The sequence below is a fragment of the Chitinophaga varians genome, assembly GCF_014529945.1.
GTDB lineage: Bacteria > Bacteroidota > Bacteroidia > Chitinophagales > Chitinophagaceae > Chitinophaga > Chitinophaga varians.
The window spans coordinates 1384118-1441788 of record NZ_JACVFB010000002.1; the positions used below are offsets into that span (position 1 = coordinate 1384118).

47 protein-coding genes (2 of these 47 running past the window's edge) are annotated in these 57671 nt (G+C 48.9%); 22 read left to right on the top strand and 25 right to left on the bottom strand.

Features of this window, described 5'->3' with window-relative positions; genetic code table 11:
* Positions 1 to 391 carry the beginning of a peptide MFS transporter gene (locus ICL55_RS13555; RefSeq protein WP_223151423.1) on the bottom strand. Its footprint begins 1322 nt before the window's first position, so 391 of the gene's 1713 nt are visible here — the first part of the coding sequence; its start codon is at positions 389 to 391; its stop codon lies off the left edge, out of view.
* 171 nt (positions 392 to 562) lie between these two features.
* Between ICL55_RS13555 and purD the strand changes: the two genes are divergently transcribed.
* The 9 genes from purD (at position 563) to ICL55_RS13600 (ending at position 10034) form a co-directional block, all read left to right on the top strand.
* Entirely contained in the window at positions 563 to 1840 is a 1278-nt protein-coding gene (purD, locus tag ICL55_RS13560) for a phosphoribosylamine--glycine ligase (RefSeq protein ID WP_188097912.1), read from the top strand.
* A gap of 227 nt (positions 1841 to 2067) precedes the next feature.
* Positions 2068 to 3090, top strand: a complete 1023-nt coding sequence (locus tag ICL55_RS13565; RefSeq protein WP_078669179.1) for a rod shape-determining protein — start codon at positions 2068 to 2070, stop codon at positions 3088 to 3090.
* 109 nt (positions 3091 to 3199) lie between these two features.
* Entirely contained in the window at positions 3200 to 4087 is an 888-nt protein-coding gene (gene mreC, locus ICL55_RS13570; RefSeq protein ID WP_188097914.1) for a rod shape-determining protein MreC, read from the top strand.
* Positions 4084 to 4593, top strand: a complete 510-nt coding sequence (gene mreD / locus ICL55_RS13575) for a rod shape-determining protein MreD (RefSeq protein ID WP_188097916.1) — start codon at positions 4084 to 4086, stop codon at positions 4591 to 4593. Before mreC ends, mreD begins: the two co-directional genes overlap by 4 nt.
* Positions 4594 to 4709: 116 nt before the next feature.
* Positions 4710 to 6647: a penicillin-binding protein 2 gene (mrdA, locus tag ICL55_RS13580; RefSeq protein WP_188097918.1), complete on the top strand. Its 1938-nt coding sequence runs from the start codon at positions 4710 to 4712 to the stop codon at positions 6645 to 6647.
* A gap of 29 nt (positions 6648 to 6676) precedes the next feature.
* Positions 6677 to 7963: a rod shape-determining protein RodA gene (gene rodA / locus ICL55_RS13585; RefSeq protein WP_188097920.1), complete on the top strand. Its 1287-nt coding sequence runs from the start codon at positions 6677 to 6679 to the stop codon at positions 7961 to 7963.
* A 41-nt stretch (positions 7964 to 8004) separates the two neighbouring features.
* On the top strand, positions 8005 to 8751 hold the full coding sequence (locus ICL55_RS13590) for an MBL fold metallo-hydrolase (RefSeq protein WP_188097922.1): 747 nt from the start codon (positions 8005 to 8007) through the stop codon (positions 8749 to 8751).
* Between the two features lie 24 nt (positions 8752 to 8775).
* Positions 8776 to 9633, top strand: coding sequence for a helix-turn-helix transcriptional regulator (locus ICL55_RS13595; protein WP_188097925.1), 858 nt, complete (start codon positions 8776 to 8778; stop codon positions 9631 to 9633).
* Positions 9634 to 9683: 50 nt separating this feature from the next.
* A complete protein-coding gene (locus ICL55_RS13600) occupies positions 9684 to 10034 on the top strand; it encodes a nuclear transport factor 2 family protein (RefSeq protein ID WP_240975099.1) in 351 nt (116 codons plus the stop codon).
* A gap of 61 nt (positions 10035 to 10095) precedes the next feature.
* On the opposite strand, the gene ICL55_RS13605 is transcribed toward ICL55_RS13600, so the two are convergent.
* From ICL55_RS13605 to ICL55_RS13640, 8 genes are all read right to left on the bottom strand, one after another.
* Positions 10096 to 10470, bottom strand: a complete 375-nt coding sequence (locus tag ICL55_RS13605) for a hypothetical protein (protein ID WP_188097927.1) — start codon at positions 10468 to 10470, stop codon at positions 10096 to 10098.
* 123 nt (positions 10471 to 10593) lie between these two features.
* On the bottom strand, positions 10594 to 11316 hold the full coding sequence (locus ICL55_RS13610; RefSeq protein WP_188097930.1) for a hypothetical protein: 723 nt from the start codon (positions 11314 to 11316) through the stop codon (positions 10594 to 10596).
* 110 nt (positions 11317 to 11426) lie between these two features.
* Positions 11427 to 11984, bottom strand: a complete 558-nt coding sequence (locus ICL55_RS13615) for an RNA polymerase sigma factor (protein WP_188097932.1) — start codon at positions 11982 to 11984, stop codon at positions 11427 to 11429.
* Between the two features lie 237 nt (positions 11985 to 12221).
* Complete coding sequence (locus tag ICL55_RS13620; RefSeq protein ID WP_169223808.1) at positions 12222 to 13184, bottom strand: transketolase family protein; 963 nt, start codon at positions 13182 to 13184, stop codon at positions 12222 to 12224.
* Positions 13185 to 13235: 51 nt separating this feature from the next.
* Positions 13236 to 14264 (bottom strand): UDP-glucose 4-epimerase GalE, encoded by a 1029-nt coding sequence (galE, locus tag ICL55_RS13625; RefSeq protein ID WP_188097934.1) that lies wholly within the window; start codon positions 14262 to 14264, stop codon positions 13236 to 13238.
* A gap of 31 nt (positions 14265 to 14295) precedes the next feature.
* The gene (gene rfbA / locus ICL55_RS13630; protein WP_188097937.1) at positions 14296 to 15168 is read right to left on the bottom strand and encodes a glucose-1-phosphate thymidylyltransferase RfbA; all 873 of its coding nucleotides are present in this window, start codon (positions 15166 to 15168) and stop codon (positions 14296 to 14298) included.
* A 148-nt stretch (positions 15169 to 15316) separates the two neighbouring features.
* Positions 15317 to 16318, bottom strand: coding sequence for an inorganic phosphate transporter (locus ICL55_RS13635; protein WP_188097939.1), 1002 nt, complete (start codon positions 16316 to 16318; stop codon positions 15317 to 15319).
* 41 nt (positions 16319 to 16359) lie between these two features.
* Positions 16360 to 17010, bottom strand: coding sequence for a DUF47 domain-containing protein (locus ICL55_RS13640; RefSeq protein WP_188097942.1), 651 nt, complete (start codon positions 17008 to 17010; stop codon positions 16360 to 16362).
* Positions 17011 to 17190: 180 nt separating this feature from the next.
* On the opposite strand from ICL55_RS13640, the gene ICL55_RS13645 reads away from it, so the two are divergent.
* The 3 genes from ICL55_RS13645 to ICL55_RS13655 all read left to right on the top strand — a co-directional run bounded on the left by ICL55_RS13645 (position 17191) and on the right by ICL55_RS13655 (position 19292).
* Entirely contained in the window at positions 17191 to 18018 is an 828-nt protein-coding gene (locus tag ICL55_RS13645) for a UDP-2,3-diacylglucosamine diphosphatase (protein WP_188097945.1), read from the top strand.
* Positions 18019 to 18228: 210 nt separating this feature from the next.
* Positions 18229 to 18603, top strand: coding sequence for a hypothetical protein (locus tag ICL55_RS13650; RefSeq protein ID WP_188097948.1), 375 nt, complete (start codon positions 18229 to 18231; stop codon positions 18601 to 18603).
* Positions 18604 to 18863: 260 nt separating this feature from the next.
* Positions 18864 to 19292, top strand: a complete 429-nt coding sequence (locus ICL55_RS13655) for a hypothetical protein (protein WP_188097950.1) — start codon at positions 18864 to 18866, stop codon at positions 19290 to 19292.
* A gap of 120 nt (positions 19293 to 19412) precedes the next feature.
* Here ICL55_RS13655 and ICL55_RS13660 read toward each other — a convergent pair whose 3' ends face one another.
* The 6 genes from ICL55_RS13660 to ICL55_RS13685 all read right to left on the bottom strand — a co-directional run bounded on the left by ICL55_RS13660 (position 19413) and on the right by ICL55_RS13685 (position 25359).
* Positions 19413 to 20483, bottom strand: a complete 1071-nt coding sequence (locus tag ICL55_RS13660; RefSeq protein ID WP_246496272.1) for a cytochrome-c peroxidase — start codon at positions 20481 to 20483, stop codon at positions 19413 to 19415.
* Between the two features lie 24 nt (positions 20484 to 20507).
* Positions 20508 to 20789 (bottom strand): YHS domain-containing protein, encoded by a 282-nt coding sequence (locus ICL55_RS13665; protein WP_188097952.1) that lies wholly within the window; start codon positions 20787 to 20789, stop codon positions 20508 to 20510.
* Between the two features lie 17 nt (positions 20790 to 20806).
* Positions 20807 to 21616, bottom strand: coding sequence for an MbnP family protein (locus ICL55_RS13670; protein WP_188097955.1), 810 nt, complete (start codon positions 21614 to 21616; stop codon positions 20807 to 20809).
* Positions 21617 to 21626: 10 nt separating this feature from the next.
* Positions 21627 to 22535, bottom strand: coding sequence for a transporter family protein (locus ICL55_RS13675; protein ID WP_188097957.1), 909 nt, complete (start codon positions 22533 to 22535; stop codon positions 21627 to 21629).
* Between the two features lie 166 nt (positions 22536 to 22701).
* Positions 22702 to 23073 carry a hypothetical protein gene (locus ICL55_RS13680; RefSeq protein ID WP_188097959.1) on the bottom strand — a complete coding sequence of 124 codons (372 nt, stop codon included), beginning with the start codon at positions 23071 to 23073 and terminating at the stop codon, positions 22702 to 22704.
* Positions 23074 to 23292: 219 nt separating this feature from the next.
* Complete coding sequence (locus ICL55_RS13685) at positions 23293 to 25359, bottom strand: M13 family metallopeptidase (RefSeq protein WP_188097961.1); 2067 nt, start codon at positions 25357 to 25359, stop codon at positions 23293 to 23295.
* Positions 25360 to 25733: 374 nt separating this feature from the next.
* Between ICL55_RS13685 and ICL55_RS13690 the strand changes: the two genes are divergently transcribed.
* From ICL55_RS13690 to ICL55_RS13700, 3 genes are read left to right on the top strand one after another with little or no spacing between them, the layout of a single operon-like run.
* Complete coding sequence (locus ICL55_RS13690; RefSeq protein WP_188097963.1) at positions 25734 to 26009, top strand: hypothetical protein; 276 nt, start codon at positions 25734 to 25736, stop codon at positions 26007 to 26009.
* Positions 26010 to 26020: 11 nt separating this feature from the next.
* Positions 26021 to 26410 carry a group III truncated hemoglobin gene (locus ICL55_RS13695; protein ID WP_188097965.1) on the top strand — a complete coding sequence of 130 codons (390 nt, stop codon included), beginning with the start codon at positions 26021 to 26023 and terminating at the stop codon, positions 26408 to 26410.
* Between the two features lie 22 nt (positions 26411 to 26432).
* Entirely contained in the window at positions 26433 to 27689 is a 1257-nt protein-coding gene (locus ICL55_RS13700) for a replication-associated recombination protein A (RefSeq protein ID WP_188097967.1), read from the top strand.
* Positions 27690 to 27788: 99 nt separating this feature from the next.
* Here the strand turns inward: ICL55_RS13700 and pbpC are convergent, their stop codons facing one another.
* Positions 27789 to 30185 carry a penicillin-binding protein 1C gene (pbpC, locus tag ICL55_RS13705; RefSeq protein WP_188097970.1) on the bottom strand — a complete coding sequence of 799 codons (2397 nt, stop codon included), beginning with the start codon at positions 30183 to 30185 and terminating at the stop codon, positions 27789 to 27791.
* 166 nt (positions 30186 to 30351) lie between these two features.
* Between pbpC and ICL55_RS13710 the strand changes: the two genes are divergently transcribed.
* Complete coding sequence (locus ICL55_RS13710) at positions 30352 to 31401, top strand: PDDEXK nuclease domain-containing protein (protein ID WP_188097973.1); 1050 nt, start codon at positions 30352 to 30354, stop codon at positions 31399 to 31401.
* 61 nt (positions 31402 to 31462) lie between these two features.
* On the opposite strand, the gene ICL55_RS13715 is transcribed toward ICL55_RS13710, so the two are convergent.
* The 3 genes from ICL55_RS13715 to ICL55_RS13725 all read right to left on the bottom strand — a co-directional run bounded on the left by ICL55_RS13715 (position 31463) and on the right by ICL55_RS13725 (position 37410).
* The gene (locus tag ICL55_RS13715; protein ID WP_188097975.1) at positions 31463 to 32962 is read right to left on the bottom strand and encodes a RagB/SusD family nutrient uptake outer membrane protein; all 1500 of its coding nucleotides are present in this window, start codon (positions 32960 to 32962) and stop codon (positions 31463 to 31465) included.
* Between the two features lie 30 nt (positions 32963 to 32992).
* Complete coding sequence (locus ICL55_RS13720; protein WP_188097977.1) at positions 32993 to 35920, bottom strand: SusC/RagA family TonB-linked outer membrane protein; 2928 nt, start codon at positions 35918 to 35920, stop codon at positions 32993 to 32995.
* A 602-nt stretch (positions 35921 to 36522) separates the two neighbouring features.
* Positions 36523 to 37410: a LysR family transcriptional regulator gene (locus ICL55_RS13725; RefSeq protein WP_188097979.1), complete on the bottom strand. Its 888-nt coding sequence runs from the start codon at positions 37408 to 37410 to the stop codon at positions 36523 to 36525.
* Between the two features lie 90 nt (positions 37411 to 37500).
* Here ICL55_RS13725 and ICL55_RS13730 point away from each other — a divergent pair, with 90 nt between their 5' ends.
* Both ICL55_RS13730 and ICL55_RS13735 read left to right on the top strand, forming a co-directional pair.
* Positions 37501 to 38436, top strand: coding sequence for an alpha/beta hydrolase (locus tag ICL55_RS13730; RefSeq protein ID WP_188097981.1), 936 nt, complete (start codon positions 37501 to 37503; stop codon positions 38434 to 38436).
* A gap of 12 nt (positions 38437 to 38448) precedes the next feature.
* Entirely contained in the window at positions 38449 to 39582 is a 1134-nt protein-coding gene (locus tag ICL55_RS13735) for an MFS transporter (RefSeq protein ID WP_188097983.1), read from the top strand.
* 192 nt (positions 39583 to 39774) lie between these two features.
* On the opposite strand, the gene ICL55_RS13740 is transcribed toward ICL55_RS13735, so the two are convergent.
* Both ICL55_RS13740 and ICL55_RS13745 read right to left on the bottom strand, forming a co-directional pair.
* Entirely contained in the window at positions 39775 to 45381 is a 5607-nt protein-coding gene (locus ICL55_RS13740) for an alpha-2-macroglobulin family protein (RefSeq protein ID WP_188097985.1), read from the bottom strand.
* A 212-nt stretch (positions 45382 to 45593) separates the two neighbouring features.
* Positions 45594 to 47084 (bottom strand): ATP-binding cassette domain-containing protein, encoded by a 1491-nt coding sequence (locus ICL55_RS13745; RefSeq protein WP_188097987.1) that lies wholly within the window; start codon positions 47082 to 47084, stop codon positions 45594 to 45596.
* 94 nt (positions 47085 to 47178) lie between these two features.
* On the opposite strand from ICL55_RS13745, the gene ICL55_RS13750 reads away from it, so the two are divergent.
* Positions 47179 to 47622, top strand: coding sequence for a GNAT family N-acetyltransferase (locus tag ICL55_RS13750; RefSeq protein ID WP_223151424.1), 444 nt, complete (start codon positions 47179 to 47181; stop codon positions 47620 to 47622).
* Positions 47623 to 47712: 90 nt separating this feature from the next.
* Here the strand turns inward: ICL55_RS13750 and ICL55_RS13755 are convergent, their stop codons facing one another.
* The 4 genes from ICL55_RS13755 to fabF form a co-directional block, all read right to left on the bottom strand.
* Positions 47713 to 48522 carry a DUF6048 family protein gene (locus tag ICL55_RS13755; protein WP_188097991.1) on the bottom strand — a complete coding sequence of 270 codons (810 nt, stop codon included), beginning with the start codon at positions 48520 to 48522 and terminating at the stop codon, positions 47713 to 47715.
* Positions 48485 to 48997 carry a DUF6452 family protein gene (locus ICL55_RS13760; protein ID WP_188097994.1) on the bottom strand — a complete coding sequence of 171 codons (513 nt, stop codon included), beginning with the start codon at positions 48995 to 48997 and terminating at the stop codon, positions 48485 to 48487. The genes ICL55_RS13755 and ICL55_RS13760 overlap by 38 nt, the downstream gene beginning before the upstream one ends.
* Before the next feature lie 25 nt (positions 48998 to 49022).
* Positions 49023 to 51902 carry an excinuclease ABC subunit UvrA gene (gene uvrA, locus ICL55_RS13765; protein WP_188097995.1) on the bottom strand — a complete coding sequence of 960 codons (2880 nt, stop codon included), beginning with the start codon at positions 51900 to 51902 and terminating at the stop codon, positions 49023 to 49025.
* 136 nt (positions 51903 to 52038) lie between these two features.
* Complete coding sequence (gene fabF / locus ICL55_RS13770) at positions 52039 to 53301, bottom strand: beta-ketoacyl-ACP synthase II (RefSeq protein WP_188097998.1); 1263 nt, start codon at positions 53299 to 53301, stop codon at positions 52039 to 52041.
* A 361-nt stretch (positions 53302 to 53662) separates the two neighbouring features.
* Between fabF and ICL55_RS13775 the strand changes: the two genes are divergently transcribed.
* From ICL55_RS13775 to ICL55_RS13785, 3 genes are all read left to right on the top strand, one after another.
* Positions 53663 to 54223, top strand: a complete 561-nt coding sequence (locus tag ICL55_RS13775) for an RNA polymerase sigma factor (protein WP_188098000.1) — start codon at positions 53663 to 53665, stop codon at positions 54221 to 54223.
* 64 nt (positions 54224 to 54287) lie between these two features.
* The gene (locus tag ICL55_RS13780; protein WP_188098002.1) at positions 54288 to 55421 is read left to right on the top strand and encodes a FecR family protein; all 1134 of its coding nucleotides are present in this window, start codon (positions 54288 to 54290) and stop codon (positions 55419 to 55421) included.
* A 202-nt stretch (positions 55422 to 55623) separates the two neighbouring features.
* Positions 55624 to 57671 carry the 5' portion of a TonB-dependent receptor gene (locus tag ICL55_RS13785; RefSeq protein ID WP_188098004.1) on the top strand. Its footprint extends 1540 nt past the window's final position, so only the first 2048 of its 3588 coding nucleotides appear in the window; its start codon is at positions 55624 to 55626; its stop codon lies off the right edge, out of view.

The following is a 57671-nucleotide window of genomic DNA, read 5'->3' on the forward strand; positions in this document are numbered from 1 at the left end:
TGATGATGATGAAGAGTGCCAACCATACGATCAACTTGGCTGTATCCACGCTGCCGGAGTAGAGAGAGGCGCTGAGTACCATCAGCAGCTGCCCGATACCCATAATAAAACCACCTAACAGGATACAGTTCCGGTTGCCGAGGTAGCGGTCGGAGATATATCCGCCCAGCATGGGGGTGAGATAACTTAAGCCGAGGAAGCCGCCATAGACGTAGGAAGAGTCAGCTTCAGAGAATGCCAGTGCATTTACCAGGAAGAGGGTCAGCAATGCCCTCATGCCATAAAAATTAAATCGTTCCCACATTTCCGTGGTAAATAAGACACCAAGGCCTTTAGGATGACTCTTTGACGAGGCATCAGCAGGCGTCTGTGCAACAGCTGTTTGCATCATAAATGGTTAGTTTTAGCAATAGTTGTTTTAAGGTTCTGTAAAATCTCTAAATGCGGCAATTTAAAGTAAAATAGGATATCTCGTAAAAAAATGGTGGAAATGGGCCGTTTTTGTGCTTTTTTCATCTTTCTTTGCATTTTCTTTCGCACCTGCATTTATTAGGCAATTCATATGAACATTTTATTACTAGGTAGTGGTGGCCGGGAACACGCCCTGGCCCGGAAAATGTCCCAAAGTCCACAGTGTGGCCAGTTATTTATCGCGCCAGGCAATGCCGGCACATCGCAATGTGGAACGAACGTCGATATGGGCGTGAGTGAATTTGAGAAGATCCGGGCTTTTTGTCTGGAGAACGCCATCGACCTGGTAGTGCCGGGATCAGAAGAGGCCCTGGTAAATGGTATCTATGATTTCTTTGCCCAGGATGCTGCCTTGCAGCATATCCCGGTGATGGGTCCTTCAAAAGAGGGCGCCCGTCTGGAAGGCAGCAAGGCTTTCGCCAAGCTGTTCATGGAGCGGCACCAGATCCCTACTGCTGCCTACCGGGAGTTTAATGCAGGTAATTTCGAAGAAGGGGTAGCCTATCTTCAGCAGCATTCCTTACCAATTGTGTTGAAAGCCGACGGGCTGGCTGCCGGTAAAGGGGTGGTGATCACCAGCTCTCATGAAGAGGCGGTGACTGAGTTTGAGCAGATGATCCGTGCCGCCAAATTTGGCGATGCCAGCAAAACCGTGGTGATAGAGCAGTTCCTGACCGGTATTGAGTTGTCGGTGTTTGTGCTGACGGATGGCCATTCTTATAAAATACTGCCGGAAGCGAAGGATTACAAACGGATCAGTGAAGGCGACAAAGGCTTGAACACGGGGGGTATGGGAGCGGTATCTCCGGTGCCTTTTGCCGATGCTGCTTTCATGAAAAAGGTAGAAGATAAAATAATCCGCCCTACAGTAGCGGGCTTGTCAAAAGAAGCGATAAAATATAACGGATTCATCTTTTTTGGCTTGATTAATGTGGAAGGTGAGCCTTTTGTGATTGAGTACAACTGTCGCATGGGCGACCCGGAAACGGAAGTCGTAATGCCCCGTTTACAAAACGATTTACTGGACCTGTTTACCACGGTATCGAACGGTACGCTGGCAGAACAAACCATTTATGCAGATCCGCGTGCAGCCGCCACCGTCATGCTGGTGTCTAAGGGCTATCCGGAAGCATACGAGAAAAACAAAGAGATCAACGGTATACCGGCGCCTACCCAGGACCAGGTAGTATTTCATGCCGGGACCAAACAGTCGGGAGCGCAAGTCGTGAGCAATGGCGGCCGTGTATTGGCCATCACATCGCTGGCAGCCAGTCTGCCACTGGCATTGGCCCATTCCGTGCAAACCGCAGAACAAATTTCGTTTGAAGGCAAAACGTATCGTCGGGATATAGGGTACGAATTCATTTAGGCATTTGGTTATTTTTTTATTTAGGGGTTTTCTCAGTGGAAACATGCTTTCCAAATGATCAAATAACTAAATATTAAAATGGTAAAATAATCGTGTCGGGTTGCCGTTTAAACAACAAATAACTTTTTTTAATATTTAGCCGTATTATTGCAAGAATATCCACTTTTTGCATCGTATATTCGTTAGAATTATTCATTTTTGCATTCTAATTTTTGACCGTATCAACAATGGGATTTTTTAATTTTTTAACGCAGGAAATCGCGATTGATCTGGGTACAGCGAACACGCTGATAATACATAATGACCAAGTGGTTGTGGACGAGCCTTCCATTGTAGCGATAGAACGGGCTAGCGGTAAAATTGTGGCCGTAGGAAAGAAGGCCATGATGATGCACGAAAAAACACACGAATATCTTCGAACGATACGTCCCCTGAAGGATGGTGTGATCGCGGACTTTAATGCCGCTGAGGGTATGCTCAGGGAACTGATAAAAATGGTTTATCCTAAAAAGCCGTTGTTTGCTCCCAGCTGGCGTATGGTGATCTGTATTCCTTCCAGCATTACGGAAGTGGAGAAGAGAGCGGTACGTGACTCTGCCGAGCAGGCAGGTGCCAAGGAAGTGTACCTGTTGCACGAACCAATGGCTGCTGCCCTGGGTATCGGTATCGATGTGGAAGAGCCGGTAGGTAACATGATCATCGATATCGGAGGTGGTACCACCGGTATTTCTGTGATCGCCCTGGCTGGTATCGTGTGCGACCAGAGTATCCGTATCGCGGGTGACGAGTTCACCGCTGATATCATGGAAGCGCTGCGCCGCTATCATAGCCTGTTGATCGGTGAAAGAACAGCAGAACAGATCAAGATCCATATCGGATCTGCCCTGAAAGAACTGGACAACCCACCAGATGATATCCCGGTTAACGGTCGTGACCTGGTGACTGGTATCCCTAAACAGATCATGGTATCTTACCAGGAGATTGCCGAGGCACTGGACAAATCTATCTTTAAAATCGAAGAAGCCATCCTGAAAGCGCTGGAAACAACGCCTCCGGAGCTGGCATCAGATATTTACCGCAGGGGCTTGTACCTGACCGGCGGCGGTGCGCTGCTGCGTGGCCTGGACAAACGCCTTGCCCAGAAAATCAAACTGCCGGTTCATGTAGCAGACGATCCGCTGCGTGCCGTAGTAAGAGGTACCGGCATCGCGTTGAAACATGTGGGTAAGTATCCGTTCCTGATGCAATAAACCTATTTAGATATTTAGATATTTGGTTATTTACAGGGTTCCTTTTCTGAAAGAAATCCTTTAAATAACCAAATGTCCAAATGATCAAATCTCTAAATGACTCGCGCTTGTGCGGAATTTAATCATTTTCTTTAGGCGATATTTCAACTTCTTCTTATTTCTGCTGCTGGAAGTGATTTGTATTGTGTTGGTATTCCAGAACAATAACCTCCAGCGATCTGCCTACCTTAACTCCGCCAATGATATTAGTGGGAAGCTGTACGACAAATACAACAACGTACAATACTACTTTCACCTGAAAGCTACCAACGACAGCCTGGTAGCGGAAAATACCCGCCTGCATAATGCCGTTCGCACCAGCTTTGATTCTGTGGTGACAGGCACCGGCCTCAAAATAGATACGATCCGCCAATACAGCGACGATACCCTTCACCGGGTGATCGGTACCCAGATCCGCCGCTATAAATACTTTGAGGCTAAGGTGATCAATAACTCCGTTAACAAGCCCATCAACTATCTGACGATCCACCGCGGCAGCCTGCAGGGTATCCGTCCCAATATGGGCGTTATCAGCAGCAGCGGCGTGGTGGGCGTGGTAAGAAGCGTAAGCGATAACTATGCAGTAGTGCTTTCCATGCTCTCCAAATCCAACTCCGTGTCTATCAGCGCCCGACTGGCGCAAGGCAAGGAAATGGGGTCTGTACACTGGGACGGCGACAACGCCACCTTTGCCCAGCTAAAGGACATTCCAAAGAGCGCTAAAGTACATAAAGGGGATACCGTGGTGACCAGCGGCTTTTCTGCCCTGTTTCCCGAAAATATTCCCATTGGCTACGTAGACACGGTGATGATGTCGGATAAAGCCGGCACGTCTTTTAACATCCGCCTGCGGCTGGCCACGAATTTCTATAACGTACAATATGTGTATGTGATAGAAAATCTGCTGAAAGATGAACAACAACGACTAGAAGACTCAACTTACAAGTTGATTAAATGAGTATACTGTTAAGAAATATTATCCGGTTTGCATTCCTGTTGCTGATACAGGTGTTTGTGCTCAACAAGATACTGATCCACCAGCTGGTGAGCCCTTATCTGTACATGCTCTTCATCCTGGCGCTGCCTTTTAACCTGCCGCGCCCGGTGGTGATGTTGCTGGGGTTCCTGATGGGTATCTCCCTCGATATGTTTTCCAACACTATGGGGATACATGCGGCTGCCTGCGTATTCATCGCTTACCTGCGACCGTTTATTATCAATGTCCTGTCGCCCCAGGGTGGCTTTGAAACAACCCAGAAAACGCCGTCCATGACCAGTATGGGGGTGTCGCAGTTTCTGATCTATGCAGCGGTGCTGGTATTTCTGCATCATGTGGTCTTTTTTACCCTGGAAGTTTTCGGCTTCGGCAACCCATTGTACCTGATGCTGAAAATCCTCCTTTCTACTGCTGCCAGCCTTATTCTGATCGTGTTGTACGAATTGTTATTTTTCACAAAGAAATAGCAGTCTGCCATAAGCGTTTGCCAAATATTACTATTAAATTTATACATCGGAAAAAGGAAGTTGTCAGCAGTTAATGCCAACAACAAGCATTTTAAAATTTATCCGTCCTCAATAGCATGTCAGTTTTTAATCAGCCCAGAAAAAGAGTTATACAGGCGATTATACTTGGGATGGTGGTGCTGATCATTACCAGGTTGTTTTTCCTGCAGATCGTGGAGAAGAAGTACGCGAAGCTGGCGGATGCCAACGCCGTACTCAGAAAGGTGGTGTATCCCAGCCGTGGTATCATCTACGACCGGAAAAACAAAGCTATTCTCAGTAACGACGTGCTTTATGACCTGGTGGTAACACCGGCCAGCGCCAAGAACATTGATACAGCCTACCTCTGTAAAATATTAAACATCGATAAGGAAGAATTCCGGAAACGTATTATCAATGCGATCGTTAGAAACGGCCGCGTGAGACAATCCGTTTTTGCGGCTTTGCTGCCGGCTGAAGTATTCGGCCAGCTGCAGGAAAGCATGTACCTCTTCCAGCCGGGATTTGAACTGGTACCCCGTCAGATACGCTCCTATCCTTATGCGGCAGCGGCCAATATCCTGGGGTATATCGGGGAGATCTCACCGGAGCGTCTCAAAGACACCGCTTATTCTTCCTACAACTCCGGCGACTACCTCGGTCTGGCTGGCCTTGAAAGGACCTATGAATCGGTGCTCATGGGCACGCGCGGTATCCAGTACCTCGTGAAAGATAACCTGAACAGGCCGCAGGGCGCTTACGAAAACGGCGAATTCGACAGCGCCGCTATCGCCGGTAAAAACCTGCGCCTGTCGCTCGATATTGAACTGCAGCAGTTCGGGGAAAAACTCATGAAGGGTAAAATGGGCAGTATCGTGGCCATCGATCCGCAAACAGGCGGCATTCTGGCGATGGTCAGCGCGCCTACCTTCGACCCTAACCTGCTCACCGGTTCCTACCGCAGTACTAACTCGGTGCTGCTGAACCGTGATACTACCAAACCGACCTTCAACCGCGCCATTCAGGCTACTTATCCGCCAGGATCTACCTTCAAGCCCATGATTGCGCTGGTAGGACTGGATGAAGGCGTGATCACGCCCAGCTTTGGTTATCCATGCGGGGGCGCCTATTACGGTTGCAGCAGGCCTATTAAGTGCGAGCACCATGATGCCGGTCACGCTGCCAACCTGCGTTTAGCGCTCTCCCATTCCTGCAACTCCTACTTTTCGCATGTATACCGCCTGAGCGTGGACGCTGCTAAATTTGGCGGCATCCGTGCGGGAGGGCTCCAGAAATGGTCCGACTATATGAACAGCTTCGGCTTCGGTCACCGTATCGGTGTGGACGTGCCCAGTGAGGCCCGTGGTATCGTGCCTACGCCGGCATTCTATGATAAGATGTATAGAGGCAGCTGGAACTCCTGTACTTCCGTGTTCCTCGGTATCGGTCAGGGTGAGCTGACGCTCACACCGCTACAGATGGCCAACGCCATGTGTATTGTGGCCAACCGCGGCGCCTACTACATCCCGCACTTTGTACAAAGTATTGATAACGACGATACCCATCTACTCGACAAATACAAGGAAAAACACGTGGTGGCGCATATCTCTGATACCGCCTACAGCGCGGTAATCCATGGTATGACAGACGTGGTGGAAAGCGGTACCGGCCGCGTGGCCCAGATCGAAGGGATTACCATCGGCGGTAAAACCGGTACAGCGGAAAACTATGGTATTGTTGACGGTAAACGTACCAAACTGAAAAACCACGCCGCCTTTGTGGCGTTTGCACCAGCTGAAAATGCCCGTATAGCCGTTGCCGTTATCGTGGAGAACTCCGGTTTCGGCGCCCGCTACGCGGCACCTATCGCCAGTCTCATGATGGAGAAATACCTGAAGGACTCTATCTCTACCAAAAGACAGGCGCTGATGAAAACCGTGATGGAAACAGTGACACTGGACCCGGCCATGGTGGCTAAATCTAAACTGGACTCGCTGAACAATAGCGCCATTATCAAGAAAAACGGAACTAAATAACTCAAACGAAATAAACAGAGAAACCGCTCATGAACCGCTCGCAAGCCAAACTGACACAAGGGATTGACTGGCCAATCGTAGGCCTGTACCTGGCGCTGGTGATCATCGGCATCATGTCCATCTTTGCTGCGGAATACCGGGGCGATGATAACGTCTGGCAGAATATTATCCACCTGAATAAAAACTATTCGCGCCAGATGATGTGGTTTGGCGTGTCTCTGGTATTGGCGGCGATTATCTGGCTCACGGACAGTAAGTTCTTCACGGCCACTTCCAACCTGTTATACGCCGGTGGCTTGTTATTGCTGCTATTGGTGTTGGGCATTGGTAAAGATGTAAAAGGATCACACTCCTGGCTGGTGATTGGTGGTTTTCAGTTTCAACCGGCAGAGTTAACGAAACTCTGTACCAACCTGGCTTTGGCCAAATACCTATCATCGCAGGAAACAGACTTTACGAAGTTACGGTCGCGGCTGATCGCCGCTGCCATTGCGTTGATTCCTGCTGCCATTATCATTTTGCAGGACGAAACCGGGCTGGCGCTGGTATACTTCTCCTTTTTCCTCGTTATGTTCCGTGAAGGGTTACCAGGTATCCTGCTGGTGATCGCCTTTTCCGGTATCGTACTGGTATTGTCGGCCCTGCTGGTAGACAAATACGTGCTGTTTACCATCTTCTCTGTGATTACCGCGTTGGTCATCTATTTCATGCGACGGGAAATCAAACGGAAGCGGTCGCGCCTGCTGGTGATCATCGGTGTATATGCCTTCTGCTCTATATTCGTCATGTTTGTTGTGCCTTTCGCTTTCACCAAAGTGTTGAAAGACTATCAGGTGCGTCGTATCGAAGTAATGCTGGGCAAGGAAAACGATCCCAAGGCGACTTATAATACCCGGCAGAGTATGATCGCCATCGGCTCCGGTGGTTTCTGGGGCAAGGGGTACCTGAAAGGCACCCAGACCCGCTTTGACTTTGTGCCGGAGCAGAGTACGGATTTTATCTTTTGTACTGTTGGGGAAGACTTCGGCTTCTTAGGTAGTGTGATCTTCCTTGGACTATATGTAGCGCTGCTTTTCCGGATCATCTTTGTGGCGGAGCGACAGCGATCGACCTATTCGCGCGTGTATGCCTATGGGGTGGCCAGTATTGTCTTCTTCCACCTTGCTATTAATATATCGATGACCATTGGTCTGGCGCCGGTGATTGGTATCCCGTTGCCGCTGGTGAGCTATGGCGGGTCCTCGCTGATGACCTTTACCATGCTGATATTTATTATGCTGCGGCTGGATGCCGACCGGCAGATGGTGTTGCGGTAACCAGGGCTGCAACCTAATGGTGAATGGGCTATCTTTGCATCATGGCACGAATTATTCCATTATCAGAAGGTTCATTTACGGTAGATGCTACCAAACGGTTTTCTCCTTTCAGACTGGGCACAGATAATCTGCAGGACCGTCCGCACGGCTCCCTGTTGGTAGAGATACAGCCTTTTCTTGTGATCACTGACCGTGACTATATATTATTTGATGCCGGGCTTGGTTTCCGTAACGAAGACGGCGTATTGCAGATTCATCAGCACCTGATAGACCATGGTATCAACCCTATGGAAATCACCAAGGTGCTAATGAGCCACCTGCATAAGGACCATTCCGGTGGCGTATCTGCCGCTGATCCTATCACGGGCGAGCGCACCCTCACCTTTCCCAACGCTACTTATTATGTAAATAATGAAGAGATGCTGTATGCCATGGAGCATGCCGGCAAATCGTATCTGGCAGAAGACATCATATTGCTGCAGCAACGCGACAATGTGGTGTTTACCACCGGCAACGGCACTATCGACGGTTATATACATTATGAACTGACAGGTGGTCACTGTCCTTATCACCAGGTATTTCTGGTAGATGACGGAGAAGACAAGGTCTTTTTCGGCGGTGATGTGGCGCCACAGATTTCGCAGATGAAAAGCCGTTTTGTAGCCAAATATGATTACGATGGCAAACGCAGTATGGAGCTGCGTCAGGAGTTTATGGAGCGTGGTAAGCAGGAAGGCTGGACTTTCCTCTTCTATCATGATACCAAAGAGCCATTTGCCAAATTCTGATAACAGGAACAGGAGCAGACACCTATGTACACCTTGTATGATCGCTTCGCATTAAGAGGGCAACACCATATCAGGACATGGGAGCAGCAGGGCCAAAGCTGGGCTGCTTACAGCAATTACCGGCAGCCGGCCGCTCATGGACTGTACATACCACAGCCGGTGCTCAACCTGGTGGTACGGGGTGAAAAGAGAATATACGACGGCTTGCAGGTGCACTGCCTGCGGGCCGGCGATGTGTTTCTGATACCATCCGGCAGTGTTATCTGCTCAGAGATATTACGGCCATCGGCAGACTATGCCAGCATCAATTTTTTCCTGCCGGCAGATTTGCTGGCCACGCATTACGCCGCCGCCGGTACCGGCAAACATGCGGCCGGGTCTACCCTCACACTTTCCCCTTCTGCTCAATGGCAGCAGCTCACGCAGGTATTGTTGCGGGATTTCCGGGAAGACGGGGCCATGCCCGCCTACGAGAACATGATGGACCGCGTATTGCAATTATTGCAGCGGGAAACCATCATGGTAAAGCAGGCGCTCGCCGGAAGGCCGTCTGTCCCGATGCAGCAGATGATGGCCAGACTACATAAGGGAATTCACGAAGTACGGTTACTGGAAGATATCGCGGTGATGGGAAATATGAGCCTGGCCACGCTGAAACGGCGCTTCCGTGAAACGTACCAATGTAGTCCGATGCAATGGATATGGGCCAAGCGGCTACAGATGTCGGCGCTGTTGTTACGCACCACCGAACAACCTATCCCGGAGATCGCCTATAGCACCGGCTTTGAAGACCTCTCCCATTTTTACCGGCAATTCCGCAGATGTTTTGGTGTGACGCCCGTGCAATGGCGTCGCGGAGAAATTGAGCTTTTCAGCCAATAACGCCGGTAACAAAACCCCTACCTTGTTGATTCAAAAAAAGTGATCATAAAATGGAAAACATGACCTCCTTTGGGAATGCCTGGGTGGCAGCCTGGAACAGCCATAACCTTGACGAAGTGATGTCGCACTATTCACCGGACATTACCTTTTACTCTCCTTTTATTCAGAAAATCAACAATGATCCGGAAGGCTGTATCCGTGGCATTGATAACCTGCGTGCTTATTTCAGCAGGGCGCTGACGGCTTATCCGGACCTGCATTTCGAGTTATATCATATACTGGAAGGCGTAAACTCCGTGGTGCTGTATTACAAGAGCGTCAACAATTTACTGAGTACAGAGATGATGGTATTGAAAGATGGGAAGGTGGTGGAGGTCAGAGCGCATTATAAAGCACAGTAAAATCGATATGGGGTAAGTATAAAAAAAGGGAGATCATTGATCTCCCTTTTTTGTTATCGTTTTATGGTCTTCTTCTGAAATTCCCGCCCTGATTGATTCTGTTAAGGCGTTGATTATTCAGGTGATTGAGCATAATGGTCCGGAATTCGCGTTCGCTTTTAAAAACTGCGCCGGCTTTGCGGGCAGGCAGTACGCGTTGGAATTCGTTGGTATATCTTGATCTGATATCGTACATTCTTTTTTCGTAGCCGAGGTCATTGTCCATATTTCTCCTGGCGATATCATCGGCGTCGCCGGGCAGCGTTCTGTCCTGTTGCCTTTTGTTATGGCGTTCGGCGATGAGTGTTTCCACTTCTTTCGTATAGTTTTTATATACCGGCCAGAACTTCTCTGCCTCATCGGCGGAGAGGTTTAATTTCTGGGAGAGGTACTGCATCTGAAGATTTTTGATTTTTTCAGCTGCTTCATCAGACGTGGGTTTTTGTGCCTGGGTTATGGCACTCGTCAACATAAGCAGGACAATCCCTATTATTTTAAAATTAAAGCGTTTCATGCATCACTACTGGTTAGGTAACACCTCTTTGGAAAACGATGACTGTTGCAGGTATTGTTCAATGGCAGCGGGCGGAATCCCATCATTCAGTTGTTGTTGTAAGGCTTCCGGAGCTGACACGTCGGCAAAGCCGGCGAAGATAGCATCGTTGTCAAAAGCGTCAGTATGGTTTTGGAGATAGTATTCAATATCCTGGTTGTCGATCCTTTCCAGTTGTTTTTCCACATTAAAGCTGCCATCCCGTTGCAGGAAAAGCAGGGCTGTGGTGCCGGCGAAAGTGATTAAACAGGCGGCAACGGCGTATTTCAGCCACTTTCTGACAGGATTCCGGTGTGCTACGCGCATGGGCGGCGTTACAGATTCCGGCGGAAGTGCAGTCAGAGAGCCGAAATATCCGGTGGGTACGGTAAAGGGGACCGGTTTGGGTATGGCCGCCAGCAGAGGGGATAATGCCTCCAGTTCGGCTATGACCGGGTTTTCCTCAGCAGCATGTATCCGTTGGAGGATGGCTTGTGGGAGCTCCTCAAAATATCCGGTGGGTACTGTAAAAGGAATATCGGGTGTAAGTACGCCCGTGTGGTTGGGTTGCAGTAGATGAACCTGTTGCAGCACTGCATCCGGTAACCGGTCGAAATAACCAGCCGGCACCGTAAAAGGTGCGTCAGCAGGCCAGTTGGCATCCGGCGCCAGTTGTTTTAATTCATTGCTGATATGTTCGTGCTTGTTCATATACAATTTTTAGACAGGTCACCGCTTCAATAGTTTAATGAGATTTTAATCTTTTGCCAAAAAACTTTAAAGACAGCTTAAAATCGGGGTGTGTGGGTTATGACGGGTCATTATATATCCGTTCCTCTGATAAAATCCTCGATTTTTTTGACTGCATGGTGGTACGATGCTTTCAGGGCACCTTCTGACGTGTCCAATACCCTGCTCATTTCTTCGTAGGGCATTTCGTCGTAATATCTTAAGTTGAATACAATTCTCTGCTTTTCAGGTAGTTGTAATATAGCTTGTTGTAGTTTCCATTCCAGTTTATTGGCATCAAACTGGGCGTCTGCCTTTAGTTTGTTGCTTAGTCCGTCTTCCACGTCAGAGAGGGAGACCGCAAATTTTCGTTTTTGTTGTTCCAGGAAGGTCAGGCATTCATTGGTCGCTATTTTATACAGCCATGTAAACAACTGTGCATCTTCCCGGAAGTTTTCCAGGTTTTTCCACACTTTTATGAAAACGTTCTGTAGCACATCATTGGCGTCGTCATGAGAAATGACCAGCCGCCTGATATGCCAGTAAAGCCTTTCCTGGTACTTGCGGATGATCAGGGTAAAGCCCTGTTCACGGGTTTCGGGCATCCGGTATAGTGCCAGTAATGTTTTATCGTCCTGTGTAACGGCCATAGGTTAAATGGTTCTTGGACAGGTTTTATTTTCCTGAATATAAAGAAAAATCTTGCTGTCAGGTACTTTAATGATGGTATAAAGTATTGTTTCTTCTATGATATGTAGAAAATGCAAAAGTTTAACGGGGTAGTAAGGTATTTGTTGGGATTATCATAGCGGGGGCTTCAGCCCGGGATGTAATAAAAAAGCCCATGAACGTTGGTCCATGGGCTGTAATAAATTTATTCGTGTGCATTATTGTTTCTTTCTCTGCATGGCTTTTTCAGCCGCTGCCACGATATGGTCTGCATCGAGGCCATATTTTTTCAGCAGTTCCACGGGTTTGCCGCTTTCGCCGAAAGTATCGTTGGTACCAACGTATTCGATGGGCACGGGGATGTGGCGGGCAGCTACCTGAGCGATGCTGTCGCCGAGGCCGCCGAGTACGTTATGTTCTTCCGCTGTCACCGCGCAGCGTGTTTTGCTGAGGGATTTGATCACGGCTTCTTCGTCCAGCGGTTTGATGGTGTGGATATTGATGATTTCCACGCTGTAGCCTTTTTCTTCCAGTATTTTACCGGCTTCAACAGCGATCCATACGAGGTGGCCGCAGGCGAAGAGGGTTACATCGGTACCTTCATGAAGGATTTGTGCTTTACCGATCTGGAAGTCCTGATTTTCCGCGGTGAAGTTAGGCCATTTAGGACGGCCGAAGCGGAGGTATACCGGGCCTTCGTGTTCAGCGATGGCGATGGTAGCGGCTTTGGTCTGATTGAAATCGCAGGGTACGATCACTGTCATACCGGGCAGCATTTTCATCATGCCGATATCTTCGAGTATCTGGTGGGTAGCGCCGTCTTCACCGAGGGTGAGGCCTGCGTGGGAGGCGCATATTTTCACATTTTTATTGGAATAGGCCACAGACTGGCGGATCTGGTCATATACCCTGCCGGTAGAGAAGTTGGCGAAAGTGGTGGTATATGGTATTTTGCCACCGATGGTCATACCGGCGGCGATGCCGATCATATTTGCTTCGGCGATGCCTACCTGTACAAAGCGGTCGGGGAATTCTTTCACAAAAGCGTTCAGCTTCATAGAGCCGAGCAGGTCGGCGGTCAGTGCTACTACATTTGGGTTTTTGCGGCCCACTTCGAGTATGCCCTCACCGAATCCGGCGCGGGTTTCTTTTTCGTTCAGCGGTTGAATATCTTTTACCATTGCGGTCTTTTTAAAATTGAGGCGTAAATGTAAACATTTAATGTCAGGAAGTTAGTTGCTCAGCACTTTATTGCGGAGGCTTACTTCCCACTGCCATGCTGTGCGCATACAGTCTTCGATACCGATTTCCGGTGTCCAGCCGAGTTTTTCTTTGGCGCGGTTGTTATTGGCGTAGATTTCAATTACGTCGCCCGGGCGGCGTGGGCCGGTGGTGTAGTTGAGTTTTACGCCGGATATTTTTTCAAAAGCTTTAATGGCTTCCAGTACGGTTACGCCGTTACCGGTGCCGAGGTTAAAGATTTCGCAGTTAGAGGCATTTTTACGATCAATCAGATACTGCATGGCTCTGGTATGCGCGTTGGCGATGTCAGTTACGTGGATATAGTCACGTACGCAGGAGCCGTCGCGGGTATCGTAGTCGGTACCGTATACGACCATTTTCGGGATTTTGCCGATAGCGGTCTGTGTGATCACAGGTACCAGGTTGTCTGGTTTGCCGAGGGGCAATTCACCGATGAGACCGGAGGGGTGTGCGCCAACCGGATTGAAGTAGCGCAGCAGGATAGACTGTGTATCGTTTACCCGGCTGTAATCTTCGATGATCTGTTCACCCATTTGTTTGGTGCGTGCATAGGGAGATTGCGCTTCGCCCAGTGGTGTTTCTTCTACTACCGGCAGTGCGTTGGTATTACCATATACAGAGCAGGAAGAGGAAAACACGAAATTGGGGATATTAAATTCCTTGATGCATTTCAGCACATTGATGAGAGAGGTGAGGTTGTTATGAAAGTACAACAGCGGATCTGCTACAGACTCAGGGACAGTTTTGAGGGCTGCAAAATGGATTACGCCCACGATGTCCCTGTTTTCATGGAATACAGCATGGGTGTCTTCCAGGTTACAGAGGTCCACTTTGTAATTACGTACTTTTTTGCCGGTAATTTTTTCCACGCCATCCAACAACTGTGTGGTACTTCTGACGTTGCTGTCAACAGAAACCACGTCGAAGCCATGATTGATTAAATCTACTATAGTATGGGAGCCAATATAGCCGCAACCACCCGTAACAAGAACCTTCATGATAATTTCAGATTTACGTTTTAATGAGATGTCAGATCATTTTTTGTTCCAGTACTCTTTCGAGGTACTGGCCATAGCCGCTTTTCAGCAATGGTTTGGCCAATTCCATCAGTTGACCGGCAGAGATAAAGCCTTTACGGTAGGCTATTTCTTCGATACAGGCGATTTTGATGCCTTGTCTTTGTTCGATGACCTGTACAAACTGGGAGGCTTGCATCAGGGAGTCGAAGGTGCCGGTGTCCAGCCAGGCTGTTCCGCGGGGTAAGATAGAAACTTTTAACTTGCCGCGCTTCAAATATTCTTTATTCACATCTGTGATTTCATATTCGCCGCGTGGGCTGGGTTGCAGGTTTTTGGCTATTTCCACTACGTCATTGTCGTAGAAATAGAGGCCGGGGACGGCGAAGTTGGATTTAGGTGTGGCAGGCTTTTCTTCGATAGACAGGACACGCATGTCATCGGAGAATTCCACGACGCCATATCTTTCGGGGTCGGATACCTGGTAGGCATATACGATACCACCGTTAGGATGGGTGTTGTTGGCCAGCTGTGTGCCGAGGCCGGCGCCATAGAAGATGTTATCTCCCAGTACCAATGCCACGCTGTCATTACCGATAAATTGTTCACCAATCACGAAAGCCTGTGCCAGTCCGTTGGGCAGGGGCTGTTCTGCATAAGACAGGTTCAGCCCCAGTTGGCTGCCATCACCAAAGAGGCGTTGAAAGGAGGGCAGGTCATGCGGCGTAGAGATGATCAGAATATCTTTTATACCAGCCAGCATCAGTGTAGACAGTGGATAATAGATCATGGGTTTATCATATACCGGCATTATCTGTTTGCTGATGGCGTAAGTGATAGGATGTAATCGGGTACCGGAGCCGCCGGCCAGGATGATTCCTTTCATTATAGATCTGTTTTGATTGGATGTTATAGGCTTTTATAGAAAACCGCACAAAAATAGTTGCTCTAATCCACATGACGGCATTTTTATACAAAAAAAGCTCCCCGCGGTGGGCGGAGAGCTTTTTTTAATATTATTAAATAACATGATGTTAGATAAAAATGCTGGCGATGAGATAGGTCAATGCTGCCAGCAGGCCACTGATGGGGATGGTGAGTACCCATGCCCAGAGGAGGCTGACGGTGACGCCCCAACGAACGGCAGACAACCTTTTGGTAGCGCCTACGCCCATGATAGCGCCGGTGATCACGTGAGTGGTACTGGCCGGGATACCGAGGTGTTCGGTGAGGAACAGGGTGATGGCACCGGATGTTTCAGCAGCCACGCCTTCGAGCGGGGTTACTTTGGTGATGCGGGTGCCCATGGTTTTAACGATTTTCCAGCCACCGCTCATGGTACCGAGGGCGATACAGGTAAAGCAGGCCAGTGGAATCCAGTCGGGCATCGCCTTGATATTGGGAATATATCCGGCAGCCACCATGGCAGCGGCGATGATACCCATTACTTTCTGGGCATCGTTACTGCCGTGGCCCAGGCTCAATGCTGCTGAAGATGCCAGCTGCAGGCGTTTAAACCAGTTTTCGGCCCGGAAAGGATTCGCCTTGCGGCAGATATTCACAATAATGATGGTAATGACAAAGGCTACCAACATACCAATCAGCGGAGCGAGCACAATGAAGTACACGATCGGCAGCACCTTGTGGTAGTTGATCACGTCGAGGGTGCCGGCGCTGGTAACAGCTGCACCGATGAAGCCACCGATGAGGGTATGGGAAGAGCTGGAAGGAATGCCAAGCCACCAGGTAAACAGGTTCCAGGTGATGGCGGCCACCAGGCCACAGAAGATCACCTTCAGGGTGATGAACTGTTCAAATACAGAGCTGGCTACAGAGTTGGCTACTTTAAATTCGCCGATCACGTATTTGGCAATAAAAAAAGCCGCAAAGTTAAAAACTGCGGCCCAAAGCACTGCCTGAAAAGGCGTCAGTACCTTGGTCGATACGATAGTGGCGATAGAGTTGGCTGCATCATGAAAACCATTGATATAGTCAAATATGAATGCCAGTATTATAATTATTACTAATAAAGTCATGGTAACACGAGGATTATGCGGTCAGAGCGATGTATCCCTTATCAGGAATATTTGATTATAATGGTTTCAATAACGTTGGCGCAGTCTTCGCACTTGTCAGTGGCGATTTCCAGGGCCTGGTATATTTCACGCATTTTAATCAGCTCTGCGGCATTTTGCTCGGTATCAAACAAGTCGGCAATGGCACGGTCGTAGATATCGTCGGCGTGGTTTTCGAGACTATTGATTTTTACGCAGGCATCGGTAATAACGCGCATGTTCTGCATGTTACGCAGTTCAGGGATCGCTTTGTGCAGCTCCAGCACACCCAGGTGGATCAACTCAGCGAGTTTGCGGATGCTTTCGTTTTGGGTATTGACTTTATACAGGTCCATCCTTTTGGCGGAACCGTGAATGTAGTCAGCTACGTCGTCCAGTGTGGCAGCCAGGTAGTGGATATCTTCCCGGTCAAATGGCGTGATGAAGTTTTGTCCCAGCTCTACGAATATGCGGTGGGTATAATCGTCGTTTTTATGCTCCAGTCTCTCGATCAGGTGTACTTTATCTTTACGTACGGCTGGATCATTGGTCGCTACCAGTTCGTTGAGTACCTGGGCCATTTCCACGAGGTTGGAAGCCACGTCTTCAAATAAAGAATAGAATACCCGGTCTTTCGGCATGAATAGTTTAACAAAGGAATTGAAGCCTCCCATACGTTTGAGTTTAAAAATTTGCCGCAAAAATAGCTTTCAGAATCAATTGGAGCCAGAAAAAAACCTGAATTAATAATTCCTTAACACTGGATTAATATAAAAGTAATATAGCGATTTTTCCTTTGTATAAGAAATTATAATCATAAACAGGTGCCTACAACCTGTTACATTTTCACATAGATGTCTGACAAACGCGCATTAGATATAGTCGTTATCTCCGACGTCCACCTCGGGATATACGGCTGCCACGCTAAAGAGCTGGTCCAGTACCTGGACAGCATCGACCCCCGTATCATGGTGCTCAACGGCGATATCATCGATATCTGGCAGTTCAGCAAACGTTACTTCCCTAAAGCCCATACCAAGGTAATCCGCAAAATCCTGAAGATGATCGGCAAAGGCACGGAGGTGTACTACCTGACCGGCAACCATGACGAAGCCCTCCGTAAATACGCCGGGTTTGAGCTGAGCAACTTCTCTATCGACAATAAGCTGATACTCGATGTAGACGGCAAAAGGCACTGGTTCTTCCATGGCGACGTATACGACGTGACCATGAAAAACTCGAAATGGCTGGCTAAACTGGGCGGCAAAGGATATGATCTCCTGATTATTATCAACCGCCTGGTCAATAATATCCTGGAAAGCATGGGCCGCGAAAAGATGTCGTTCTCCAAAAAAGTAAAACAAGGGGTAAAGTCTGCGGTTAAATTCATCTCGGATTTTGAACAGACGGTAGCTGAAATCGCTGTGGATAAAGGTTTTGACGTGGTTTGCTGCGGCCATATCCACCAGCCGCTTATTAAAGAGATGCCGGTAGGCGATAAAACGGTGACCTATCTGAACTCCGGCGACTGGGTGGAGAGCCTTACGGCCCTTGAATACGTTGGCCAGCAATGGACCCTGTACCAGCACCCCGTCACCAAAAGCAAGACCGTCCTCCCTGAAGACGAAGATGATACGACCCCCGACTGGGACCCTAAAACATTTTCGGATTTAGCGATTTAATTATTTAGAGACTTGGTGAAAATATTTAAATGATTAAATATTCAAATATTTTTATATTTGAATGAGATTTTCACATAATCATAACAAGTGCTTAATATTAAATTAAAAGTAGACTTCTAAGTTTGCTTATCACTATTCACAGAAAACCTATTTGGAAGCGCAGTAAATGAAGATTGAACAGCAATGAAAGTACTCAAACTACACCCATTAATGACGATATCCCTTCTACAGATGCAAATTCAACGTTTGTTGTCCTGTAATGTAGCGGTATATGTGCGTCACTCACTGGCGAATGCTTTTGATACCCTGAAAGAAGCAGGCTTGGAAGAAGAATCCCTGGTAGAATATCCTATTGATGAAACACTCAGTCTGCGTGAATTTGAGGAAGACCTCGAAGAACGTTTCAACTTCAGCCTGGAGCTCTGCAATAAAGACAACAAACCATTCACCAACAAAAGCCAGCATCTTTTCCAGATATCTTCTGCCATGCAGGATAAAAGAGAAGAACGTAACTATCAACTGGATATTTCACTGGACATGTTGATGAACAACAACAGACCCACTCCGCCTTCTTATCTGATGTAGTACCCGTCTGCTATACCGGCCTTTCCATATCCCTTGTTGATCTTGACCTATCCTATGATTTTCGTGTACACGTTCCTGTTAGCAATGCCATTTCTATTCCCTGACTATTAACATACTGGTAACGTCAGCTTAATACTGCGTTAATGCCTCACGGATATTTTTGCCACCGATACTAAAACGGGATTAAGACCGTATTGAAACAAAGCCCAATATCGTGAAGGACTTCTATCCTGTATCACATTCTGGGCAACGCTATCATCATGGGTTCACAGAAAGAAGCGATGCGTGTAGACGATAACGTTACCATGGGCTTCTACGACGATGGTACCAGCGGCGTTAAAAACAGCCTGCTGCACAGCTCTTCCGCTAACATATTCTCTACTGCCATTACTAATGCTGCCGTACTGCTGACAGTTGATCAACTGCAGGCACTGGTGACCGGTCGTGACGCTACCAAAATATTCCTGGCTGCTAACGCCGGCGATATCAATCTGAAAGATCCGTTCAACAACAAGACACCTGACCTGACTCCTCAGGCTGGCGCTCCGGCTTTATCCGGTGCTAAGTTTGAAGGTAAACCGGCAGATGCTTTCTTTGACAAAGTGGCTTACCTCGGCGCTATTGATCCGGCTAACGACTGGACCAAAGCCCAATGGGTTGCCTGGGACAGCATCGCCGTTACACAATAGTAATTTTTTTTAGATTTCATAAGCTGTATTTACACCGTCCTGGTTTATACCGGGACGGTTTTTTATCTGAGTACAGATGCTGCCAATAAAAAGAGCCGTGTTACAACACGGCTTTTTTTATTAATCCCCCTGTACAAATCCCGGTGGCGGCGCAAACCGCTCATTGGTAATAAATCCTTTGTCACTCAGGGTTTTCAGAAATGCTATGAGTGCTTTTTTGTCGGGTTCACTGAATGAGAATCCATTTTTAAAGGCCGGGTCCAGTGTAGCGGTAGGATAGAATCCGCCGTCATAATGATTCATGACGCTTTCCAGGCTGCCAAAGCGACCATCGTGCATGTAGGGCGCAGAGAGTGCCACATTGCGCAGCGACGGTACTTTAAATTTGTACATATCTTCATCGAGCAGTGTTATTTTATAACGTCCGGAGTCGGTGCCGAATGGCCGTGGCGCCACGCCGTTGTTACGGAAGCTGTTGTCGGTGAACAGTGGTGGCTTATGACAGGTAGCGCAACGTTGCTCAAACAGTGCCAGTCCTTTTTTCTCTTCTTCGCTGAAAGTTTCCTTTCCTGCTATATAGCGGTCGTATCTGGAGTCTGCACTGACCAGCATCACCATAAACTGGGATAATGCTTTCAGCATGCGGGTGCTGTTGATGCCCGGTGATCCGAAGGCTTTTTCAAACAGCTGCTGATAGCGTGTATTGCGTTGCAGTTTGCCGATCACATTGTTGAGTTTGTCGTCCATTTCCACCGGATTTTCGATGGGGGCAATGGGCTGCAGATCGAGATCATGTACCCCACCATCCCAGAAGAAAGAGGTAGACCAGGCCATGTTCTGGATGGGCGGCGAGTTGCGGGTGCCCAGCCGGTCGTCTATACCATGGCTCACGTCGTGGCCATGGTGTGTAAACGCGTTGGCCTGTATATGGCAGCTGGCGCAGCTGATGGTGCCATCGCGGCTAAGCAGGCCGTCATAGAAGAGCACTTTGCCGAGCGCAAATCCATCCGTGGTGACCGGATTGTCGGCCAGGCGATAAACAGGCTCCGGAAATCCGGCAGGCTTCACAAAGGCGATGTTCTTAGCTGGTTCCGGCGTGGGTTCCGTATTTTTTTTACTACAGGCGGTGATGATGAAGGTGGTGAGTAGTGGCAATAACATGCCGCTGCCCCACCAATAACGATGACGCATAAACGAGTAATTAATCAGGAATGCTTACTTTTTCAGTTTGGCCATGTATTTATCCGGCTTTTTGAGGAAGACTTCCTTGCAGGTGATAGAACAAAAATGAATCGTGTCGTTTTGGTAAACGGTCCACTCCTTGTAGCTGGTGTCATAAGGCATCTGGCATACAGGGTCGGGCCATTTATCGCTGACTACGGTTTCCGTTGTAGCAGGTACTTCGGGCATGGGTGCATCTTTTGTTTCAGCAGGTTTGCTGTTTTGATTGCAGGCGAGAGCCAGGAGAACGCTACAGGTTAAGATCAACTGTTTCATGATAGATTTAATTAATATTACTCGTTATGCACGTGGTCAATGTTAAACATTTGTGTGTAATTATCCGCGATTTTCTCTGAAAATGGCGTCACCATTACATTTGGATTAGCGGCAATGCTCACGTTGGTAGTGCCATTGAGCATTTTGAGCGCGTCGGCAAAGAAATGGATTTGCGCTTTTCTGTCGCGGCGAACAATGGCTTTTCCATTATTGGGAATAGTGAGCGTTATCTCACGGGTATTGTTGAGTGTACGCGGACCGTTATTGAAGCCGCCGCCGTATAACCCGATATGGTAGCGGAAAAGTTTCTGTGCATCGGTGGATGCTGGTGAGCTTCCTTCCAGCTTGGCGAAGATGTAGCCGCTGTTCCATGACCAGTACATGTCTGCCGCGCCTTCTGCCGGATCAAGTACGCCCGGGCGTTTACTGATGTCCATGGTATTACGGGCGCTGTCTATCCCGATCATAAATTTCACCTGTGTATAATCGCCGGCAGGTACATTGTACAGGGTATGAAACGCGGAGGTTTTATTGTCTTCACTGATCAGGAAATAACTGCTGTCCTGGGGTAGTGTATATACTTGTCCGGAGGCGGTGATCAGCCGGAAATTACTGACATAGTAGGCAAATTTGCTGATGGTCAGTTGTTCACCCGCAGCATTGCGGTACGGCTGATTGTTTAATATCAGATCGTCTGTTCCTGCACGGTTATCGAATTCAAGCACAACCACCCCTTTTTCATTCGGGTCTGTGGCGGGCGTTGTTTTGTCTTTGGAGCAGGATGCCAGAATTGTGAGTATACAGAGGAGTAGAATATTTTGTTTCATCAGAATTGTTTTAAAAGAAGAAATTAACGGTGGCGGATAAACGGGCATATGTTTTATTGTAGCCGGCAGACAGGTGCTGATAAACCGGCAGCTGTGCCTGAACGCCCGCGGAGAAGCGTTTGAAGTAAACATCGGCGCCTACGCTGGTGTGCAGCATGTCTCCGCCGGTGTATTCCTTGGCTTTGTGCAGCTCATAGTCTCCGGAAGCGTGTTCATACATCAGGCCTGCATAAGGCTGCAGGGCCACGGTTTTGCTGACAGGTTGATACAGGAATCCACGCAGCGAGGTGTTAAAGCGGTTGCCGAAGCGGTATTCCTGTTTATTGGTGGTATTGATACGGTAGCTGGCATCGGTGTTGATGCCCCATTTGCCGCGTCTGATGGTATATACCGCGTTCAACACAAAATCGGTGCTGCGGCTGCCGGGCTGGAAGTTCTGATAGATATTCCCGCCTTCGTCCGGGATGCCGGTTTTACCGGTGGGCAATTTAATGCCGCCACCAGCCTGGAATACATGGTGCCATTGTTTGCCAAGGTCCCAGTTATTGTCAATAAGTGTATAGTTAGCCATCAGGGTGATGTCACCGAGGCCGGAAACTGTGGTGATGCTTTTACCTTCTTCTCTCCTGAAGTACTGGAACGGCACGAAAGCGAAGAACTGTAACCGCTTGGTCGCATACCATCTCCCCCATAGTTCAGTGGTGTGGTAAAACTCCCGTGATTCGTGGTTAGCCGTGTTACCCAGTTCCATGGGATGGGTAGATTTAAACTGCCGGTATCCGTACCGGAGACCGATAAAGTTCTTATGATATTGTGGCAAAATGCCCAGCTGGTAGCCGCTTGCGGAGCATCCGCAGATATCGCAGGCCATGCCGGATATGGGCATGAGAATAGCCATGATGAAAAACAGCTTTTTCATTGCAAGGGTTTAATCGACAAACTAATAACGGTATCGGCTATACGTAAATAATAGCGATAACAATGACAGGCACACCGTAGTGTGTCAGGCAGCCATACATAATAGAAATAGCAGGGAAACTGACAGCATGGGCTATCGGTTTACTGAAAATAATAACACAGACGGATTAGCAGAGCGGCGGGTGAAATACGCTGGTGATAGGACTATAGGTGGGTTTCATAAGATAGAATGAGATCTGTTCGGTGTTAATATCGGAGCAGGGAGCTTCGCTGGTGAAAACAAGTTGTTCACAGAACAGGGTGACTTCTTTGTTTTCCTTTTGTGCGTATGGATTTTTTTGTTCCTGTTGTTCTTCCCGCTGTAATTGTTTCCGCAACTGGCATTTACCATTACAGTGCATGGCCGGGTTGTTCCTGTTTTCGCAAAGGTTGGCAGCAATGTAAGCCTGGTTTATCTTATAACTGATAAAGACCACCGCCGTGCCAAAGTTTTGCAGCAGGATGATGAAACATAATAATATGCAGAAGAGTTTTTTCACGCGTTGCAAAAATAGAAATTATTTGTTTATTGGGTTATTTTATTATTGGGTTATTGATATTTACGGATTTTTTGATTTACGATTTTTTTGATTTCCTGGTTGGTTGTGTTAATATAAAACGCCCGCTGTAGGCAAACAGCGGGCGTTTCATTCATTATAGTAATCTTCGCTTTTATCTACCTGTATCAGGTGAATCAGCAAGAATCATGATCATCAAAGTTACCAGATAACTACTCTTTCGGCTTCTGGCAGTACCATTTTGTTGCCGGTCTGGCATCCCCATGCGTCCTGGAATTCTTTCAGGTGCGGTAAGGGGCCGTTGATACGTGCTCTGGCCGGAGAGTGAGGGTCTGTCTGTATTTGCTGGCGGAGGGCAGCGTCAGTGATGTTGCCGTGCCATACCTGCGCCCATCCGAGGAAGAAGCGTTGTTTCCAGGTGAAGCCGTCAATTGGTTTGGGCTCCTCTTTACCTTCGAAAGATTTTTTCAGCGCGTAGTAAGCGAGCGTGAGGCCACCGAGGTCGGCCACGTTTTCACCGATAGTGAGCGCACCGTTGATTTTGAGGCCTGGTGCCACTTCCATACCGCTGAAGTAGTTGATATAACGTTTGGTCAGCTTGTCGAAGTTTTCCCGGTCAGATTTAGTCCACCAGTTTTTCAGGTTGCCGTCTGCGTCGAACTGAGAGCCCTGGTCATCGAAGCCGTGAGTGAACTCGTGGCCGATCACGGCGATGATACCACCGTAGTTGATAGCATCGTCAGCATTGGGGTTGTAGAATGGAGGCTGGAGGATACCGGCAGGGAATACTACTTCGTTGTTCAGCGGGTTGTAGTATGCGTTAACGGTTTGAGGTGTCATGCCCCATTCGCTTTTATCCACGGGTTTACCGATTTTATCGATATTCTCTTTGTGTTCGTAGAGTATAGCGGAGATAGCGTTTTCGAGCAGGGTGCCTTTATCGATCTGGATAGAGGAATAGTCTTTCCATTTATCGGGGTAGCCGATTTTATACGTAAAGGAGGCTAGTTTTTTACGGGCCATTTGTTTGGTGGAGTCGCTCATCCAGGTGAGCTTGTCGATGCGTTCACCATATACGGAGCGAACGTTTTCGATCATTTTGGATACTTTCTCCTTGCTGCTTTCAGGGAAATATTTTTTAGCGAACAGTTTGCCCAGTGGCATGCCCAGTTTGGTGTCGGTAGAACGGATGGCTCTTTCGGCGCGGGTTTTCTGCGCTTTTTTGCCGGTCATTACCGTACCGAAGAAGTGGAAGTTCTCGTCATCAAAAGTTTTAGGCAGATAGCTGGCGAAGCTGGTGAGCAGCTGCCATTTGGTATACAATTTCAGTACATCGATGGGAGTTGCTTTCAGCAGTTTGTTGGCATTGGTGAGGTAGCCTTTATTCTGGAGAATGATAGTGTCTGTTTTGATGTCCTGTTTCTGGCTGAAGGCTTCCCAGTCGAAGTCCGGGGCCAGTGTTCTCAATTCAGCGAAGGCGGACCTGTTGTATGTTTTAACCGGATCGCGGAGCTCTACGTTGGTCAGCTGTATTTTAGCCAGCTGGCTTTCGAGGCCGAGGATGGTGATGCCTGGCTTCTGTTCAGGGAAACCGGCGAGGGTAAACATTTTGTCTACGTGTTTTACGAATTCATCGCGTACGTTTTTGGTAGAAGAATCCTGTTGAACATAGTAGCTTTTTTCACCCAGGCTCAGCCCACTTTGTCCCTGATAGAGGACGTTCATTTTGCTGTTTTTGGCGTCCGCCTCAGCACCGAAGCCGGTAAAGGTGGATACGCCTATTTTCTGGAGTTCGCCGGTTACCGCAGCCCAGTCAGCCAGATTTTTGATAGCGTCAATTTTATCCAGGTAAGGTTTCAGGGGGGCGATACCTCTTTTTTCGATGGTGGCTGTATCCAGGAAGGAGGCGTAGTAATCAGCGATCTGTTGCTCTTCTGTGCCTTTCTTCAGGTCAGTTTTGCTGGTGAGTTCAGCGATGATGCTTTTGAGGCGGACTTCCTTGTTTTGTTTGTCAAGGATACCGAAGGCGCCCCAGCGACTTTCAGTAGAAGGAATGGGATTGTTCTTTTTCCAGTTCCCATTGGCGTAATTGTCAAAATCGTCGCAGGATTTGTAGGCAGTGTCGATGTCGGCGAGGTTGAATGCCGGGACCTTGGCGGAGTCGGTGGCTGCCTCCTGGTGTTGCTGCGTGGAACTATTGGAGTTACAAGCCGCAAATGTAACCATGGCGGCCAGCAACGGTAGCTTTACCGCATTGTTTTTCTTCATATGTAAAACAGGTTTAGTCTTTAAAGTTATGGAAAAGCGGGCACCAAAAATCAGGGCTTTTGTATGAGCGGCAAGGATTGTGAAAAATGTTGCTGGATAAGAAGCCTTATTTTCTCACTAAATTAGGCAGGAATTAGGTAGGTTTGTGTCGTAAAATATGCTTTTTGATGAGTTTGATGTTTAAATTATACAGAATTTTTACTGCCCTTGCCTTGATGATAACAGGTTTTTTTACGTTTGCAGGCGTACTTTCCATCTTTTCTGTAGGGTTTAATCCATTGTTGATTCTGTCTGTGATGGCCTGGGGCGCGTGTTTTATACATAGCGTTTTATCAATATATCTTCAGCGCAGTCTACTGTTACCAGAGATCGGGTTGAAGGAGAACACGCCCGGCGGTATCCGGATCATGGGTGTGATCACGGTGCTTTGGGGTGGCCTGTTGTTTGTACTGGGTGCTGGTATGCTGGCGTTGCCACCGGAGGTGAAAAAAGAGGTGGTACAGCAATTGGGAGGTGATAACCCGGCCCTGATAACACCGATAGGCATCGTATTCATGCTCCTGGGTTTCATTCTGACATTTAATGCCAACCTGTCTTTTCGTTTTCTGCGTGAATGGACACGAAGGAGCGAAGAACAGGAGGGAGAATAGACGATCTTTTTATGGAAAAGCAGCAGATAGCCAGCAGAGCGGACATACAGTTGTTGGTGGACAGCTTTTATGAGAAAGTGAAATCAGATGCTGTTATTGGCTATATCTTCCGGGACATAGCCCGGGTAGACTGGGATAAACATCTGCCCATCATGTATGATTTCTGGGAGCAGTTGTTATTAGACAGTAATCGTTATGGCCGTAATACCATGGCGCCGCATTTTGCGCTGAACCAGAAAATACCGCTTCAGCCTGCTCATTTTGATCGCTGGATTTTATTGTTTGAAACCACGGTAAACGAACTTTTTACCGGCGAGAAAGCGGAACTGGCCATCACCCGGGCCCGCTCCATCAAAGATATCATGCAGTTCAAGATGCAACAGATCAATCAACCCAAATAATCATCCTGTAGAATAAAAGTGTATGCAACCATTAGCAGAACGGTTAAGACCTGTGACGTTAGACGAACTGGTGGGGCAGGAACATCTTACCGGAAAAGACAGTATCCTCAGAAAAGCCATTGAGCAGGGGAAGATACCTTCCATGATTCTGTGGGGGCCTCCCGGTGTAGGGAAGACTACCATCGCCAACATTATAGCACATACCCTTCAGGTCCCTTTTTATACCCTGAGCGCTATTTCCGCGGGTGTAAAAGAAGTGCGGGAGGTGATTGAAATGGCCCGTCGCCAGCGACATGCCGTGCTTTTCATTGATGAGATCCACCGGTTCAATAAATCGCAGCAGGACGCGCTCCTGGGGGCCGTAGAGAAAGGCATCGTCACCCTGATAGGCGCCACTACCGAAAATCCTTCTTTTGAGGTGAATGCGGCCGTTTTATCGCGCAGTCAGGTATATGTGCTGCGGCCATTGGGCAACGAGCAGCTGATGCAGTTGCTTCAACAGGCGATGGAACGCGACGAATGGCTAAAAAGCAAAACCATCGAACTAAAAGAGACGGAAGCGCTGTTTAACATCTCCGGCGGGGATGCCCGCAAACTGCTCAATTTGTTTGAACTGGTAGTAGGCACGCTGCAGGAAGATCCTATCGTGATCACTGATCAGAAAGTGATGGACATCGCCCAGCAACGGGTAGCTATCTACGATAAAACAGGAGAACAGCACTACGATATTATCTCTGCCTTTATCAAAAGTATCCGGGGGAGTGATCCTAATGCCGCCGTGTATTACCTGGCCCGTATGATAGAAGGTGGTGAAGACGTGAAATTTATTGCCCGCAGACTGGTGATACTGGCCTCTGAAGACATTGGCAATGCTAATCCGAATGCACTGTTGCTGGCCACCAGCTGTTTCCAGGCAGTGAACCTGATCGGTTATCCGGAATCCCGCATCATCCTGTCGCAATGCGTGACTTACCTTGCCTCGTCAGCGAAGAGCAACGCGTCCTATATGGCGATCAACGCCGCACAGTCGCTGGTAGCCAAGACAGGCGACCTGCCGGTGCCTATGCATATCCGTAACGCCCCTACGAAAATGATGAAGGAAATGGGTTACAGCAAAGGATATGCTTATGCGCACGACTATGACAGCAACTTCGTGGACCAGGAATTTCTGCCTGATGCCATTAAAGGCACCAAGCTATACGACCCGGGAAAGAATGCAAGGGAAGATGAACTGCGGCGACATCTGAAGCAGTTATGGAAAGACAAATACAACTATTAATTACGAATTACGAATTATGAATTACGAATGGAGGGCTTCCTTTTAGAAAGGTTACTAAATAACCGCTCTACGAAGAAGCCCTCCATTCGTAATTCGTAGCTAGTCTTTTTCTTTCGCCAGTATTTCAAAAGTTTGTTCAATCCGTTCTCCGTTTTCATCCACGAGGGTGATCGTATGTTTCCCTGCCGGCGGATGCAATGCCATCTGATGAAATTCCACTGTTTCCCCGATGAAGTGGTTGTCGAGATGCCAGTATATTTTCGCGGCGCTATTACGGTGGGTGGCGGTAAAGATCGTCTGGCCCGCTTGTCCGTTCAGTTCTGTAGGCACAAATATGCGGGCATTGGGCCGTGGATATATCAGTTCAATCGGCGCTTTGTCCTGCCCCAGCGAGGCGATGCAGTCCGGTTTATAAGGTGGTAGCGGCGCATAATAGTTTTTACTGCGGTAATAGAATTCCTGCGACGGCGGCAGGATAAACCATGATTTGTGCTGCATGAACTGTGGTGATTCACAGCTTTCGGTGACCCGCCATTGACCGGTACGATCGAGATGTATCAGTTGATGATAAGGACATACGCCTGAGCGTATGCCCGCTGCCGGTACATAGACCGAATCTTTTTCATCGCATAGGTCAGTAGCACGGAAGCCGCTTTTGCGGCATACTTCTACTTTCCGGAGTTGGGCTGTGGGGGTGGTGAACCAGCTACCGGTGCGCAACAGTCTGAACACATCGAACATAACGGGTGCGGCCGTCGATACCCCGATGAGGCCGGGGCGGCCTTCTCCGTCCGCATTGCCGACCCATACGCCCACAACGTATTTAGGGGTGACACCGATAGCCCATCCATCGCGGAAGCCGAAGCTGGTGCCTGTTTTCCAGGCAATACGCTGTGAGGAAGAGAACTGCTGCCATAACAATTCTTCGCCCGGGCGCATCACTTCTGTCATCGCTTCGAAGGTGTACCAGATGGAGCCCGCGTCCAGGATGCCTTCCTTGCTCAGGCCATATTGCGAAGGACGCTGTATGTCGGCCTGATAGTTAGGGGCATGAATATCATCCATATCATATTTGCCGTGATATTGATCGAGGTGGATGAGGGTGCGGGCCATACTGGCGTACATACCGCACATTTCCCAGAGGGTGGTTTCCCCGCCGCCGAGGATCAGCGACAGGCCGTAGTGGTCGGCTGGTTTGTTGAGCGTGGTGATGCCCATTTTCTGCAGCAGTGTATGGAGGCGTTCATAGCGGTACATCTGCAGCATGCGTACTGCGGGGATGTTGAGTGATCGGGCCAGTGCGCGGGAGGCCGGTACCGCGCCATCGTAGCCGAGGTCGAAGTTCTGCGGAGAGTAGCCCGCTATTTGTGTGGGGATGTCTGGTATCAGCGTATTGGGCAGTATCAGTCCATCGTTGAGCATGGCCGCGTATAGTACTGGTTTGAGCGTGCTGCCGGGGCTTCTTCTGGCCTGTATGATGTCCACATGGCTCTCCAGTTCAGGATCAGCGGGATTGTAGATGTTGCCGACATACGCAAGGGTATTGCCTGTTTCCACGTCAAGCACCAGCACAGCCGCATTGTTGATACCATTGGCTTTGTAGGCATTATGATACCTCTCCGCGATGGCCGTTACATTCTTCTGCAGTGCGGCCTCCACGGTGCTTTTAATGCGGGTGGGGCCATTAGATTTTTGCTGCTGGTAGTCGAGGCGGAAGCGGTCCAGCAGGTGGGGCGCATCCTGCGGCAGTGGCAGCGGCTGTTCCGGGAGCGGCTCCAGCTTTGCCAGTTGGCAGGTGATGCTATCAATAGTGTTGTTGCGATACAGTTTGTTCAGCAGTTGATTTCGTTTATTCAGCAACGTATTACGGTTGCGGCCGGGATGCACCAGTGCCGGACTGTTGGGCAGTACGGCCAGTGCCGCCATTTCTCCCCACGACAGCTGGTCGGCCTTACGGCCGTAGTAGCGCCAGGAAGCGGCTTCCAGCCCTACCACGTTACCACCAAAAGGGGCGTTGGCAGCGTATAGTGCAATGATTTCCTTTTTAGAGGCGGAGAACTCGAGGCGGGTAGCCAATACCGCTTCCACCATTTTCTGCCATATGGTACGGGGCTGGTTGCGGGAGATGCGGATCACCTGCATGGTGATGGTACTGCCGCCGCTGACGACTTTTTTGCCACGCAGGTTTTGCCGGATGGCGCGACTGATGGCCAGCGGGTCTAACCCCCAATGGTAATAAAAGCGTTTGTCTTCATAGGCCACGATACATTTCACAAACTTCTCCGGTACATGTGGATTGTAAGGAAAGCGCCATTGTCCGTCGGGCGCTATGCTGGCGTTTAACAGGTCTCCGTTTACATCTTCCAGTACGAAAGAGGTAGGGCTGGTAAACAGTTGGCGGGGCAAACAAAAGTAATAGGCAATCAGGAGTATGCCGGCTGCTGTCAGCCACCATTTTCTTTTTTTACACCATTGCCTGAAGCGTTGAAATTTCATTCGTAGTAATAGTATTGCCGATTGGGTTAATGTTTTGAGGTATTAAATTCATTCATTTTGATCTGTTCATTATCATCAGCAAAATGAACAGGGTATTGTGTTTTCTGACACTTAAATTTGAAACTTCTTTTTTAAAACCATATCCAATTAACCCAAAAAACTTTTTATGACGGAGCAATTTACGGAAATAGTAACGCTTATAAAGCGTTCGCAGTATAACGCCCAAAAAAATGTAAACATTGAAATGATTCATCTCTACTGGCAGGTGGGAGAATATATTCATCAAAAGATAGCGAATGCCAGTTGGGGAGAAGGAATGGTTAAAGAGTTAGCCAGCTACATTGCAAAGAAGCATCCTGAATTGAAAGGATTTAACCGGGTAGGGCTTTATCGAATGTTACAGTTTTATGGGTTTTATGTATCGTATGTTGATAATGCATCTATAAAAACGGATGATAATCAACAAAAAATTGTCTCATCACTGATGAGACAATTTACGGATATTCGTAATACGATACTGGTGCAGGTCACATGGACCCATCATTTAACGCTTATGACCAAAACCAAATCCCGGGAGGAGTGTGAGTTTTATCTTCGTTTGTGTGCGCAGGAAAACTACTCTGTACGGGAACTGGAGCGCCAAATCAAAAGCAGTTTATATGAAAGAGTAAGGCTGGGGCAGCAACAATCACCCGTATCAGGCAACAAGATCAATACCGATGAAAGTCTCCTCTTTAGAGACAAGTATGTATTCGAGTTTTTAAATCTCCCGGAAAATCATAGTGAAAAAGACTTGCAGCAGGCGCTTATCCGCAAGATCAAAGATTTTATCCTTGAATTAGGAGATGGATTTACTTTCGTCGCTGAAGAATATCGGGTGACGGTAGGTGGTACTGATTTTTACATCGATCTCTTATTTTTCCATCGTGACCTGCAATGTCTGGTAGCTTTTGAATTAAAGACAACGGCCTTTTTACCGGAGTACCTTGGTAAACTCAATTTTTATCTCGAAGCGTTGGACAGGAAAGTAAAACGGGAGCATGAAAAGCCCAGCGTGGGTATATTGTTGTGTAAGGAACAAAATGAGGAAATAGTGGAATATGCCATGAACAGAAGTTTGTCACCTGCGGTCATTGCCGAATACCAAACCTTCCTGCCGGATAAAAAATTGTTACGGCAAAAGCTACATGAGCTGTTTGAAAACGAAATGGAGTAACCTAAAAAAAGAAAACCGCCAGCTGAGATAGCTGGCGGCGTTTATACGATAGTAAAACGGATTAGTTAGCGTAACCCGGATTTTGATCGATGAGTTTGTTGGATTCTCTTTCTGCCTGTGGAATAGGCCATTGGAAGCGGTAGTTATCAGCTTTGATTTCGCCTACAGCATTTTCTGCTGCCTGATAGTCACCTTCTCTGTTTCTGGTGAAGCCGAGGCCCCAACGTTTCAGATCGAAGAAGCGGTGGCCTTCGTATGCCAGTTCTTTTCTTCTTTCTTCGCGGATTTGGTTCAGCAGGGTCACATCGTCGTATGCATCTACGATGGTTCCGTCATAACCAGGGATACGGGCAGCGCGCAGTGCTTTGAGCAGCGTTTTGGAAACGGACTTGTCGATGTAATAAGCAGCTTCCATTTTGTTCAGGGCTACTTCTGCATAGCGCAGGAGTTTAGGCGCATTGGATTTTTCCTGCCAGGAGGCGTAAGCCGGGTTGCCTGGGTATTTGTTGATCACGTACAGTGAATCTTTTTTGTAGTTACGCACGCTGTCTTTCCGGAAGTAGATGGTTCTGCGGAGGTCGGCAGCGCTGAAGCTTTCAGCGAATGCTTTAGGCGCGATGAAGTCCGGATTAGGTTTGTTACGGGCCACGTCGTCATTGATCAGCCATTGACCGATAGAGAAGTTTTTGGCTTCGTTTACTTCAGTAATAGCAGGTTTGAAGATGATTTCTTTGGCGCTGGCGTCATCTCTCCAAACTTTCAGGAGGTTGGCCCCGGTAGTTTCATAGCCAAAGGTAGCCACGTTCATGATTTTATCAGCTGCAGCGATAGCCAGGTCCCATTTCTGGAAATAGAGGTATACTCTGGATTGCAGGGCAGCGATGAAATATTTGTTCACTCTTGTCTGTGAGCTGGCGTTGTCATCACCGATGGCAGCAGAAGCGTCGTTCAGGTCCTGTACGATCTGGTCGTAGGTTTCCTTTACGGTTTTACGTTTGTGCATGATCTCTGTGGTAGGCGCTGTTACGAAAGGCAGGCCCAGCTGATCGTTCAGGTCATATTTGCAATAGACACGCAGCAGGTCGAACATAAACATGGCACGTAATGCCTGGATATGCGCTTTGAAGGTTTTCTTCTTGGTGGCTACGGCTTCAGCGTTTTCACCGGAAAGTACGGGAACTTTATCGATGTTGGCCAGAAACACGTTGGCACGGTGAAGAGCCGGATAAGCTACGGCCCAGTAGTTCAACGTTTCGTAAGTACCGGAGTGGATGGCCCAGCGATGGATCTCATTGTACACGTTGTTGGCCCAGGCGCTCAGGATCATGTTATCGGCAGCCAGATCAGGGATCACTACATAGTTACGGCCGTAGTAGTCTGACTTGTAAAAGGTGCTGTATACACCGTTGAGCGCAATTTCAGCACCATTGATGCTGGTATAGATCTCATCGGTAGACACGCTGGTAGTAGGCAGCTGGTCCAGCTTTTTGCTGCAGGCAGACATCAGCATGGAAGCTCCCAGTGCAGCGGCCAAAAATATTTTTTTATTGATAGCTATCATATTTTCTGTTTTAGGAGGTTCGGTAATATGTTAGAAAGTCAGGTCTAAACCAACGGTATAGGAACGGGAAACAGGATAGATGCCCAGCTCCAGGTTGTTGAAGTATTCCGGATCGTAACCGCTCCATTGTGTGAAGGTCAGCAGGTTGTTACCGCGTGCATATACACGTGCATTGCGGAACACTTTTGTTGAGCTCAGGATATTTTTAGGCAGGTTGTAGTAAATAGTCAGGTCCCTTAATCTCAGGAAAGACGCATTTTCCACATATCTGTCGTCAAATGCGGTAGATGAACCGTATTTAGGATATTTAGCAATATCGCCTGGTTTTTTCCACATATTCTGGTAGAGGTCCGCTGTACGGTTGGTGTTGAACCAGGAGTCGTTGTTCCATACCAGCCATGCCTGCGTGTTGTTCACCATGTATTTGTCGATCATGTAGTTCCACTGCATGAAGATACCCAGGCCTTTATAGTTGAAGTCCAGCGTAGCACCGCCATAGTAAGGAGCATACATGTTTTTACCATCGAGGATCACCGCATCGCCACCATCATAGTTAGTGGTTTCTTTACCGTTTTTATCCAGCCAGATCTCGCTACCGTCGTCAGGGTTAACTCTGGAGAAACGGTTGTATTTGAACTGACCGCGAGGGTAGCCTACTTTTACGAGGATACCGGTACCAGTACCCAGCAGTTCGTCACGGAAGCCATACAGTTCAGTAACCCTGTTTTTATTGTAAGTGAAGTTACCGGTTACTTTCAGGTTGATGTCGTTGGAACGGATGATATCTGTTTTGAAAGAGAACTCAACACCGTTGTTCTGCATTTTACCCATGTTGGCTTTGATAGAGCTGAAACCGGTGAGGTAGGATACCGGTACGTCCAGCACCATGTCATAAGTCAGCTCACGATAGTAGTCCAGGGTAAAGGTTACGCGGTTGTCCAACAGGCCGAGGTCAGCACCTACGTTGAACTTACGTTTCTTTTCCCAGGCCAGGTCAGGATTGGAAGCCTGTGTAGGCACCATACCGGGTTTGCTTTCGTAGTTGGATTTGGAGTTGATGCTATAGGAAGGATAAAATCCGATATCATCGTTACCGGTCAGACCGATGCTGGCGCGTACACGCAGGTCGCTGATCAGCTGATTGTTTTTCAGGAAAGCTTCGTTTTTGGCATTCCACAACAGACCTACTGCCCAGAAGTTACCCCATTTGTTGTTGGCGCCGAATTTGGAAGAACCATCACGACGGATGGAGAGGTCGGCAAAGTAACGGTCTTTGTAACCATAGTTCACAGATCCCAGTGTGGAGAACATTCTGTATTTGCTCAGGCTTCCGCTGGAGGTGTTAGCCACCGTCATAGCACCGAATTCATACAGGGTAGGGAACGCCGTATTACGGGAAGTAGTAGAGAAGTCGTAGTCAGTGAGCGCGTTGTACTCAGTACCTACTACCGCATTGATAGAGTGTGCGCCAAAAGTTTTGCGGTAGTTCAGGATGTTGGACCAGATGGCGTTAGACCAACGGGAGAAACGTCTGGTGGCGTTACCATTATCGGCAGCGGCCAGTTCAGGGGCGTTCCAGGTTTTGGTAACGTAGTCGGAGAGGTTCATACCGAAACGGCTGGTGAACTTCAGGTCTTTGCGGATGTCAGCTTCCACGTAGGCATTACCCAGGAATTTCAGGTGGTCGTTGGCGTTGCCGGTGAGGCCCTGGCTGCGGGACCAGAGTTGGCTTCTGGCGCCATTGTAAGCCTGGTATTGCAGGAATTTCTTCCAGCTGCCGTCGTCATTTTTCAGATTCTCGTAAGGCATCAGCATGTAAGCCAGCATGCCAGGGTTCTGAAGGGAGTTACGGGTTTCGTTCGGCGTAGTTTCGTCCATATAAGCGAGGTACATGGAAACACCGGATTTCAGCCATTTGGTGGTCTGGTTGTCGATCGCCAGGCGGCTGGAATAACGTTTGAATTTGTTATCAAAGTAGATACCATCCTGTTGGTAATACTCACCAGAGAAGTATATGGTAGTTGTTTCGTTACCACTTTTTACGTTCAGCTGATGAGATTGTGTCTGAGAAGGTTTGAATACTACTTTAGACTGGTTAAAGTCATTTTTCAGCAGTTCAGGGATAGCCGGATCATCTGCTGCTCTTTTACCGATGAACACTTCATAGTCCAGGCGGTCTTTGGTGTTCATCATTTTGAACTTGGAGCGGTTGATATCGGCATAACCATAGAAACCATGGTAGTCAATCTGCGGACGGCTATTTTTGGTGCCTTTTTTCATGGTGATCAGGATTACACCGTTTGCACCACGGGAACCGTAGATGGAAGTCGCAGAAGCGTCTTTCAGTACGTTGATGTTTTCGATGTCATCCGGAGAGATCAGGGAGAAGTCACTGCCGCTTACTGGCTGACCGTCTACGATGTAGAGCGGAGCAGTACCGGAGTTGATAGAACCTATACCTCTCAGGAAAACAGCCGGAGCTGCACCCGGGCGACCGCCGGCAGCCATGATGTATGCACCTGGGGCCTGTCCCTGCAGGTTGTGCAGGAAGTTACCAGCAGGGCGGGATTCCACCTGTTTACCATCTATCACAGAGATAGCGCCGGTAATGGTACCTCTTCTTTTAGAAACATAACCGGTGCTCACCTCTACCTGGCCCAGTGTTTTTGCATCAGGGCCCATTTTCACAATAACATGGCTCTTATTGCCTATGGCCATGGTGATAGTTTCATATCCTACAAAACTAAAGGAGAGAGTGGCGTCGCCGTTAACATTGATTTTAAAATTACCGTCAACGTCAGTAGCAGTACCCGCCTTGGTACCTTTAACGCTTACGGTTACACCGAGTAAGGGGGTGCCATCACGTGTGTCAGTCACTTTTCCGGTTACCTGGCGTTGCTGTGCCAGCATAGGCACGGCCACCAGGACCCAAAGAAAAAATAGTAGTGCTTTCTTCATAATCGGTCGATTTAGATGAAATTGATAAATGAGAAGTAGAGAATACAATTTGGACAAAGAACTTTCGCCCGGCAATCCAGTAGTGGTGCCAGTTCTTGTCGGTCACGACAATTATTATAGCTTAACTAAGCCAGGTCAGACTAATAGTTGGTCATCGCATGTTCACAGTTAAATTTTAATCGTTGCACAATGATTCCGGTTGTTTGTAGACGTTATACGAATAACCCAGTAATAGTATGAGCAAGAAAATCCCATTAACGATACAGCGGGATTGTTGGACCGTATCATTGCAAAAACCTGTTGTACCAAAGGCTGTGGTACCGAAGGGTTCATCTACTCATAAGCTGCTCACTATTTTCTGAGATTCTTTCTTAGAATATAGGCGTCTGCGATTTAGTAATTAGATTTTGTTTTGACTGTTGGTTGATCTACGTTAAATAGACAGATTCAGAATGTGAAAATAATAAGTTATCATGATAAATGAAAGCGGAGAAACATTTTTCTTGATGAATGGTAGAAAATTTTATTGAAGAGCAACCGGCTTATGCTGCTGAAATGTAGCGGTGACAAGTGTTTCGGAGAATGATAGAATCAGGGCTAATTCATAAAAAAAATAACGACTTGATAACTTCTACCTGTCTGGCTGTGGTCTTCGTCTTATCATAAGCTAAATAGATAACGTTGGTGGTGGTTTCTTCTCCCTTCCATACCACCCTGATTTTACCTTCTTTCTGAAGATCCTTTACCAGGTAATCAGCAGCCACAGTAAGGCCTTCAGCGCTACTAAGCGCCTGCAGGATCGTGTTCATATCAGGGATAACGAAACGAGGATGGATAGCAGGACGCTTTTTAAAATTAGTATGCCAAAAGCGACGTATGATAGCCAGGTCGGTACTATAGGCAAACCATGGCTGTTGTAACAACCATTCTTCTGCTTTTCCCAGCTCTTTCCTTTTGATCAGTGAATGGAATTTTTGAACGTCCAGTGACGGGCTTCCCGCTATGACAAAGGATTCCGTCAGTACAGGTTCAAAGATAATATCTTTCCTGTCTGTCCTTTGTGTGGCAACAACAAAGTCGAGCTCTCCGTTGCCTAGTTTAACCAGCAAGTCTTTAGTCAACCCGAATGACGTTATGATGTCCGCCGGAATAGTCCGCAGTCGTTGCAGAAAAACGGAATGAAATATTTCCTTTACAGTGCCCAGTCGAATCATCGGAAACTGCCGTTCATGGCACATCGCGGAGAAATTGGTTTCGAGCTGTTCCAGCCTCTCTAAAGGCTCTACCAGTTGTGTGTAAAATAGTTTCCCGTGATCGGTAGGCACCAGCCTGGGCTTCCGTTCAAACAACTGTTTCCCCACATGCGCCTCGAGGGCCGACAGGTGCTGGCTCACATTGGGCTGTGAAATAAAAAGCGCCTTGGAGGCCGCTGTGAGCGATCCCGTTTGGTATACCGCCTTAAAAGTTCTGTACCACTCCAGATTTACCATTGCCTGAAGGTATAAATAATTTTATGAGATTGATAAATCATGCTATTTTATTTTATGGGTGTGAAGACCCCAATTTTGCCCTAAAAAAAGATGAACGATCAACTGATATTATCGCCCGAAGTCCTTGCAGCCCTGGAATTCATACAGGCTATCCCTGTTCCTGATATGGAAGATGCCGTCATCGCGGGGCGGAAGTTTTACGAAGGATTTATCCCCATGGCCGGAGCGCCGGAAACATTGTTTCATGTTGAAGACCGCCAGGTGCCGACGGCAGAAGGCGATGTCCGCATCCGGATCTATCGCCCGTCGAATGAACCGATGTTGCCGGCGGTGTTATACTTTCATGGAGGATGGTTCAACGCGGGCAGTCTTGAAACCCATGACCGGCCGGTACGAGCACTCACGAAGTTGTCCAACGCTGTATGGATAGCGGTAGATTACCGGCTGGCCCCTGAATATCCTTTCCCGCATGGACTGAACGACTGTTGCCTGGCATTGAAATGGGTCAGTGAACAGGCAGCTGAACTGGGCATTGACGCATCCCGTATCGCGATAGCAGGTGACAGCGCCGGCGGAGCACTGGCGGCAACGGTTACCAGGCGTGCATTGACAACAATGGACATCAACATCTGTTGTCAGGTGTTGATCTATCCTGTTACAGATTCCTCCCTGCGTTCTCCATCATGGAAAGAGTTTGCGAACGGCCCCAATCTTACGCTGGCGGGCGCGAAGATAGCGTGGGACCTTTATACACCTTCGCCTGCTGACAGGAACCATCCTGATGCCGCGCCAATACTGGCCGATGTGTTGGCAACAGTACCTCCTACACTGATCATTACGGCACAATACGACCCGCTGCGGGACGAAGCAGTAGCCTATGCACAGCAGCTGCAGGCGGCCGGTGTGGAGGTAACGTTGACGGCATATGCAGGGATGATACATGGATTTTTTCAGATGGGAGGCATGATCAGCAGTGGTAAACGCGCGATCGCAGCGGTAGCTGATTTTATTCGTCTTTATCTGTAATACCTGGTCATCATGAGAAAGATTGCTTATATCGGATGTCTGGGAATGATAGGCGTGATCACCACGGAATTCGGGGTAATTGGTATTCTGCCGCAGCTTGCGCGGCACTATGCGATAAGTATTGATACGGCTGGATGGTTGCTGAGTGCCTTTGCGATGGTCATTGCGTTTGCAGGACCTTTCATGATGCTGCTCTTATCCCGGTTCAATCGTAAAACGGTAATGGTTGTGAGCCTTACGCTTTTTCTGATCTCCGGGCTTGTTTCGGTGATGTCGCCTCCGTTCTGGCTGCTGATGGCTGCCAGAATGCTGCCGGCTTTTTTGCAGCCCGTCTATATTGCTACAGCGATCGCGGCGGCTACGGACAGGGCAGACAAAAAAGATCAGCATAAGATGATGGCCATTGTATTAGGTGGAATTGGCATCGCTACCGTCACTACAGTGCCGTTTGCTACGTATCTCGCGGATGTATTTGAGCGGTGGCAGGCCTCGTTTGTGGTACAATGTATTATCAGCGGATCAGCGCTCGGCGCAATATTGCTGGCATTGCCTTCCATGCCGGTGAAGGAAAAACAATCCGTTGGTAAACATCTTAACATTTTGCGGAAACCCGCATTTGTTATCAGCGCTGTAATGGTGTGTTTGATGAATGCCGCTATGTTTGCTACCTATGCTTATTTCGCCGATTACCTGGGGAAAGTAAACGGCATGAACGCTGGTCTGATCAGCGGCATGTTGTTGCTGTTTGGCGTGATGGGCGTAGCGGGCAATTTTGTGGCGGGAAGAGGGCTAAGTAAAAGCCTTGCGGGCACAACCATGGCTTTTCTCGGCGGACTCACCATCGTAGCTGTTGGTATTTATTATTCCGGTGCTTTTTCTGTTTGGACGTTGCTACTGGTGGCGGCATGGGGTTTTCTGCACACGCCTTGTTTTCTTACCGGGCAGGCATACATGATCGCCTATGCGCCTGAAGCACCGGAATTCGCCAACAGTCTGTCTATCTCCTTTGGGAATCTTGGTATATCTGTTGGCACACTGGCGGGCGGATGGGTCATCCGGGAATATGGTATTCACAACCTACCGTGGGCAATGGGACTGTTGGGGGTAGTGGCTTTGAGCCTGATATTTTTACGAAAGATTTTTTGATTTTCGATTTTTCGAATTAAAAGCGCGAAGACCCAAGCTATTTAGGAATTTCCTGATGTACGATTTTTTGATTTCCCTGAATCAATTGCGCGAAATAAAACAAGAAGACCGAAGCGAATTATTTTCGCTTCGGTCTTCTTGTTTATCAATCTACGAAATCAAAAAATCGTACATCAAAAAATCCCTACATGCTTATTGTTTCACTACCTCTACCCATTTGCCTGGTGCAAAAGCGTGGATGGTATTGTCATACATCGCTTCGCAGGAAACGGCGGGAAGATAATAACGTCCCAGGTAAGCTGCATTGAGCAGTACGTTGTAAGTGTGGGTTTTATTCTCTTCGAGATTGAAGTAAGTGTATACCCTGTCATCACGTATATCCATATACGTAGCTGGTGAAGAGTGGAAGGCGCTGTCGTTGTCCATGAGGCGGGTGTTAAGGATTTCCCAGCCTGACGGGAATATTTGTGATAGGGCCATCTGCTCGTAGTAGCCACGTTTACCCGGATTTTTGATGGTAACGGTGGCCATGAAATCGCTGCCTTGTTTCAGGGTGGCAGGGTCCAGCGGTTTGCCGTCGCGGGTGCTGTAGCGGACCTGCAGGTCGAGTACTTCAGGGTTGTTGCTGGCAACCGGTTCCTGACCGGCTTCCGGCTGACCGCGCAGGATGAGGCGTACATACAGTACGTTTTGTCCGCTGTTTTGCACGCTGATATTGCCTTGTGCACCGTTGAAGGTAACAGGTATCTGCGCTACAAATGACTGCCCGTTGATGGTGCCTTTGGCGCCATTGAGCGTATAGCTGAGGCTGATCTTGCTGCTGCCTTTATTGCTGCCGCAGAATTTAGCAATCGCAATGAGTGCATAGGCAGTAGTTTGTGTGCTGTACCACTGATCGTTTTGAGACAGGTTGGTGGCGATTTGTTTCACGAGTTCATTCGCACGATTCCGTTGACCCAGCAGCGTGAGTGTTTCGAGGATCATGGCCTTATCGCGCAGATCGGAACCGAAGGTGCCGCCCAGCTGGTTGTATGGTTTTACTTCCGTGCTCAGGTTTTGTACCAGTGAGTTGGCCACTTCTGGTTGGCCGGCCAGCTTGTAAGCTGCTGCCAGTCGCCATTTAGCGGGCACGGACAGGTATTTGAATTCTTTCAGTCTGTTCATGGCGCCTACTTCCGGTACTTTGGCAAGTGCCAGCAGATACAGGCGGTAGGCCTGTGTCAGATCGCCGCCGTAGAAGTTCTGGGTGCTCGGCGCCCAGGTAGTGGCTTTATTACGCTGGTATTTTTTCCATTGGTCCAGCAGGCCCGGAGGCAGGGTGTAGCCTTTGGCCTGCGCTTCGAGTATGAAGTGGCCGGCATAGTTGGTGCCCCAATCGTCGGACTGTGCCTGACCCGGCCAGTAGCTGAGGCCACCGTCGGAAGTCTGGAAGCCCTTAAGCCTGTTGAGGCCGGCTTTTACGTTGCGGTCTATTTCTGCCAGCTGGCTTTCTTTCAGGTCCATGAGCTGATTCAGCACCAGCTGCGGGAACACGCTGGAGGTAGTTTGTTCGATACAGCCATGCGGATAGTTGACCAGGAATTGCAGGCGTTTGCCCAGGTTCAGCGCCGGAATGGTGGATACTTCCAGCACGCCGGAGTTGGTACCTGTCATGCCAACGGGGCTGAAGGCGGTGCTCCAGCTTTTGCCGGCTTCCAGCGTATAGTCAACTACGTTAGTGATTTCCGGGTTGGGATTACGCACGTTCATTTCAATGGCTTCTTCTGCCCTTTCCGCGCCGCTGCTGGCGGTCACCTTGATTTTGGCGATGCCGGTCTGCGGTTTCACTTTCACATCGAAGTACACCAGCTGTTCACCGGGTTGCGGGAACGTAACGGTTTTGGTGCTTTCGCCTACTACTTCCAGCAGCGGGCTGGTGCTGATGGTCACGTTGGCGGAGCGTACTGTTGGCTCGAGGCCGAAGACGGTAACAGGCACCTGGATGGTTTCCGATGGGCCTAATACACGCGGCGCGGTGGTCAGCAGCATCAGCGGCTTCTTCACGGCCACAGCTTTTTCGGCAAAGCCATAAGCGCCATCCTGTCCGGCCACTACCATCGCTTTAACGGAGCCGATATAGGGCGGTAATTTGAATTTATGCGTTTGTTTCTGGCCGCCTTTGAGGTAGAAAGGTCCCATGAATTTCACTACCGGCTTAAAGCGGTTGGCTTTGGCGGCGCCGGCATTTTTATTCAGGCCTTCGTCACCACCAATGCTGAGGATACGTTCCAGATCGGAGCCATAGGCGCCTACTACGAAATCATACAGGTCCCATGTTTTTACGCCAAGGGCTTCGCGGGCATAGAAAGCGCTGTGCGGGTCTGGTGTCTTGAAACGTGTCAGGTCCAACAGGCCTTCATCTACGATGGCGATGGTGTAGGTCATGGGTTTACCGTTGCTTTCGCTGACGGTAATATTAGCTTCTGATTCAGGCTTCAGCTTATCGGCCATACTGATCACCGGTTTCAGAATGGTGCCCGGATCTTCCACGGTAATGGGGATGGTACCATACATGCGTATCGGCAGATCGTTGACGGTTTGTGCATGTGGCTGCAGCAGGGTAACGTTGACGTATATATTGGGCGTCATGTTCTTTTCTGCCTTGAAGCGGAAGGTGGTCTGTCCCTGCTGGGTATTGATCCAGAACGTTTTGAGCACCTTGCTGCCGGACTCGATACTGATCAGGCCTCTGCCGCCGGCACTGCTGGGGATGGTGAGGTTAACGTCCTCTCCTGCCTTATAGTGCTGTTTGTCGGAGGTGAACACCAGCATCGAGGCTTCTGCAGGGTTCTCTTTCTGCATACGTTGTGCCCATCCCGGCCAGTCGATGTATACGGACTTACCGGAGGTGTGACCGCTCTGCAGGTCTTTTACGCGTACAAGGTAACGGCCCCAGTCGGGCTGATTGATGCGCAATGACCAGCTGCCTTTACCGTTGTTGATAGTAATGGTTTCTTTGCTCAGGAGCTGGTTATAGCTGTCCTGGGTGAAGTTGGAATATTCCTCTGCTTCACCTCCATCCCACCACCATCTCCAGCGCACTTTATACAGTTCTACCTGTACTTCGCGGCTACCGCCGATGAGGTTTCCGTTTTCGTCTACATCTACTATTTCCACGTTATGTGACTGATCGGTGAGCAGCATACCGGTGGTACGGTCGCCTTGCGGCAGCCGCAGCCCTACGTAGGAGGTAAACGGATTGTATGGCATGGAGAAGTGGTCGATACTAAAATCGCCACCTGGCTCAAATACTTTTACTTCGAAGTTGGCCTTCAGTTGTCCGGGTGCCAGTTTGCCGAGTTGGATATCCGCTTTCACCGGTGCAGCGCCGGTTTCACTCAGCGGGCCTTCAAAAATGGTTTTGTTCTCTGCTTCAAAATGTGTCACCGGATCATCGAAGGTGAAGCCGGAGAAGTTTTTGAAGCTGGTGGAAGCCTGTATCAGCGACACGTCCACTTTGGCCTTCAGGTGCTGGGCGGTAGCGCCGAACATCCACATGGCCGACAGGGTGCCGGTGGTACCGTTTTTGGACAGGGCGGTGTTGCTGCCGAAGTCCATTTTTATTTTCAGCCTGTTAGGCTTCACGGTTTCGATGCGTATGTTTTTCTGGAAGGTGGCGCCGCCAACTTTTACTTTCGCTACCCAGCTGCCGGTAGGGTCTTCCGGTTGAGTGGCGGTAGCGAAGCTATAGAAACCGTTCAGGTTTTCGTGCTGGTTGATACGTTTGTACAGCTGGCCTTTAGGATTGTAGAATTCCAGCGTTACCGGGTGATCTGCCGGGAGTTTATCATCTTTATCTTCCAGTACAAAAGTCAGGTAGATGGAGTCGCCGGGACGCCATACGCCTCTTTCTCCGTAGAGGAAACCTTTGATGCCGCTTTGTACTTCTTCGCCCTGCACATCAAAACGGCTCAGTGGCAGCGAGCTGCCGTCGTCCAGTTTCAGGTAGCCTCTTTCATTGTCTTTCTTCGCGATCAGCAGGTAGGGCTTACGTTTCAGGTCGAATGTGGCCAGGCCTTCGCCATCGCTTTTAGTTTTGAAGATCACCTGGTTTTGATAATCGAGCAGTTCGAGTTCCACACCGGTGAGGGGCTTGGTATCACGGATGTCTGTTACTGCTACCAACATGCTGTTGTTATTGCCTCTTTTGGCGATGAGGCCCAGGTTGGAGCAGATCACGTTACGGGATGCCCATTTATCTTTGTTATAGTAGGAATTGGAGCAGGCGTCGTTGCGGCGGTTCCAGTTGTAGCCGTAAGGATAGTAGCTATCGTAACGGTTCCAGAAGGCGTCGTCGTCATCCAGTTTTTCGCCTTCGCCATCGCCATAGTATTCACTTTCCTCTTCTTCGCCGGCTTCTTCTCCGCCACCGGTGCTGGTGCTGTCGGCTTTTTTCACTTCTGCGCAGGCAGTGAGTGAATAAGCTTTGCGGAAGCCGATGGTGATGCGGTAAATAGCGCCGGGTTCGGTGCGGAGCAATTTATCCAGGTCGAGGAAGAAGCGGTTTTTCTTGTGAAGATTAACGGATTTATCGGTATCGAGGCGAACGGTTTTTTCTACCACGGGCTTGCCTACACGACGCAGTTCCTGATCGCCGTCGAGGTTGTTATGTTGCAGATATTGCGGGATGTTGTTCTCGTATATTTTGATGATGGTGACGTCTACCGCGTTAAGGTTAACGGCTTCAAACGGCATCACCAGTTTATTGCTTTCGGGGAGGATAACACCTTTACCGGGAATCGTTACGGCAGGCAGGGTGTTTTCGAAGTTCACGTTGGCACTGAAGGATTGACCGAGGCGTTTGTCGGTGATATTGATAACGCCTTCGTTGATGATGACGTTGTAGCTGCCTTCGAGGCGAACAGGCACATATACTTTTACTTCACTACCGTCGATGGTATAACGGAGATCGCCCTGGCCGCTGATGCCGATAAGGCCTTCCAGGCTTTGCGCTACGCTGACAGGATCGGAGAATTGTACCAGCAGGTGTTGTTCAGGGTCAGACATGGCTTTTACGTCGAGCACCTTGAAATCGCCTACAGCAGGTACTTCCACGGTTTTTTTACCGCTGTTGTCCACTTTAAGTGCGGAGCCATCCCAGCTGATTTCCAGGTTACGGGCAATGTTGGCGCGGTCTATATTGGCGATGGTGAATTTCGACGTACGGTCGCCGGCGTTATGCTGCCAGGTGATGGGCAGTGTTTTGCCGGCATAGTGTGCGGTGAGCAGTTTTTCGATGGACTGTGGGTTTTCCACATCGGCGGTGTATACGGCGCCGGTATAGGTCATCTTGTCCAGCGTAGTGTTGGTACTGGCTTTCAGCCCAAACATATCCAGGGAGAAAGATGGTTTGATGACCTTGAACTCGAAATCGAAGGATTTCAGGTCGGAAGGCACGTCCATGATCTTACTCAGCTTAAAATTAGCCTGATAGGTTTTGCCGGGTTGCAGATTTTCATCGGGCCGGAATTCGATGGTGGTGGCATCTACCCAATAAGATTTCCCTTTGATGGAAGGAGAAAAATCGAACACTTCTTTGTCGAGTGGTTCATTCTGGGTATGCGTTACGTTTACCTGTCCTGCCAGTTGAACACGGATAGGACTTTGTTTGGAGATAATACCGGCGGTATAGGCGTCAATATACTTCGCGAATCCGGGGTTCATCTCTTTTTTAGTGGTCCGGCAGCCGCTTATCAACGACAACGCCACCAGGGAAACAAATAATGCTACTACAGCAAATAGCCGTTTTGTTGGGTGCATCAGGAATGGATTATGGTGATTAACGATTCCCGACGAAGATCGAACTATTTTTTCATTTATGCATTTATATATTTTATTATTTGAATTTGTGGATTCGGGAATTTTTTGATTTAAAGATTTGGGAATGAATGACCAGCGCTCCCTGAAATTCCAAAATCAAACAATTCCAAAATCCATAAATCCAATAATAAAACAGCTCAATAACCCAATAATCAAATGGCTTTGCCATTGGCGAGCCGCATAAACTTATCTACACAGTTAGGCAGTTCTTCTTCATAATGTGTCACATAGATCAGCGTTACCGGCATATGGTCGCACAGCATTTCGATGACTTTTTTGAAGTGTTGTTTCTGCTGCTGGTCGAGCCCCTGGCAAGGCTCATCGAAGATCAGCAGGGGTGGGTTTTTAACGAGCGCCCTGGCGAGGAGGCAAAGACGTTGCGCACTTTCAGGCACCTGTTTGAAAGGAGATTGCCGGTGTTCGTCTATTTCCAGTATTTCCATCCATGCCTGGGCGATGTCGGCTTGTTCCGGCGTGGGTGGTTTGGTGCTGCCGATAATATCGCTGAAGCCGGAGCAGACCACCTGCAGGCAATGGTCGCGGGAGGTAAAGTACTGATGTAGTTCCGGCGAAACGAAGCCTGTTTTTTTCTTGATGTCCCAGATGCTTTCGCCGCTGCCTCTGCGACGGTCGAACAGCCATAGTTTGTTGGCATACGCCTGTGGGTTGTCGCCATTGATCAGGCTTAACAGGGTAGATTTGCCGGCGCCGTTATGCCCCAGCAGCGCCCATTTTTCATTTGGTTTTACCGTCCAGTTGATCTGGTCGAGGATAACGTTCTCCCCATATTTTACCCGGACGTCTTCCATGCGAACGATGGTCTCGAAGGCAGGCGGCTGATGCCGTTGCAGGATATCTGCTATTTTCTGCGCTTCCATGGCGGGCAGCGGTAGATCGGCTACTTCAGGCAGCGGCAGCTGCATAAACTCGCTACGTGTATACTTGCCGGTGACAGCGCCATTTTCCAGCGTCAGCACATGTGTGATGTGCGCCGGTATTTCCTGCGGCGTGGTGGCCAGCAGCACGGTGGCGCCATTGCGGATGATCTCATTGATCATTTCAGAGAAATCCTTGCGGGTTTGCACGTCCAGCCCGATGTAAGGGTTGTCGAGCATGAGCAGTTGCGGCTTTTGCAGCAGTGCTTTGGCAATCATGACACGACGTGTTTCTCCGTTGGAAAGCTTAATCAGCCGCTTTTCCATCAGCGGCGCTATTTTCAGCGGTTTTACCAGATCGGGGACCGCTGTCAGTTCGAGGTATTCGCTGACCGTGGGGGAATTATCGGCGTCCATGCTATTGAACCGTTGCTGATAGTAGAAGTCGGTGGTGGTATTGGACAAGTTCCGGAAAGTATGATGATGCCCTACCAGCGCTATCAAATTGCGATAGTTGAAATAGGGATCGGTGACGGTATTTTCTTTCCGCCATTCATCGTAAAAATGATAACGGATACCGCCGTTAATGATGTTGAACTTACCAAGGACCGTATTGAGGAGGGCGGTTTTGCCGGAGCCACTGGGGCCGGTAATGGCCCATTGTTCGTTTTGCTGTATTTCCCAGTTGAGGGTGTCGAAAAGTGTTTTGTCGAGATATCTTACAGTGATATGTTCCAGTGAAAGGAACGGGCGCTTTGTTTCTTCCATGATTTCCTGATTGGGCTAAGAGGCATTAATATCGTCTATAAAAATAACAGGAATATTGAAAGCTTCCGCTATTTTTATGATAAACCGGCATACGATGAACTGGAAAATCAAAGCATTCGACGAACTGACCGTACAAGAATTGTATGAAGTGCTGCATTTGCGCAGTGAAATATTTATAGTAGAGCAAAACTGTGCTTACCAGGACCTGGACAATACTGACCAGCAGGCGCTGCATCTGATGGGGCGTAATGATGAAGGTGTCCTGGTGGCGTATACCCGTTTATTTGGCCCGGGTATTAAATACACAGAAACTTCTATCGGAAGGGTGATTACCTCTTCGCTGGTCAGAGGCACCGGCGCAGGGCGTGAGTTGATGGAGAAATCCATTGCTGCCGTGGAAGAGGCATATGGAAAGGGACCTATTAAAATTGGGGCACAGCAATACCTGCAGCGCTTTTATACCTCACTGGGGTTCGAGCAAACCAGTGATACGTATATGGAAGATGGTATTCCGCATATTGAAATGGTAAAACCCTGATTCCATTACGAATTAAAAATGACGAATGGAGGGTTGTTTTTTAGAACGGTTACTTACTAACCGCTTTTTAAAACAGCCCTCCATTCGTCATTATTTTTTCTTTTTGTTTTTATCGTTCGCTGGCAACTTTACATGATGCGTTATCTTGTAGAGCGGGAACAGATAGGACACGGTGTACTGCATATCGAACACCGATTTCTTGGAGCCGCTGCCGAAGCCGGGAATCACCAGTGGTGTAAATTCATCGGACTTAACGTTATTGATCAATACGCGTTCGCGTATGCTCCAGCTCAGGAAGAAATTTTTGAGCACTTCCGCTTTGAGTCCCAGCACCAGTTCCACCCAATGCGCATTGATATTGGTTTTGGGAATGGAGCCAGTGAGATCGTTGCCCCAATAGCTGCTGGTGATCTTATAAGTGGGCACTTCGTAGGTGAGGTGGGAAAATCCGTACCGGATACCGCCGAAGAACATATTTTTTTCAGACGGGTACAGTCTTTTCATGAAGTTATAATCTATCCCGAGGGTGATGAAGGCGCCACTGCCTTTATAGGTGTAGTTGGCATCGCTATGAGGCGTGCTGGCATATCCTACTTCTGCCGCTGCATACAGATCGCTGGTAAGGCGGAGGTCAGCCACGGCGGTACCTTCTTTCCGGTAGGGGTAGTAGATGGAAGTCACGATGCGGCTCAGGTCCAGTCCCACACGGAGACCGCCAGGCATGTGTACGACGCTGTCTTTCACGGGGATAATGACCGTGGTGTCTTTCGCCGGTTTACGGATAGTATCTGTTTTGGCAGCGGTTTTGGCGGCTGCCGGTTTGGCCGGTGTTTGTGCCTGTGCGGCGAGGCCAATCAGGATACTACTGATTAAAGAAAAACAAAGTAAGGTGCGTATCATTACTGCTGGTGACTGCCTTTGAGTTAATAACTACAGAATCGATGGTGTGTTTGGTAGTGATAACGGTATCCAGGAAAAAGGTGGTGCCGAAACCACAGCCGGGTGAAATAAATTTTTTGGTACGGGAGTACTTAAATTTAAGTGTGTCCGGCGTAAGGGTAGAATCTACCCGCAGAAAGAAGATGCTGCTGTCCGATACGGGAGAAAAGGGCAGGAAGATATCTTTCAGCGGTTTGATTTTGTAGATGGAATCCTTGTTGACACCATTGTCTATGGCATAAACGGTTACTTTGGGCATGATGGTATCGCGCACAATGTGCAGGATCGTATCGGCTACCTTGCTGGCGGAATCACGCTGAAAACGCACGTGAAAATCCGACCGGAGCGTTTGGTCGCACACCTTGGTTTCATTCTCACAGGCGATCATGCCGGTTAGCACGGCGCAGGTGAGTAATATCTGGTATAACGTTCTCATTCCTTGATTTACGGTTGGCAAGATATTAAATTCCCAGCTCCTTTTTGAGGAATCGGGCGGTATGGCTGTCTTTACAGGTGCTCACCTGTTCGGGCGTTCCGGTACAGAGGATAGTGCCGCCACCGGCGCCGCCTTCAGGGCCCAGGTCCACGATATGATCGGCCATTTTAATCACATCGAGGTTGTGTTCTATCACCAGTACGGTATTCCCCCTGTCCACCAGTTTGTTCAGTACTTTCAGCAGCAGCACGATATCCTGGAAATGCAGGCCGGTAGTGGGCTCGTCGAGGATATAGATCGTTTTGCCGGTATCTTTTTTAGATAGCTCCGTTGCCAGTTTCACACGCTGTGCTTCGCCACCGGAGAGGGTTACGGCCGACTGGCCGAGGGTGATATAACCCAGGCCTACATCCTGCAGTGTTTTGATTTTACGGTGTATCCACGGAACGGCCTGGAAGAATTCCACTGCTTCGTCTACCGTCATGTCCAGCACATCGGAGATGGATTTGCCTTTGTAGCGGATCTCCAGTGTTTCCCGGTTGTAACGGCGGCCATTACATTTTTCGCAGTGTACATATACGTCTGGCAGGAAGTTCATTTCAATCACGCGCATGCCGCCGCCTTCACAAACATCGCAGCGGCCTGTTTTAACGTTGAAAGAGAAACGGCCGGCGTTGTAGCCACGGATTTTTGCTTCCGGCACAGCGGCGAAGAGGGTGCGGATATCGGTGAAGAAACCGCAATAGGTGGCCGGGTTGCTGCGCGGTGTACGACCGATGGGTGACTGGTCTATCTCGATCACTTTATCGATATGTTCCAGGCCTTTGACGCTTTTATACGGCATGGGGACCGCTTTGGAGTCATAGGCATGTTTGGAGAGTATCGGATACAGTGTTTCGTTGATCAGGGTGGATTTACCGCTGCCGGAAACACCGGTCACGCAGATGAAAGTGCCGAGGGGCAGTTTCACGCTTACGTTTTTCAGGTTGTTGCCGGTGGCGCCTTTCAGCTCCAGGCTGTTACCGTTGCCTTTGCGGCGTTCGGCAGGTATTTCCATGGCGCGTTTACCGTTGAGGTATCCGGCCGTAGGGGTGTTAAGCTTCAGTATCTGGTTGGGCGTACCCTGCGCGATGATCTGGCCGCCGTGTTTTCCGGCGCCGGGACCGATGTCCACGAGGTGGTCGGCATGCAGCATGATGTCTTTATCATGTTCCACTACAATCACGGTGTTGCCCATTTCGCGGAGGTTGCGGAGGGCATCGATCAGTTGCATGTTGTCGCGTTGATGCAGGCCGATGCTGGGCTCATCGAGGATATAGGTGATGCCCATCAGCTGGGAGCCTATCTGGGTAGCGAGGCGGATGCGTTGTGATTCGCCGCCGCTGAGCGTACGGGTAGGCCTGTTGAGCGTCAGATAGGTGAGGCCAACGTTCAGCAGGAATCCGAGGCGTTCCCGTATTTCCTTGAGGATATCTTTGGCGATGGCGTTTTGTTTTTTCTCCAGCCGCTCTTCGATGTTGCTGAACCAGTTCAACAGGTGATCGAGGTCCATGTTGCCCAGTTCGGAAATATTTTTCTCGTCTATCTTAAAGAAGAGGCTTTCCTTTTTGAGGCGGGTACCGTTACATTCCGGGCAGGTGCTGAGGGCCATAAAGCTTTCCGCCCAGGCGCGTACGTGGTCGGAGCTGCTATCGTTGAAATAGCGGCGTACGGTGTTCACCACTCCTTCAAATTCTGTGGAGTATTTAGTGGTATCGGAACTTTCGTCGAAAGAGAGGTCTACTTCCAGTTTCCCGTTTTCGTCGCCGAACAACAGCACGTTGCGGGCTTTCTCCGGGATAGCCGAGATAGGTCCGGTAAGGGAGAATTTATATTTTTTAGCCAGCTGCTGCACCTGTTTGTAGGTGAAGGTATCTCTGGCTTCGCCCAGTGGTTTGAGGCCACCGCTTTCGATAGAGGCACTTTCATCGGGGATGATGGTGTCCATATCGATCTGGTAGATGGTGCCGAGGCCTTTACAGCGTGGGCATGCGCCATAGGGCGAGTTGAAGGAGAAGGTGTTGGGCGATGGTTCCTCGTAGGAAAGGCCGGTGTCTTCACACATCAGTTGTTTGCTGTACTGACTTACCTTGTTGGTATCGTTGTCCATCACAAACAGCAGGCCTTTGCCCATGGTGAGGGCTTTCTGCACGCTCTGGCTGATGCGGGTGCGGGCGTCGTCCTGTACCTGTATGCGATCTATCACCAGTTCGATATCGTGGATTTTGTAACGGTCCACCTGCATTCTTTCTTTCAGGTCGAGTATTTCGCCGTCCACCCGTACTTTGAGATAGCCCTGTTTGCGTACCTGTTCAAACAGTTCCCGGTAATGTCCTTTACGGCCGCGCACCAGGGGTGCGAGTATCACCAGTTTCTTTTTAGGGTAGTGTTTGAAGATATGTTCCAGTATCTCTTCTTCCGAGAAGCGCGTCATGCGCTTGTTGGTATTGTAGGAGTATGCCTGTCCGGCGCGGGCGTAGAGCAGTCGCAGGAAGTCGTAGATTTCCGTGATGGTGCCTACCGTTGAGCGCGGGTTTTTGTTGGTTGTTTTTTGTTCTATGGAAATAACGGGAGAAAGACCGGTGATTTTGTCCACATCGGGTCTTTCCATGTCGCCGATAAACTGGCGGGCATAAGCGGAAAAACTTTCCATGTAGCGGCGTTGTCCTTCAGCGTAAATAGTATCGAAAGCCAGGGAGGATTTTCCACTTCCGCTGATGCCGGTGATGACAACCAGCTTATTTTTGGGCAACTGCAGGTCAAGGTTTTTCAGGTTATGCTCCCGTGCGCCAAATACTTCAATCTGGTCATCTGCTGTGATTTCCGGAGCGGGGGCAGCGGTTACATTCTCTTTTTTCTTTGCCATAATATTAAACTACTAAGCTACGCCATAATTACGAATTACGGATTACGAATTCCGAAATGAAGGGGGCATAAAAAAGAGCAGCGAAGACCTTTTTGGGAAGATCTTCGCTGACAGCTATTTTCGGGCAGTTACCTGCTTATTTGGTGTATTTTTTAAATACCACGATGGCGTTGTGACCGCCGAAACCGAAGGTATTGCTCATGGCAATATTTACCGGGCGGCTCTGTGCTTTGCCGAGGGTGAGGTTCAGGTTGGTCGGGATACCTTCGCCCAGCACGGTAGTGTTGATGGTAGGTGGTACGATATCTTCCTGAGTAGCCTTGATACAGGCGATAGCCTCGATAGCGCCGGCAGCGCCCAGCAGGTGGCCTGTCATGGATTTGGTGGCGCTGATGTTCACTTTCTCCGCGTGGTCGCCGAAGGCGGTCACGATCGCTTTCAGTTCGCTCACATCGCCTACCGGTGTGGAGGTGGTGTGGGAGTTGATATAGTCAACGTCGGTAGTAGTTATACCGGCGTCTTCCAGTGCCTGTTCCATACCCAGTCTGGCGCCGAGGCCTTCAGGGTGGGTGGCGGTGAGGTGGTAGGCGTCGCAGGTCATAGCGCCGCCGATCATTTCACCGTAGATGGTAGCACCTCTGGCGATGGCGTGCTCGTATTCTTCGAGGACGATGGCGCCGGCGCCTTCACCCATCACGAAGCCGTCACGATCTGTATCGAACGGGCGGGAAGCATGTTCCGGATCATCGTTACGGGTAGACAGCGCTTTGAGGGCGTTAAAGCCTGCGATGCCTGCACGGGTAACCGGTGCTTCAGAACCACCGGCAACGATCGCGTTTGCCTTGCCGAGACGGATATAGTTGAAAGCGTCTACCAGACCGCTGGAAGAAGAGGCGCAGGCAGACACGGTGCAGAAGTTGATACCCATGAAACCATATTTCATGGCGATCTGTCCTGCCGCGATATCACAAATCAGTTTGGGAATAAAGAACGGGTTGAACTTAGGCACAAAGTTGGCCTGGGTAAATTCAACGATCTGTTCCTCGAACGTGAGCATGCCGCCGTTACCGGAAGCCCAGATCACGCCTATTTTGGTTTTGTCAATTCCTTCCTTGTTGAGACCAGCGTCTGCTACCGCTTCATGTGCAGCTGCCATCGCGTACTGCGTGAAGTTGTCCATCTTGCGGGCCTCTTTCTTGTCCATATATTTTTCCACATCAAAACCTTTGACTTCACAGGCAAATTTTGTTTTGAACTCTGTGGTGTCAAATTTAGTGATAGGACCAGCGCCGCTCACGCCTGCCTTCAGATTGCTCCAAAAAGTATTTACATCATTCCCGATAGGTGTTAGTGCTCCCATGCCGGTAACCACAACCCTTTTCAGTGTAACAGTACGCATATTTTTTACTTTAATAAAAAAAGTTAGAGCGCAAATTTAGTTACTTATTGTTATAGATAAGCATATTCATTAAGATTATATGATATAACTTTCTCTTTTTAGAGTGAAAAGCAATGTGGTGGCTGGATGGGTGGGTTTTTGCCGATTGGCTGAAAAGGGAAGAATGTTATAAAGTGTTAATTTTCCCCGCCTGTAACGGGAAAATGCCCTGTTGGTGGCGTATTGGCCATACCTGCTCTCCGGACATCTGCGATCCCGGCCAGGCGCTGTAACCCCGGGGCCACAGAAAGATTTTATCATAAATATATGAAACGACGAAAATAATCTCTAATATCGCATATACTACTTGTACAATCACGGAATGACTGGTCAACCAAATACAGATACCTTATGGATGGAGCGTCTGCGGGAGGATGATGAAACCGCATTTGCCGAAATCTATGGGGCCTATCGCGAGAAGTTATTGGCAGTGGCCTTCAACAGGCTCTCCGACATACAGGCGGCAGAAGATATTGTACAGGACGTATTCGTCAGCCTGTGGAACCAACGGCACAACCGCCAGATCAGCAATGCCGGCGCCTACCTGGCCACGGCGGTAAAATATAAGGTGCTGGACCGCTTCCGTCGCGAACAATTGTTGCGTCAGTACCAGGAAGTATACCAAACGACTGTACCCGTGAATGTGGCAGAACCCGAATCGGCTTTCCAACAGAAACATATTCTACAGCTGCTGCAACAGGAAGTGAACAAACTTCCGGAAAAATGTCAACTGATATTTCGTTACAGCCGGGAACAGGGTATGCCGGTAAAAGAAATAGCCCAGGTCCTCAATATCTCCAGTAAGACCGTAGAAAACCAGCTCACCAAAGCTTTACGCCAGTTAAAAGGTAGCCTCCGACACATTTTTTCCATTTTTTTTTAATTTTTTTTCGGACAGCGTAGGGGATCCGTTCCGGTTGTTCGACAAATGACTGTAATTATCCGTTATGAAAGAAAACCAGGATCTGTTAAGCGCTGTCGAAAAGTATTTGCGGGGAGAAGCCTCCCCGGAAGAATCTGCGCTGGTCAATCAATGGTATCATTCTTTTGATGACGGGCAGGTAATGGTGACACCGGAGGAAGGATTCAGCAGGGAAGAGATTTTCAACAGAATGGATGCCAGGCTGGCAGCACTGATGCAGCCGGCGCCCTCTCGCGGGAGAGTCATCCCGCTGTGGCTGAAACGTACGGCAGCAGCGGCTGGCATAGCGCTGGTACTCGGTGTGGGCGGATGGTTCCTGTCGGGCCGGTACCATATGACCTCAGCATCGAGGCAGATAGCGGCAAAAGCCGCGGTGTCTGTGATGCCGGGAAGCAACAAAGCGGTACTGCTGCTGGATGATGGCAGCGCCGTGACCCTGAATGACAGCAGCCAACAAACCATTGGAGATGCCCGGGTACAAGGGGAATCCCTGGTATATGACCAGGCCGCCAATCCCGGGGACATAAAATATAATACCCTGAAAACACCCCAGGGCGGCCAGTTTGCGGTAGTGCTTCCGGACGGGAGTAAAGTATGGCTCAACGCCGCCAGCTCATTGAAATATCCTGTGAGCTTTAACGGCCGGCATCGGACAGTGGAATTAACGGGAGAAGCCTATTTCGATATCACACCCGATAAAAACAAACCTTTTACAGTCCGGGTAAATAACATGGAAGTCCAGGTATTGGGTACCTCCTTTAACGTGATGGCCTATCCTGAAGAAAAAAATATCAAAACAACCCTGATAACCGGGGCGGTAAATGTAAACGCAGATAATGCAACCAAACATCTGTTACCAGGACAACAGGCCGTGCTGGACGATGCCCGTCAGCTGACCATCGCCAACGCTGATGTAAATACCGTACTGGCCTGGAAAAATGGAAAATTTGAGTTTGCGGGAGAAGAAGTAGGCGTAGCATTAAGACAACTGGCAAGATGGTACGACCTGGAGCTGCAATGGGCAGGTGGCATGCCGGAAGAGCATCTCACCGCGTCTTTCCCCAGGAACACCAGCCTGGATAATATCATTAAAATGCTGGAGCTGAGTGGCGTCCACTGTCAACTGGATGGTCGGAAACTCACAGTACACCCGCACTAATCATCGTCGTCAACTAAATCATATAAATCTAAATTGAAGTAAAAAATCCAATCTAAATCGAAGTAAAATCTAAGTCGAAAAAAAAGTAATCAGAACAATGAACATTTCATCGTAAAACCAGATGTAAATCTGCGTTATGGCCTGCTGTTGTCCATAACTACACTATTCCGGTACCAATAACCTTTACCAAACACTGTGATGTATGAGTAATCCTCAGTACAAGGGGGCTTCGTATGCCCTTCGATTCCACTTTTTTAAAACCATCCGGGTATTTAAACTGACCACCTTCCTGCTGGTATTGATTTCCCTGCAGGCGATTGCTTCAGGCTATGCCCAAACGCTGACATTGCATCAACGCAATGCCGCGTTGGCCGATATCTTCAAAAGTATCACCCAACAAACCGGCTACAGTTTTATGTACCGGAATGAAATGCTGGCCCGGGCACAGCGTGTAACCATTTCTGTTACCGATGTAGACCTGAAAGCTGCGTTGGATATTTGTTTTCATGGGCAACCACTTACTTACTCCATCGTGGACAAAGTAATTGTGGTAGATGCCAAAAAAGAGAAAACACTCCTGGCTGCCCCACAGGAAGATCTGCGCGGCCGGGTGGTGAATGACAAAGGAGAGCGCCTGCCCGGTGCTTCCATCGTCTTAAAAGGAACTGCCAAACGGGTGGTGACAGACGAAAAGGGGGAATTCATCATTAAAGACGCAGATGCCGCCAATGCAGTGCTGGTGGTAGACTACATCGGTTTTGAAAGACAGGAAGTAAGTCTACAGGGGCGTGCATCCGTGACCGTTACCCTGAAACAGAAAAATGCCGACCTGGTAGACGTGGTAGTAGTGGGGTACGCTACCCAGAAAAGAGTGAACCTCACCGGAGCGGTAGCGACGGTGACAGGTAAAAGCCTGGAAAACAGGCCCGTAACCAATGTGTCCAGCGCATTGGCCGGCCTCAGTCCCGGTTTGCAGGTACGCCAAAGCTCCGGTAAACCCGGCTCCGACGGCGCCACCATTCGTGTACGCGGCGTGGGAACGCTCAATAACAGCGATCCGCTGGTAGTAATAGATGGTATCATCGGCAGCATGGACGCTGTAAACCCCACAGACATTGAAAGTATCTCTGTCCTGAAAGATGCCGCCTCCTCTTCTATATATGGTACCCTGGCAGCAAACGGCGTGATCCTCATTACCACCAAAAAAGGCAGCCGTAACCGTACGACTGTTACGTACAGCGGAACACTCTCCTCTGTGGAACCCGCCAACATGCCGAAGTTCGTGAATGACTATGTACGGTATATGAAACTGTATAACGAAAGCGCCCGTAACCTCGGACAGGCTGAACTGTTCAAACAGCAAACCATCGATACCTGGATAAATGCCAACGCCCATCCCAATGACCTGAATGCAGCAGGGATACCTAACTCCGTGGTATATGCCAATACCGACTGGGCCAATACCGTATTTCAACACAACGTACTGCAGCAGCATAATATATCCGTTTCCGGTGGCAGCGAGAAATCTACCTTCCTGCTGTCCGGCGGTTATCAGAACAATCCCGGTACCATGGAACATACCGAGTCTAAACGTTACCAGATACGGCTGAACCTCGATAGTAAAATCAATCCGTTTATTACCGTTGGTACGCAAACGTTTGCCTCGCAGGAACTGCTGGGATTGGGTAATACCGCCAATGCTTTCAACTTTCTCCGTCAGACCACCCCGGGCGTACCGGCCAGATATGAAGGTAAATACGGCTTCCCTACCGCCACAGAAGAGTCTCAGACGGCCAATAACATCCTGCTGTACCTCAATAACGTCGCCGGAAAGAATGTGCAGAACCGTTTCAATTCCACCGTGTACGCTACCCTCTCTCTTTTACGCGGACTGACATTTGAAACTAAGTTCAACTATCAGACCCGCTTCCGCGACATGCAATATCATGATGTGCCTTTTGCTAAATGGGATCTGGCCAATAACATAGCCAGACAACCAGCAGCCACGCCCGACCAGCTCACCACCACCGTAGAGCATAATAAAGATTTTACCACCACGTTTGACAACGTATTACGTTACCATACACAGTTTAAGGGAGGGCATGATTTTTCCGCGCTGGCAGGCTACAACCAGAACTATTACTATTATAACCGCGATTTTACCAGCAGAAAAGGCCTGATATCAGAAGAAGTGACCAACATTAACGTTGCCGGCAATACCAACAACGTGTTTGATGGAACGGAGTATGA

Bases quoted from the DNA above. Each gene is read 5' to 3' on its own strand.
- purD (WP_188097912.1), top strand. From the start codon at position 563: ATGAACATTTTATTACTAGGTAGTGGTGGCCGGGAACACGCCCTGGCC.
- ICL55_RS13565 (WP_078669179.1), top strand. From the start codon at position 2,068: ATGGGATTTTTTAATTTTTTAACGCAGGAAATCGCGATTGATCTGGGT.
- mreD (WP_188097916.1), top strand. From the start codon at position 4,084: ATGAGTATACTGTTAAGAAATATTATCCGGTTTGCATTCCTGTTGCTG.
- mrdA (WP_188097918.1), top strand. From the start codon at position 4,710: ATGTCAGTTTTTAATCAGCCCAGAAAAAGAGTTATACAGGCGATTATA.
- rodA (WP_188097920.1), top strand. From the start codon at position 6,677: ATGAACCGCTCGCAAGCCAAACTGACACAAGGGATTGACTGGCCAATC.
- ICL55_RS13590 (WP_188097922.1), top strand. From the start codon at position 8,005: ATGGCACGAATTATTCCATTATCAGAAGGTTCATTTACGGTAGATGCT.
- ICL55_RS13595 (WP_188097925.1), top strand. From the start codon at position 8,776: ATGTACACCTTGTATGATCGCTTCGCATTAAGAGGGCAACACCATATC.
- ICL55_RS13600 (WP_240975099.1), top strand. From the start codon at position 9,684: ATGGAAAACATGACCTCCTTTGGGAATGCCTGGGTGGCAGCCTGGAAC.
- ICL55_RS13605 (WP_188097927.1), bottom strand. From the start codon at position 10,470: ATGCAGTACCTCTCCCAGAAATTAAACCTCTCCGCCGATGAGGCAGAG.
- ICL55_RS13610 (WP_188097930.1), bottom strand. From the start codon at position 11,316: ATGAACAAGCACGAACATATCAGCAATGAATTAAAACAACTGGCGCCG.
- ICL55_RS13615 (WP_188097932.1), bottom strand. From the start codon at position 11,984: ATGGCCGTTACACAGGACGATAAAACATTACTGGCACTATACCGGATG.
- ICL55_RS13620 (WP_169223808.1), bottom strand. From the start codon at position 13,184: ATGGTAAAAGATATTCAACCGCTGAACGAAAAAGAAACCCGCGCCGGA.
- galE (WP_188097934.1), bottom strand. From the start codon at position 14,264: ATGAAGGTTCTTGTTACGGGTGGTTGCGGCTATATTGGCTCCCATACT.
- rfbA (WP_188097937.1), bottom strand. From the start codon at position 15,168: ATGAAAGGAATCATCCTGGCCGGCGGCTCCGGTACCCGATTACATCCT.
- ICL55_RS13635 (WP_188097939.1), bottom strand. From the start codon at position 16,318: ATGACTTTATTAGTAATAATTATAATACTGGCATTCATATTTGACTAT.
- ICL55_RS13640 (WP_188097942.1), bottom strand. From the start codon at position 17,010: ATGGGAGGCTTCAATTCCTTTGTTAAACTATTCATGCCGAAAGACCGG.
- ICL55_RS13645 (WP_188097945.1), top strand. From the start codon at position 17,191: ATGTCTGACAAACGCGCATTAGATATAGTCGTTATCTCCGACGTCCAC.
- ICL55_RS13650 (WP_188097948.1), top strand. From the start codon at position 18,229: ATGACGATATCCCTTCTACAGATGCAAATTCAACGTTTGTTGTCCTGT.
- ICL55_RS13655 (WP_188097950.1), top strand. From the start codon at position 18,864: ATGGGTTCACAGAAAGAAGCGATGCGTGTAGACGATAACGTTACCATG.
- ICL55_RS13660 (WP_246496272.1), bottom strand. From the start codon at position 20,483: ATGCGTCATCGTTATTGGTGGGGCAGCGGCATGTTATTGCCACTACTC.
- ICL55_RS13665 (WP_188097952.1), bottom strand. From the start codon at position 20,789: ATGAAACAGTTGATCTTAACCTGTAGCGTTCTCCTGGCTCTCGCCTGC.
- ICL55_RS13670 (WP_188097955.1), bottom strand. From the start codon at position 21,616: ATGAAACAAAATATTCTACTCCTCTGTATACTCACAATTCTGGCATCC.
- ICL55_RS13675 (WP_188097957.1), bottom strand. From the start codon at position 22,535: ATGAAAAAGCTGTTTTTCATCATGGCTATTCTCATGCCCATATCCGGC.
- ICL55_RS13685 (WP_188097961.1), bottom strand. From the start codon at position 25,359: ATGAAGAAAAACAATGCGGTAAAGCTACCGTTGCTGGCCGCCATGGTT.
- ICL55_RS13695 (WP_188097965.1), top strand. From the start codon at position 26,021: ATGGAAAAGCAGCAGATAGCCAGCAGAGCGGACATACAGTTGTTGGTG.
- ICL55_RS13700 (WP_188097967.1), top strand. From the start codon at position 26,433: ATGCAACCATTAGCAGAACGGTTAAGACCTGTGACGTTAGACGAACTG.
- pbpC (WP_188097970.1), bottom strand. From the start codon at position 30,185: ATGAAATTTCAACGCTTCAGGCAATGGTGTAAAAAAAGAAAATGGTGG.
- ICL55_RS13710 (WP_188097973.1), top strand. From the start codon at position 30,352: ATGACGGAGCAATTTACGGAAATAGTAACGCTTATAAAGCGTTCGCAG.
- ICL55_RS13715 (WP_188097975.1), bottom strand. From the start codon at position 32,962: ATGATAGCTATCAATAAAAAAATATTTTTGGCCGCTGCACTGGGAGCT.
- ICL55_RS13720 (WP_188097977.1), bottom strand. From the start codon at position 35,920: ATGAAGAAAGCACTACTATTTTTTCTTTGGGTCCTGGTGGCCGTGCCT.
- ICL55_RS13725 (WP_188097979.1), bottom strand. From the start codon at position 37,410: ATGGTAAATCTGGAGTGGTACAGAACTTTTAAGGCGGTATACCAAACG.
- ICL55_RS13730 (WP_188097981.1), top strand. From the start codon at position 37,501: ATGAACGATCAACTGATATTATCGCCCGAAGTCCTTGCAGCCCTGGAA.
- ICL55_RS13735 (WP_188097983.1), top strand. From the start codon at position 38,449: ATGAGAAAGATTGCTTATATCGGATGTCTGGGAATGATAGGCGTGATC.
- ICL55_RS13740 (WP_188097985.1), bottom strand. From the start codon at position 45,381: ATGCACCCAACAAAACGGCTATTTGCTGTAGTAGCATTATTTGTTTCC.
- ICL55_RS13745 (WP_188097987.1), bottom strand. From the start codon at position 47,084: ATGGAAGAAACAAAGCGCCCGTTCCTTTCACTGGAACATATCACTGTA.
- ICL55_RS13750 (WP_223151424.1), top strand. From the start codon at position 47,179: ATGAACTGGAAAATCAAAGCATTCGACGAACTGACCGTACAAGAATTG.
- ICL55_RS13755 (WP_188097991.1), bottom strand. From the start codon at position 48,522: ATGATACGCACCTTACTTTGTTTTTCTTTAATCAGTAGTATCCTGATT.
- ICL55_RS13760 (WP_188097994.1), bottom strand. From the start codon at position 48,997: ATGAGAACGTTATACCAGATATTACTCACCTGCGCCGTGCTAACCGGC.
- uvrA (WP_188097995.1), bottom strand. From the start codon at position 51,902: ATGGCAAAGAAAAAAGAGAATGTAACCGCTGCCCCCGCTCCGGAAATC.
- fabF (WP_188097998.1), bottom strand. From the start codon at position 53,301: ATGCGTACTGTTACACTGAAAAGGGTTGTGGTTACCGGCATGGGAGCA.
- ICL55_RS13775 (WP_188098000.1), top strand. From the start codon at position 53,663: ATGACTGGTCAACCAAATACAGATACCTTATGGATGGAGCGTCTGCGG.
- ICL55_RS13780 (WP_188098002.1), top strand. From the start codon at position 54,288: ATGAAAGAAAACCAGGATCTGTTAAGCGCTGTCGAAAAGTATTTGCGG.